Raw genomic sequence first — 56,685 nt, 5'->3', positions numbered from 1 at the left:
GTGAGCTCCTGCAGAGCGTCGAGCACTTCACCGTTGCGACCCACCAGCTTGGTCAGATCCTTGCCACCGTCGATGCTCACAACTGCGCGGTCGCCCTCGACGTCGAGGTCGATGTCGCCGTCGAAATCGAGAACGTCGAGCAACTGCTCCAGGTAGTCGCCGGCGATCTCGCCTTCTTCGATGAGGTAGTCGTCGTCATCGAGATCGGTGTCCGCCGCAGCGTCGCTCTCCTCGGGTGCCACCGCGAGGTCCTCTTCCACCTTGTCCAGGTCACTGGCCATGTTCAGCTCTCTTCTACTTCGGTCAGCGCCGCTTGCGCTTGGAGTTCTTGGGACGGCTGCCCGGCTTGGGAGCGGACGCACCGGACTTCGAAGCCGCGGGGGAGCCGTCGCCGGCCGCGGCGTCCTTCTGCAGCGACACCTCGCCGGTCTCGTCGACCGTGGCGTCGACGGCGTCGGACGCTGCCGCTGCGGCCGAGCCCTTCTTCTTGGACTTGTCGGGGCGAGCACCCGGCTTCGGTGCGTTCTCGTTCCGGCGGGCCAGAGCCGCAGCCTTCTTCTCCTCTTCCTCCTTGTCGATACGGCGGAAGACGAGGTGCTGCTGTGCGTAGGTCCAGATGTTGTTGCTGACCCAGTAGATGATGACGGCGATCGGCAGGAACGGACCACCGACGATGACGCCGAGCGGGAAGACGTACAGGGCCAGCTTGTTCATGATCGCGGCCTGCGGGTTGGCAGCGGCCTGCGCGCTCTGGCGGGCGACGGATGCACGTGCGTTGAAGTGCGTCGCAACGCCGGCGATGATCATCAGCGGCACGGCGACGGCCGCGATCTCCCAGCGAGTGGGGAGTTCGGCGCCACCGACTGCGAAAGCCTGGAGCGATTCCATCGGCTGCGTGATCCACGCCGAGATGGGGGCACCGAACAGCCGCGCGTCGAGGAAGGACTGGACGTCCTCCGGGCTGAACGCGTAGTTGCCGATCTCGCGGTTCTCGTAGGGATCGAGACCGAGCTGACCGAAGCCCGAGCCGGTGCGGTTGAACGAGCGCAGCACGTGGAACAGGCCGATGAACACCGGGACCTGCAGGAGGACCGGCAGGCACCCCATCAGGGGGTTGAAGCCGTGCTCCTTCTGGAGCTTCTGCATCTCGAGTGCTTGGCGCTGCCGGTCCTTGGCGTACTTCTTCTGGAGCGCCTTGATCTGCGGCTGCAGTTCCTGCATCTGGCGGGTCGTGCGGACCTGCTTGACGAAGGGCTTGTAGAGAATCGCACGGAGGGTGAACACGAGGAACACCACCGACAGTGCCCAGGTCCAACCGCTGTCGGGTCCCAGGAACGGGATCGCGGCGAAGACTTTGTGCCAGACCCAGAGGATCCAGGACACGGGATAATAGATGAAGTCGAGCACGGCTCTATGTACTCCTCTGGTCGTCCATGATCGCCACGAAGAGGCGTCGGTCTCGGGTCTCGGCTCCGGTCAGGTACCCACTGGGGACGACCGATGTTTCCGTTCGGGTACCGGATCCCACCCACCAGGGTGCCAGGGGCCACACTTGAGCAGTCTCACCGATGCCAGGACCGAACCGACGACGACACCCCGCGTGCGCAGCGCCTCCACGGCGTACTCGCTACAGGTCGGAGTGAATCGGCAGGTCGGCATCCGTGTGGGCGACACATAGGTGCGATAGAGCTCGATACAGAAGATCAATGCCCGGGCCGGGGCGGACCGCAGGGACCGCCACCACGACCTCCGCTCGGGCTCGTTCATGCGCGAGCACTCCCACGCGAGGCGGGAGCACCGGCGTCGAGCAGTCCGAGACGGGTGAGACCCGACCGCACCTGCTTGTCGAGCTCGCGGGAATCCGCGGTGGCAGCGCCGGGTAGTGCGCGCAGCACGATGTCGGTCTCGGAGGGCAGAGCCTCGACGAGACCTGCACAGATATGACGAAGCCGGCGTGCGACTCGATGTCGAATCACCGCCGGCCCGACAGCCTTGCTCACGACCAGTCCGAAACGCGGACCGCCGACACTCACCAAGGACTCGGTGCGATCGCGTTCGAGAACGTGAACGACCAGATCCCGCCGCCCCTGACGACGCCCTCGGCGGACGGTGTCCGAGAAATCCGAGTGGCGCCGCAGTCGATACGGCTCAGGTAGCACCCCGAGCTCCCGTTAGGGAATCAGGCGGTGAGAGAAGCGCGGCCCTTACGGCGACGCGCCGAAACGATTGCGCGACCCGCACGGGTGCGCATCCGGAGACGGAAGCCGTGAACGCGCGCGCGGCGTCGGTTGTTCGGCTGGAACGTCCGCTTGCCCTTGGCCACGGTCGACACTCCTCGATAATTCTGCGACGGCGCGGCAAGCACCGTCGTCCAACGTGTACGTGAATTCGCAGGATTCGTATTGCCCGACTCGAGCAGGACGAACCCGTCACCTCGGTATGAGTGACTGTTCGAGGCTACTCGGACGCGGGCGCGAAATCAAACCGCGACGAACAGCGGCGATCAACGCGACACGCCGGACATGTTCGGTGAAAACTATTCGCCCAGAAGATATGTGATCCAGGGCACAGCTCGGGTACGCTTTTGGCCATGTCTTCGACGGCGCATCGCGACTACCTGTGCAGTCCCGCGTCACGCTCCGTCCGTCGACGATGTGCCGGCCGGTGACGGCCTGCTGCCCCGCGCCTCTTCGGGCGTCGTCGCGCAGCTTCTCCGGGCGCGTTCACCGAACACGGAGTCGGATCGCGTCGCACCGTGTGTCACACTGATCCGCGCAGACCGCCCGGGCCACGAGCCCCGCTGAGCGAATACAGACCTCCCATCCACACATCCACCGGGTGATTCCCCCGGTTGTCCACACCTGTGGATAATCGTGTGGAAAACCGGTGATCAAAGGGAGGGAAGCTGCGTGAGCGACGAGCCGAACGCGCTGGCCGATGTGTGGACGGACGTCGTATCCGAGCTGACCATCGACGACGGAATGCTGACGAAGAGCCAGAAAGCATGGCTCGCGCTGGTCAAACCGATCACGCTCGCACAGGGATTCGCCCTGCTCTCGGTGCCGTCCACCCTCGCCCAGCAATCGATCGAACGCGATCTGCGCGAACCCATCCTTCGCACCCTCAACCGGCACCTCGGTCACCGGGTCGAGGGTCTCGGTGTGCGCGTCGAACCGCGGGAACGCGTGGACGACCCCGCCGAGGATCCCTACGCCGAACCCCGCGACACGCTGCCTCTCGAGGGTCTGCCGGAAGATGCACAGCCTGTGAACCCGCGCACGGCAGAGCCTCGCAGCCGTGACCCGCGCACGGTAGAGCCTCGCAGCCGTGACCCGCGCACGGTAGAGCCTCGCAGCCGCGATCTGCGTCGCGACCCTCCGATGCCCCGGGATGCCGCCGGCCCGCGGGACGGGGCTGTGGCCAGGGACGGCGTCGGGCCGATGGACGGGGGATTCACCCGGGACGGCATGCTTCCCGGTGAGGGTGCGGCCTATCGGCGACGCCTGATCTCCTCGCGCGAGCACGACATGCTCGAGGCCGACCACGGCGAACTCGAGGAGGTCGACGACGACCGGGAGGCCATGACCGCCGTCCGCGAGTCGTGGCCGTCCTATTTCACCCAGCCCCCGCCGCCCGAGACGCCGCCCATCGGCAGCAGCAGCCTCAACGCGAAGTACACCTTCGACACCTTCGTGATCGGGGCGTCGAACCGGTTCGCGCACGCCGCGGCGGTGGCGATCGCCGAGGCACCGGCACGGGCCTACAACCCGCTGTTCATCTGGGGTGCCTCGGGCCTGGGGAAGACCCATCTGCTGCACGCCGCCGGCCACTATGCACAGCGACTCTTCCCGGGCATGCGGGTGAAGTACGTCTCCACCGAGGAGTTCACGAACGACTTCATCAACAGCCTCCGCGACGACCGCAAGGTCGCGTTCAAGCGGCGTTACCGCGAGACCGACATCCTCCTCGTCGACGACATCCAGTTCATCGAGGGCAAGGAAGGTATCCAGGAGGAGTTCTTCCACACGTTCAACACTCTCCACAACGCCAACAAGCAGATCGTCGTCTCGTCCGACCGGCCGCCCAAGCAGCTCGCGACGCTCGAGGAACGACTGCGGACCAGGTTCGAGTGGGGACTGATCACCGACGTCCAGCCTCCCGAACTCGAGACGCGCATCGCGATCCTGTCGAAGAAGGCACGCATGGACGGCCTGAACGTGCCGCACGACGTGCTCGAGCTGATCGCGAGCCGGATCGAACGCAACATCCGCGAACTCGAGGGTGCCCTGATCCGTGTGACGGCCTTCGCGTCGCTCAACAGGCAGCCGCTCGATCTCACCCTCGCCGAGGTCGTGCTGCGTGATCTGATGCCGGACTCCTCGGCTCTCGAGATCAATGCCGCCACGATCATGGCCGTGACCGCGGAGTACTTCGGAACGTCGATCGACGACCTGTGCGGGCCCGGAAAGGCACGGCCGCTGGCCCAGGCCCGCCAGATCGCGATGTATCTGTGCCGCGAGCTCACCGACCTGTCGCTGCCGAAGATCGGGCAGACCTTCGGTCGCGACCACACCACAGTCATGTACGCGGACAAGAAGATTCGCAAGGAGATGACCGAGCGTCGCAAGGTCTACGACCAGGTGCAGGAGCTCACCGCGCGTATCAAGCAGCGGTCCAAGCGCTGATTCCTCGAGCCTCGAGTTTTCATCCACAGGGAGCGTCCACAGGGCGCTCCCTGTCTCGTATCTCGAGAAATTTCCGGTCCCCACACCTGTGGACAAGGGTGTGCAGAACGTGGGATCTTTGTGGACGAACGGTGGACAAAGAATGAACAGTCTCGAGGAATCCACATTCGTCCTCGAGAACTCCTCGAGTTCATCCTCGAGTTTGACCCCCTCGAGAACGTCGCCCCACCAGCCTAGACGGTCGTTCGTCCACAGATTCCACAGGCCCTATTACTACTTCTGTGAGTTCTCTTCAGAAATCTTCTTTCAAAACAGGTGTGTGGAGAGCGTCGGTCCACAGGCCTTCGAGTGAGGCTCACGCCTCGAGCCTCCCGGCTTTCCAAGCAGCGAGGGAAGGCATAACGTGGACCCGCATCCCCCGGCTCCGCCTCATCGGTGTCGGGGTTCTGTGACAGACTTCGTAGACTTGTCGAGACCACGATCGAAGGGATCCACCGGGCGATGGAGCTGGGAAGTATGAAGTTTCGTGTGCCTCGCGAGGACTTCGCTGATTCCGTTGCATGGGTTGCCCGAAGCCTTCCGTCGCGACCCCCCGTTCCCGTCCTGGGCGGTGTCCTGCTCGGAGCCGACGAACGCGGGCTGACGGTCTCGGGCTTCGACTACGAGGTATCTGCGCAGGTCCACGTCTCGGCCGAGGTCATCACCCCCGGTCAGGTGCTGGTGTCCGGCAAGCTGCTCGCCGACATCACTCGCGCGTTGCCTCACAAGCCTGTGGATGTCGTGCTCGACGGCACCCGCGTGCTCATCACGTGCGGTAGCGCCAAGTTCTCGCTCCCCACCATGCCTGTGGAGGACTACCCGCAGCTGCCCGCGCTCCCGCAGCAGACCGGTGCGCTCTCCGGCGATCTGTTCGCCGAGGCCATCAGCCAGGTCGCCGTCGCTGCCGGCAAGGACGACACGCTCCCCATGCTCACGGGTATCCGAGTGGAGATCGAGGGCACCGACATGGTGCTCGCGGCCACCGACCGTTTCCGTCTCGCAGTGCGCAAGCTCGAGTGGATGCCCACCGCGGAGTCCACCAGTTCGGCCGTGCTCGTGCCCGCAAAGACCCTCTCCGAGGCCGCGAAAACTGTTGGCGGGTCGTCCAACTCCCCGGTCCAGCTCGCTCTCGGCAGCGGGTCGTCGGTGGGCGCCGAGGGCCTGCTCGGCATCGTCGCCGAAGGTCGCCGCACCACCACGCGCCTGCTCGACGCCGAATTCCCCAAGTTCCGCCAGTTGCTCCCCAACGAGCACACCGCGATGGCGACCGTCGAGATCGCACCGCTGGTCGACGCGATCAAGCGTGTCGCGCTGGTCGCCGAGCGCGGTGCACAGGTCCGACTCGAGTTCACCGAGGGCAGCGTGATGCTGTCGGCCGGTGGCGACGACGCCGGCCGCGCCGAGGAATCGCATCCTGCGGAGTTCTTCGGTGAACCGCTGATCATCGCGTTCAACCCCGGCTACCTGCTCGACGGCCTGACGTCGCTGCACACCGACAAGGTCTCGTTCGGGTTCACCACCTCGAGTCGTCCGGCCGTGCTGCGGCCGGCGCTCGACGAGGAGCCCGTGCCGGATTCCTCGGGTACGTTCGCCGCTCCGGACAGCGATTACACCTATCTGCTGATGCCGGTGCGCCTGCCGGGCTGACCGGCCCCGAGACTGGAAAGCCGTGTACGTTCGCACCTTCTCGCTGCGCGACTTCCGTTCGTGGAGAACGGTTTCCGCCGACCTCACTCCGGGGGCGACGGTCTTCGTCGGGCGCAACGGACACGGGAAGACCAACCTGCTCGAGGCCCTCGGATATCTGTCGACGCTCTCGTCGCACCGGGTGTCCTCCGACGGCCCGCTGCTGCGGGCCGGCACGTCGCGGGCGTTCGCCGGGGCGCTGGTCGTCAACAACGGTCGTGAGCTCGGTATCGACATCGAGATCAACGAGGGCAAGCAGAACCGGGCGCGGATCAACCAGTCGCCGGCCCGGCGTCCTCGAGAGATCCTCGGCATCCTCCGCACGGTGCTCTTCGCCCCGGAGGATCTGTCGCTCGTGCGCGGCGACCCGGGCGATCGCCGGCGGTTCCTCGACGAACTGCTCAGCACGCGTTTCCCGCGGATGAGCGGGGTTCGGGCCGACTACGACAAGGTGCTGCGCCAGCGATCCGCCCTGCTCAAGACCGCGGGGGGAGCGCTGCGGCGCGGGAGTCGCTCGAGCGACGGGGCGAGTGCTCTGGCGACCCTCGACGTGTGGGACGGCCATCTCGCGGCCCACGGAGCCGAGCTGCTCGCCGCGCGCATCGCGTTGCTGCACGAACTGGCCCCGCACGTGTCCGAGGCGTACCGGTCGATCGCGCCCGAGTCCCGTCCGGCGAGCCTGCGCTATCGCAGCAGCCTGGCCGACGCACTGCCGCCCGAGTTCTCCGACCCGGCCCGGACGCCGGCGCCGGACGATCGGGAGTTTCTCGAGACCGTCTTCCTCCACCGCCTCGCGGACGTGCGGTCGAAGGAGATCGAACGCGGCGTCTGCCTCGTCGGACCCCACCGTGACGATCTCGACCTGATGCTCGGTGCCGAACCCGCGAAAGGCTATGCGAGCCACGGCGAGTCGTGGTCGTTCGCGCTCGCGCTGCGGCTCGGCGCGTTCGCCCTGTTGCGCACCGACGGCACCGATCCCGTTCTCATGCTCGACGACGTCTTCGCCGAACTCGACCGACGGCGCCGCTCCGCCCTCGCCGAGGTCGCCACGACGGCCGAACAGGTGCTGATCACGGCGGCCGTGCCGGAGGACGTGCCGGCCGAACTGAACGGCGCCCGATTCCCCGTGCATGCCGAGGACACCGAAGAAGGTCGTATCTCTGTGCTGGGATCGGTGCAACGGGAGACGGACCCGATCACCGGGGAGGTCGGATGAACGACGAACACGCAGGTCCCGAACGCGGTGCCGGGCCGGAGCGCAGCGCGGACGAGCCGGAGCTGAAGGGCATCGATCTGGCCCGCCGCGCGCTCGAGGAGGCTCGAGCTGCCGCCAAGGCGAGTGGTAAGGCCGTCGGCCAGGGACGCGCGTCGCGCGGCCCGCTGCGTCCGAAACGACGACGTCGCGGCTGGTCGGGGCCCGGTCCGGACGACCGCGATCCCCAGACACTCGGTTCGCTCGCGCAGTCGCTGTCCAAGCAGCGGGGCTGGTTGGCGCACGTGTCCGAGGGCACCGTCATGGGGAGTTGGGCGCGGGTCGTCGGCGACGACATCGCGAGTCATGCCCAGCCGACCACGCTGCGCGACGGGATCCTGCACGTCTCGGCCGAGTCGACGGCCTGGGCGACGCAGCTGCGGATGATGCAGTCGCAGATCCTCGCCAAGATCGCCGCGGCCGTGGGGCACGGGGTGGTCAAGGAACTGCGGATCACCGGCCCGACGGCTCCGAGCTGGCGGAAGGGCGAACGCCACATCCGCGGCCGCGGACCGCGCGACACCTACGGGTGATCCCGAGCTCGCTCCCGGGCCGTACGAGGCGCGAAAATCGGAGCGCGTAGGAAATCACGCTGTCCGGGTCGCAAAGGGGCCGCTACGGGGACGTCAGCGGTGCGGAACGCCCGCTTTCGTGTCCACCCCGGCACAAGGCTCGCGGGCACGTAGGATGGACAGGAATGCGTCGCGCGCGTGCGCGGGGCCGATCGGAGAAGGAGAGCTACCCACCCGTGGCTGCCCAGAAGTCGAACAACAACAAGAACGAGTACGGTGCGTCGTCCATCACCGTCCTCGAGGGTCTCGAGGCGGTGCGCAAGCGCCCCGGTATGTACATCGGTTCCACCGGAGAACGTGGCCTGCACCACCTGATCTGGGAGGTCGTCGACAACTCCGTCGACGAGGCCATGGCCGGTTACGCGTCGAAGGTCGAGGTCACCCTCCTCGCCGACGGCGGTGTCCAGGTCGTCGACGACGGTCGCGGTATCCCCGTCGCCATGCACGCCTCGGGTGTGCCCACCGTCGAGGTCGTCCTCACCCAGCTCCACGCCGGTGGCAAGTTCGACTCCGATGCGTACGCCGTCTCGGGCGGTCTGCACGGTGTCGGTATCTCCGTGGTGAACGCGCTGTCCACAACTCTCGAGGTCGCGATCGACCGCGACGGATACCACTGGGAACAGACGTACACGAACTCCAAGCCCGGTGAACTGGTCAAGGGTGAGCCGACCAAGCGCACCGGAACCACCGTTCGGTTCTGGCCGGACCCGGAGATCTTCGAGACCACGACGTTCAACTTCGAGACCGTTGCGCGTCGATTGCAGGAGATGGCGTTCCTCAACAAGGGACTGACCATCACCCTCACCGACGAGCGGGTCGCGCCCGAGGAGGTCACCGACGAGGACGTCCCGGAGACCGCCGAGGCTCCCAAGACCGCCGAGGACGAGGCCGTCGAGGCCGCCGAGCCCGAGGTCCACAAGGTCAAGGTCCGCACCTACCACTACCCCGGTGGTCTCGAGGACTACGTGCGTCACATCAACCGCACGAAGTCGCCCATCCACAACTCTGTCGTGGGGTTCACCGCCAAGGGCACGGGCCACGAACTCGAGGTCGCGATGCAGTGGAACTCGGGTTACTCCGAATCCGTCCACACCTTCGCCAACACCATCAACACCCACGAGGGTGGTACGCACGAGGAAGGCTTCCGTGCGGCGCTGACCACGGTCGTCAACCGGTACGCGAAGGACAAGAAGCTCCTCAAGGACAAGGACCCGAACCTCACGGGCGACGACATCCGCGAGGGTCTCGCGGCCATCATCTCCGTCAAGGTCGCCGAGCCGCAGTTCGAGGGCCAGACGAAGACCAAGCTCGGCAACACCGAGGTGAAATCCTTCGTGCAGAAGGCGTGCAACGAGCACATCTCGCACTGGTTCGAGGCGAACCCGGCCGATGCGAAGACGATCGTCACCAAGGCCGTGTCGTCGGCGCACGCGCGTGTCGCTGCCCGTAAGGCGCGCGAGCTCGTCCGCCGCAAGAGCGCGACCGACATCGGTGGTCTGCCCGGCAAGCTCGCCGACTGCCGGTCGAAGGATCCGAGCAAGTGCGAGATCTACATCGTGGAGGGCGACTCCGCAGGTGGCTCCGCCAAGTCGGGTCGCGACTCGATGTACCAGGCGATCCTTCCGTTGCGCGGCAAGATCATCAACGTCGAGAAGGCCCGCATCGACAAGGTCCTCAAGAACGCCGAGGTCCAGTCGATCATCACGGCGTTCGGTACCGGCATCCACGAGGAATTCGACATCTCGAAGCTGCGGTACCACAAGATCGTCCTGATGGCCGACGCCGACGTCGACGGTCAGCACATCGCGACGCTGCTGCTCACGCTGCTCTTCCGCTTCATGCGGCCGCTGGTCGAGGAAGGCCACGTCTTCCTGGCGCAGCCGCCGCTGTACAAGCTCAAGTGGCAGCGCAGCGAGCCGGAGTTCGCGTACTCCGACCGCGAACGCGACGCCCTGCTCGAGGCAGGTCTGAAGTCCGGCAAGAAGATCAACAAGGACGACGGCATCCAGCGTTACAAGGGCCTCGGTGAGATGAACGCCAAGGAGCTGTGGGAGACCACCATGGATCCGAGCGTCCGCATCCTGCGTCAGGTGACCCTCGACGACGCCGCTGCCGCCGACGAGCTGTTCAGCGTCCTGATGGGTGAGGACGTCGCGGCACGACGCAGCTTCATCACACGCAACGCGAAGGACGTCCGCTTCCTCGACGTCTGATCGTCATCGGTTCCGCTCGACTCGGAGACCGAATTTTCATCCGAACCCCCGCTGTGCCGTAAATCACAGCGGGGGTTTGCATGTCGTGCACCGGAAACATGGAAGGGCCGTTAGCCTTCTTCGTTACTCGTGAGTACACTCCAGTCGGCCATTTGTACGTGTGGCTGCCGAAGAGGGGGCCGGGGGCCGCGCAGGGTGCGGGAAGGACTCACACTTCCGTATCCGCTGTATGTCCCGATATGGTGCCCTCACCCGAAACGTCTCGTTCGACTGCACTCGATCGAAAACGCGCTCATCGGAGTGCAGTGCCGACTGGTGCTCGTCGCCCGGCGCGGACGGGGTGGAAGGAGAGCTGTAATCCATGAGTGACAAGTCGCCGCCCCAGCAGCGGTGGTGGAACATCGAGGGGTGGGGTCTTCGCAGGAAGGTCACCGCCGTTCTCGCTGTCCCCGTGACCGTGGCAATGGTCCTCGGTGGTCTTCGTGTCGAGAACGAGCTCAGCAACGCCGTCCACTTCTCGTCCGCGGCCGATCAGGTCGCGGCCGTGCCGGACATCGTCGAGTTCTCGACGGCGTTCGCGACCGCCACCGCGAGTGCCGCCGCCGGGACGGTGACGCCCGAGGAGATGGCCGCGCTCGGCGACGCCTTCGGCACCATCGCCTCCGTCACGGAGAACCCCGAGCTTGATCCGGCGGTCACCGCCGACCTGAGCCGTACTGCTGCCTCCGCGCAGTCGCTCTACACGAAACTGCAGGCCGGGCCGGTTCCGGTCGAAGAGATCAGTGCTGTCACCAACGAGGTCCGTGACAGCCTGAACCGCGTCGTCGAAGCGATTCTCGACGAGGTCGACGACCGCGAGATCCTCATCTACGGCGACCAGCTGATCAACGCCTGGTACTCGCAGCGCTATCTGTTCGGTCAGGTGCTCGGTGTGCTCCAGCTCCTCGCCGACCCGACCCAGCCGGGCACCGCGCTGGTGTCCGCCTCCGGCGCCGAGCTCGCGATGCTCGACCTGCTCGCCCGCTCCTACCCGATGGCCGATCAGCAGATCGCCGAACTGCGAGCCGGCGTCCAGGAGCGTGCCGACATGGTCGACGCGGCCGGTTCCGGTCCGCTCCCGATCCTCAACATCCGCGCGTCGCTGCTCAACAGTGTCGACATCTACGGCACGATCATCGACGAGGCGTCGACGCAGGTCAGCACCACGATTCAGGACCGCGCCGCGGAAACCCGCTCGGCCGCTCTTCGCGACACCGCGATCGTGCTCGCGGCCCTGCTCGCGGCCCTCGTGCTCGCACTCCTCGTGTCCCGCTCGCTGGTCGGCCCGATCCGCCGCCTGCGCTACGGCACGCTGAAGGTTGCGCGGCAGGAGCTGCCCGAGGCCATCGACCGCATCAAGGTCGGCGACAACATCGAGGACATCGAGTTCACCCGGGTCCCGGTGCACACCACCGAGGAGATCGGTCAGCTCGCCCGCGCCGTCGACGACATGCACGGGCAGGCACTGCGCCTCGCCGGCGAGCAGGCGCACCTGCGCCTGCAGATCAGCGATATGTTCGAGACCCTCGCACGTCGCTCCAAGTCGCTCGTCGAGCAGCAGCTCGGCCTCATCGAACGACTCGAGTACGAGGAGAAGGATCCGGCCCGACTCGAGAGCCTGTTCCGCCTCGACCACCTCGCCGCGCGCATGCGCCGAAACGGCGACAACCTACTGATTCTCTCCGGTACCCGCATGCGCCGCGGTCACTCCGCGCCCGTGCAGCTCGGCGACATCCTGCGCGCCGCGATGTCGGAGGTCGAGGACTACCAGCGCGTGCAGATCGGTTCGACTCCCGACGGTGCCCTCAGCGGCGCGGTCGCGACCGACATCGTGCATCTCCTCGCCGAGCTGGTCGACAATTCGCTGCGCGCGTCGCCGCCCGACAGCAACGTCACCTTCAGCTTCGCGCGTGCCGTCGACGGCGGCCTGCTCGTCGAGATCGCCGACCGCGGTATCGGTATCCCGGCCGACGAACTCGAGTCCATCAACCAGCGTCTCGCCAAGGGCGGCGAGGTCGGTCCCGATACCGCACGTCACATGGGCCTGTTCGTGGTCTCGCGACTGGCCGAGCGGCACGGTCTCACCGTGCGCCTGCGCCCGACCTTCGACACCGCGCGCAACCCGGGTATCACCGCGAGCGTCCACATCCCGGACGTCCTACTGGTCTCGCCGCTGGCGTTGTCGCACACCGGTCCTCAGTCCCGCATCGAGATCGAGGCGGAGGAATACTCGGCACCGCAGGCGCTCTCGGCGCCCGTCGCCCAGCAGGGTCTGCCCGCGGCCGACGACCGGCACGAGTACGCGTCGTCGCAGCCGGTCGACTCCGCCGACGATGTCCGTGCGGACGACTCCGACGATGCCTACGCGAACAACGGCTACGCCACCTATGTCGACGAGACCGCTTCCGCTGCACGGGATGCGGAGCCGTCCTACGAGGACGAACGACGCGGCGAGCCGCAGCGCGAAGCGGGACGGAACGAGTTCACCCCGTCCGCGGCGTCGTTCCAGGCACCGCCGCCCCGTGAGCCGCAGGGACAGCCGCGCGACAATCAGGCACCACAGGCATCCCGCGAGTTCGGCCCGTCTGGTCTTCCGCAGCGTCGCCCCGGTGGAACTCCGGGTCTGCCCACGCGTCAGCCGGGCGAGACGCCGGGTCTCCCGACGCCGCCCCGGTCGCCGCAGCCGCGCCGGATCGAGCCGGATGCCGCAGCAGCCTTCGCGTCGTCGCTGCCTCCGCGCGGTCCTCGGCGCGGGCCGGACGAGACCAACGGTCACTCGTTCGACGGACGCAACGGCGACGCGCGCAACGGCGACGGCCGCAACGGTGCCGGGCCGCGACCCGACGCCGATCAACCTCGCCGGGAAGGGCTTTCGGGTCTTCCTCAGCGTCGTCCCGGTACCACACCGGGTCTGTCGCCGACGGACTCCCAGCAGTCGCAGTCCTTGCCGGTCCGTGAGCCCCAGCAGGGTTCGGCACATCGTGCACCCGCCCCGCCGCAGCGACCCGCGTCCCCCGGTCTTCCGCAGCGTCGGCCGGGCGCGACTCCCGGCCTGCCGGGACGGGCTTCCGGATCGTCCCCGTCCGTTCCGCAGAACCGGCCGGACGCACCGAACCGTCCCGACCTGCCGCAGCGCGCACCCGCGCAGGATGCACAGCGCGCACCCGCGCAGGATGCGGACCGCCGGCAGCAGGAACCCTCGTCGGGTCTTCCGCAGCGCCGTCCGGGCAGCACACCCGGTCTGCCGCGTCGTCAGCCGGGCAGCACGCCGGGGCTTCCTCAGCGGCCCGCTGCGTCGACCAACGGTTCCGAGCCCGATTCGGCTGCAGCGGTCTCCGGTCCGAGCATCGCCGACGGTGGCTCCGTCTCGCCGCACAGCGACGCGCAGCAGGCGGCCCGCCATCGCTACCGGACCAACTCGGCGAAGACGGCATCGTTCTTCCAGCCGCGGCCCGACCTCGCGTCGGCCCGTCCGCAGCCGGCGAACACCCCGATCTTCACCACGATGATGTCGGACTGGCTCGTCGACCCGACGAGCCTTCCGGAGGACCGCAGGAAGCGGGAGTGGCGCTCCGCGGCGGACGCGGGTTGGGAAGCCGCACAGCGTGCTACCGAGGCCCCCGTGGAGGAGCACACCACCGCGGGTCTTCCGCGGCGCGCTCCCGGCGAGCGTCTGGTGCCGGGTGCCGTTCGGGCACCGGCAACGGGTGAGCTGCCGAGGACCATTCGACGTCGAGACCCGGAAGCCATCCGGGCCAACTTGAGCCGCCATCAGCAGGGTGTCCGCAACGGACGCGCCTCGGCGAATTCCAGCAATCGCGAGAACGACGAACAGGGAGTTCGATGAATATTGATCATGGATCCGACGCAGCTCGTCCATTGGACTGGTTGGTTTCCAACTTCGCGCGCGAAGTCCCGGGTGTCTCGCATGCCGTGCTCGTGTCCGCCGACGGTCTGCTCATGGCCGCCAGCGCCCACCTCCCGGTGGATCGTGCCGAGCAGCTCGCTGCGGTGACCTCGGGCCTGGCCAGCCTGTCCAACGGTGTGTCGCAGTTGTTCGACGGTGGTGGTGTGCTGCAGTCCGTCGTGGAGATGCAGCACGGCTACCTGCTGCTGATGAGCGTCGGCGACGGCTCGCACCTGGCGGCTCTGACCGCCTCCGAGTGCGATATCGGACAGGTCGGTTACGAGATGGCGCTCCTGGTCGATCGAGTGGGTGCTTCGGTCGAAGCCACCCCGCGGGTCGGTCTAGGGTCCTGACGTCGAGGTGGCCATGGAATCGCGGAAGCCGGAGTCGGTGCCGGACCAGCCCAGTCTGGTCCGGCCCTACTCCCTGACTTCGGGACGTACGAGTCCTGCGGTCGAACTGGCGTTGGAGGCGCTCATCCAGGCCATTCCGGGAACCGACGATCGGTCCCGGGATCTGGACAACATCAACGCCACGATCCTGGAGCTGTGCAAGGAATCACCCTCCGTCGCGGAGATCGCTGCGCGCGTGGGGGTGCCGATCGGCGTGGCACGCGTGCTCGTCGCCGATCTCGTCGAAGCCGGACACGTACAGATCCTGGCCACGCTGAAAGACGATTCGAGCGACGCGGAGCGTCGTGAGCTGATTGAAAGGGTCCTCAGTGGACTTCGCGAACTCTAACGCCACGAAGCGCGTGACCTCGACCAAGATCGTGATCGCCGGAGGCTTCGGCGTCGGTAAGACGACTCTGGTCGGGGCGGTGTCGGAAATCGTGCCGCTTCGTACCGAGGCGCTCGTGACGAACGCCAGCGACGGCGTCGACAACCTCTCTGCGACACCGCAGAAGGCGACTACCACGGTCGCCATGGACTTCGGTCGTATCAGTCTGGCCGACGACCTCGTCCTCTACCTGTTCGGCACGCCCGGACAGCACCGCTTCTGGTTCATGTGGGACGACCTGATCCGCGGCGCCATCGGTGCGATCGTGCTGATCGATACGCGTCGCCTGGACGAGAGCTTCGCCGCCGTCGACTTCTTCGAAGCGCGCAATCTCCCGTTCATCGTCGCCATCAACGAATTCGACGATGCGCCCCGGTACCCGCTCGAGGACATCCGTCAGGCGATGGCGATCTCGGCGGACGTGCCGATCGTGTCCATCGATGCGCGCGCCCGTGAGTCGGCGAAGCAGGCGCTGGTCACCGTCACCGAATACGCCTTGCGGAAGCTGCACCAGCCGGTGACCCAGTAATGGGGGAGGGCCTCGAACTCTTCACGATGGGCTCGTGGGTCACGGTCCTCGCCTATCTGACCTCGGCGATCGGGGTGTTCGTCGGGGTCACCGGTGCTCGGCGGGTCCGCACCACCTCCAGTGACCGATTGCGTTCGTACTGGATGATTCTCGCGGCGCTGGTGAGCGGCGGCGTGGGTGTCTGGCTCGCCATGTTCCTGCCGATGGCGGGCTTCAACGTCGAGGACAGCGTGGTGCGGTACGACACCGTCACCATCGTGTTCTCGATGCTCGTCGCCCTGGTGTCGGTGTACGTGGCGTTGCTCGTCGCGATTCCGAACAACGCTCCCGCCACCCTCGTCCGGACGGTCACGGGTGCTCTCGTGCTGGGCGCCGGCCTGGCGGGCGTGCCGTTCTCGGTCCTCGCCTCGGTGCGGATCCAGGGCTCGCTGACCTTCGATCCCCTCTGGGTCGCCGCGGCGACGGGCTTGGCGATCGCGACCGCCGTGGGCTTCCTGGCCCAGGTGAAGACCGCGGACACGTGGCCCAAGCGCCTGTTGAGCAGCGCCTTGGCCGGTGCCGCAGTGATCGCGGTGCACTTCCTCGCCGCCGCGTCGGTCCGTGTGGAGATCGACCCCGCGGTAGTGGTCTCCGGTGGGATCGAGGTCTTCTCGATTCTCTTCCCGCTCTTCGTCGTCGGCCTGCTGTTGCTGGCCGTCCCGATCGTCCTGGTGCTCCAGGCCCCGGATCGTCTTGCGGCGGAACTGGAAGCGGAATCCGAGCGGTGGGCGGCGGACGGCCAGGCAGAGCCCGTCGACGGTCGGATCTTCTGAAGATCGTCCTAATTTGTTGTCACCCAAAACATCTGGTTGAAATCCCGGAAGTGGAGTAGCCTTCTGCGCAGCGTCGGGGGTCGCTGTCGGTCTACTCGGCACGACACGGACCGATGCGCCGTGCGTGCCGCTTCCTTGGGGGCAACATGTCGCACGAGGTTCACCATTTCTCCATGGGCGGTTGGCTTTTCGCTCTCTCCTACATCACGTCCGCGGTCGGGTGCTATGCCGGTCTGTCCTGCGCGCGCAAGGCTGCGAACGCGTGGACGTCGGTCGCCCGGACCCGATGGACACTCATGGCAGCCCTGTCCATCGGGGGCGTCGGAATCTGGTTGATGCACTTCATCGGGATGATGGGCTTCGACGTACCCGGTTCCGCGATCCGTTACGACCTCGGGCTGACGCTGCTGTCGGTCGCGCTCGCCGTGACGGCCACACTGTTCGGATTGCGGATCGTCGACACCGACGTGCAGTGGATCCGCGCCTTGCCGTCGGACGTCCGGCTCCTCGTCGGCGGCGTCATCATGGGCTTCGCCGTCGCCGGAATGCATTACAGCGGCATGGCCGCGGTGCGGATCCAGGGCGAACTCGAGCAGGGGCGGTCGTACGTCGCGGCGTCCGTGGGGATCGGTGTCGTCGCGTCGATCGTCGCGTTGTGGCTGTCGCGGGTCGCGGAACGGCCGGCCGTGCGGATCCCGGCCGCCGCCGTCATGGGATGTGCAGTCGTGGCACTGCACTACACGGGCATGGCCGGGATCGCGGTGACCGTCGATCCTTCCGCTCCGAATCCGGAGGGAATGACCATCATGACCTTGCTGTTCCCCGGATTCATCATCGGTGTCGCGCTGCTCGCGGTGCCGGTCGTGGCTCTGATGGCATCGGCGAGCATCCAGGACCTCGAGCAGGATCGGGAGGTGGCGACCTGGCTCGTCCCGATCCGGTCTCCCGTCCCCACGGACGACATGTGAAACGGTGATGTGATGTGAACCCCCACAGTGCGATAAGGTCGCTTACGCTGCTGGAAAGTCGGGGTGCAGCTCGCATCGGGTAGGTCGTGGCGCGCGCCCTCCGAGCGCGGTGGTGACAGCGCGCCGCTGTGAGGACCTCACGTGTCGCACGACGTACACCATTTCTCCATGGGGATGTGGGTTTTCTTCCTCTCCTACGCCACCGCCGTGATGGGCTCCTTCGTCGGATTGTCCTGCGTCCGGCGGTCGCTCGACGAGCCGCGGCGCAGCGGCAACTGGTGGCTCCTCATGGCGTCGTTGTCCATCGGCGGCGTGGGTATCTGGCTCATGCACTTCATCGGCATGATGGGCTTCTCCGTGCCGGGTACGACCATTCGATACGAACTGGCCCCGACGGTCTTCTCCGTCGTGCTCGCCGTCGTCGCGACCCTCGTGGGTCTGCGGATCGCCGACGTACACGACGTCAGCAAGCACCGCATTCCCGAATCGGTGCGGTTGCTCATCGGCGGTCTGTTGATGGGCGCGGCCGTGAGCATGATGCACTACAGCGGAATGTTCGCCATCCACATCCGCGGCACGATCGAACACGAGACGGGGTACGTCATCGCGTCGGTGATCATCGGCGTCGTCGCCTCCACCGCCGCGCTCGCGCTGGCCCGCCGCGCGCGGCGTCTCGAGGTCCGCGTCGTCGCGGCCTTCGTCATGGGATGCGCGGTCGTGGCGCTGCACTACACCGGCATGGCCGGCGTGCGGGTCACCCTCGATCCGAGCATGCCCGCGCCCGAAGGCATGACCGTGATGTCGCTGCTGTTCCCGGCGTTCGTCCTCGGCATCATCGTCCTGGCCGTGCCGATCACCGCACTGCTGCTCGCCTCCGACCCGGAGGACGCCGTGCGCGACGCCCGGCTCGAACAGTGGGCGTCGGAGGTCGAACGGCAGGTGGACCGCGACCCGGTCACCGGATCCCACATGTGAGAGCTCGGTTCCGGACGGATCTCGGCATGTGAAGTGCCTGTCCTTCTCGGCATTGTCTGACCTGCACCTATAGACTCGTGTGGTTGCGAGACGTCCGTCGGGCCGAAGGCCGGAGCCGGGCGTGCGAGCCGAGTAGAAGAAGGAGCTCATGACCGACACCACGTTGCCTCCGGAGGGGCCGGGGCACGACCGCATCGAGCCCGTCGACATCCAGCAGGAGATGCAGAGCAGCTACATCGATTACGCGATGAGCGTGATCGTGGGCCGTGCTCTGCCCGACGTGCGTGACGGTCTCAAACCGGTGCACCGTCGCGTGCTCTACGCGATGTTCGACAACGGCTTCCGTCCCGATCGCGGGTACGTGAAGTCGGCGCGCGCGGTCGCCGAGACCATGGGCAACTACCACCCGCACGGCGACGCGTCGATCTACGACACGCTCGTGCGTCTGGCGCAGCCGTGGTCGATGCGTTATCCGCTCGTCGACGGCCAGGGCAACTTCGGTTCCCGCGGCAACGACGGCGCTGCCGCCATGCGGTACACCGAGTGCCGGCTCACGCCGCTGGCGATGGAGATGCTGCGGGAGATCGACCACGAGACGGTCGATTTCCAGCCGAACTACGACGGCCGCACGCAGGAACCGACGGTTCTCCCCAGCCGTATCCCCAACCTGTTGATCAACGGTTCGGGCGGTATCGCGGTCGGTATGGCCACCAACATCCCGCCGCACAATCTCGGCGAGGTGGCGGAAGCCATCTACTGGGCGCTCGAGAACTTCGAGGCCGACGAGGAGACCACCCTCGCCGCGGTCATGGAACGGATCAAGGGACCGGACTTCCCGACCGCCGGCCTGATCACCGGCTCGCAGGGCATCCACGATGCCTACACGACCGGTCGCGGATCGGTGAAGATGCGCGGCGTCGTGGAGATCGAAGAGGACTCCAAGGGCCGCACCAGCATCGTCATCACCGAGCTGCCCTACATGGTCAACCCGGACAACCTCATCACGTCGATCGCCGAGCAGGTCCGCGACGGCAAGATCGCGGGCATCTCCGACATCCACGACGAGTCGTCCGACCGCGTGGGCATGCGCATCGTCGTCACCGTCCGCCGCGACGCGGTGGCCAAGGTGGTTCTCAACAACCTCTACAAGCACACGCAGCTGCAGACGAGCTTCGGCTGCAACATGCTGTCGATCGTCGACGGAGTGCCGCGCACGCTGCGCCTCGACCAGATGATCCGGTTGTACGTCAACCACCAGATCGAGGTCATCGTCCGGCGTACGCGGTACCTGCTGCGCAAGGCCGAGGAACGCGCCCACATCCTGCGCGGCCTGGTCAAGGCCCTCGACGCGCTCGACGAGGTCATCGCGCTCATCCGCGCGTCGCAGACCGTCGACATCGCGCGCGCCGGCCTGATCGAGCTGCTCACGGTCGACGAGATCCAGGCCGACGCCATCCTGGCGATGCAGCTGCGTCGCCTCGCTGCCCTCGAGCGTCAGAAGATCGTCGACGACCTCGCCGAGATCGAGCGCGAGATCGAGGACTACAAGGACATCCTGGCCCGTCCGGAGCGGCAGCGCGCCATCGTCCGCGACGAGCTGAAGGAGATCGTCGACAAGTACGGCGACGAGCGTCGCACGCGGCTCGTCGCGGCCGACGGCGATGTCAACGACGAGGACCTCATCGCACGCGAGGACGTCGTCGTCACCATCACCGAGACCGGTTACGCCAAGCGCACGCGCACCGACCTGTACCGCTCGCAGAAGCGCGGCGGCAAGGGCGTCAAGGGTGCCGAGCTCAAGCAGGACGACATCGTCAAGCACTTCTTCGTGACGTCCACGCACGACTGGCTGCTGTTCTTCACGACGAAGGGTCGCGTCTACCGCGCGAAGGCGTACGAGCTGCCCGAGGCGAACCGCACGGCGCGTGGTCAGCACGTCGCGAACCTGCTGGCCTTCCAGCCCGATGAGCGTATCCAGGGCGTCATCCGCCTCAAGACCTACGAGGATGCTCCCTACCTGGTGCTCGCGACCCGCAACGGCCTGGTCAAGAAGTCGCGCCTGTCCGACTTCGACTCCAACCGTTCGGGTGGCATCGTCGCGATCAACCTGCGCGGCGACGACGAGCTCGTCGGCGCGGTGCTGTGCTCCGCCGAGGACGATCTGCTGCTCGTCTCGCAGCAGGGCCAGTCGATCCGTTTCTCCGCCACCGATGAGGCGCTGCGTCCGATGGGCCGCGCGACCTCCGGTGTGCAGGGCATGCGGTTCAACGGCGAGGACAAGCTGCTCTCGCTCAACGTCGTCAAGGAGGGCACCTACCTGCTGGTCGCGACCTCGGGTGGTTACGCCAAGCGCACCCCGATGGAGGACTACCCGGTCCAGGGTCGCGGCGGTAAGGGTGTTCTGACCATCCAGTACGACCGCAAGCGTGGCAACCTGGTCGGGGCGCGCATCGTCGAGGACGACGACGAGTTGTACGCCATCACCTCGAGCGGCGGTGTCATCCGCACTGCGGCGAAGCAGGTGCGCAAGGCAGGCCGTCAGACCAAGGGCGTGCGGCTCATGAACCTGGCCGAGGGCGATACATTGCTCGCGATCGCGCGCAACGCCGACGAGCCGGACGAAGCCGACGCAGCCGGAGCTAAGGAGTCGTAAGTGAGCACTCCCCAGGGACCGAACGGGGCCGATCGCGGGCAACCCGGTCGGAAGCCGGAGGACCGTACAGAGAACGAGGTGAAGCCCGAGAACACGGGCACGCAGCAGGGCCCGGCCTCGGAGCAGAAACCGGCACCGGAGAACCGGTCGTCGCAGTCGTCCCCGGCACAGCCTTCGCAGGCTCCTGGGGCACCGGCGCAGGGTTCGTCCGCTCCCGCAGCGGGAGCAGTGGACCCGGCACCCGTGCAGGGTTCGGCCGACCAGCAGCCGGCAGCAGGCCGGAAGGCCGCCGAGCAGACGGCGAAGGCGGCGCAGGACACGCCTGCTCAGGGCGGCTCCCAGAAGTCCGGTGGTGCCTCCTCGGACGGTAAGAACGGGTCGGCTGCGGCCGATCAGCCGGCCACAGGTCAGCAGCGCACCGCACAGATGCCCCGCTCCGGCGGCCCGACCCCTCCCTGGCAGCGGGGAGCGGCGTCGGCGCAGTCGGGCTCTCCGCAGAACGCTCCGCAGACGAACGTTCCGGGTGTGGGTCCGGGTCTGTCCAAGCAGGGTGGAGCGCCTCAGCGCCCTGCTGCGGCCTCGGCCAAGGGCTCTGCGGCCGGAGGTCCGGCGCCGTCGACGCGTCCCGTCGTGACCGGCACAGCGGCTCCCAAGGCTGCCGGAGGAGCTCGCCCGGCCGGTGGCGGAGACGCCGCGCGCGGGGCGGGCGACCGGGCTGCTGCGGCGAAGGCGAAGTCCGCGGTCATCGACGGCCCGACGCGGCACATCGAACGCAAGGATCTCGCCAAGGACCTGCCGGATCTGTCCGCGGTGAAGCATCCGTCGACCGGTTCGCCGAGCACGGGGGAGACCCCGCAGGTGAACGCTCCCACCGCCACCGCGGTTCCCACGGCGATCCCCGCCGCCGGACCGCTGCGGGCCACCGTGCAGATCCGCCGTATCGACCCCTGGTCGATGTTGAAGATCTCGTCGGTGATCTCGGTGTCGTTGTTCTTCGTGTGGATGATCGCGGTCGGCCTGCTCTACGGCGTGCTGGCCGGCATGGGGGTGTGGGAACGCCTCAACAGTGCATTCACCGACATCGTCTCCGACGCCGGTAGCGGTGCGCTCGTCTCGGCCGGCCAGGTGTTCGGCTACGCGACGATCATCGGCATCGCCAACACGGTGTTGCTGACAGCTCTCGCGACCCTCGGTGCGTTCATCTACAACCTCTGCACCGATCTCGTGGGCGGCGTCCAGGCCACCCTCGCAGACCCGGATTGACCTGCAGGAACGCTGCCCCGCCGAGGCGATTTGTTTCCGGCGGCCCCGGTGGGGTAGTGTTCCATCTCGGTTCGAGGGCCTATAGCTCAGGCGGTTAGAGCGCTTCGCTGATAACGAAGAGGTCGGAGGTTCAAGTCCTCCTAGGCCCACTCCCGTGCCGGAAGGATGATCGGAATGAGGGTTCTCGCACTCGTGGGAACCGGGATTCTGATCGTTCTCGGAATCGCTCGCATGCTTCGGAGCGAAGACGAATGGCACGCGGTTCCCAGTCGCTGACGCGGCGGACGGGGCCTTAGCTCAGTTGGTAGAGCGCTGCCTTTGCAAGGCAGATGTCAGGAGTTCGAATCTCCTAGGCTCCACAATCACATGAATACAGGTAGAGGGCGTTTCCGATCTTTCGGAAGCGCCCTTTCTCTGTTGCTTCCCCGGCCCGTGTGCCCACATTCCACACTCGAAGGGTGACACCCCGCCTCTCTCCGCGACTCGCCGAGATCGTCGCCGCGCTGCCGCTGGAGCCGCACCTGCGGGTGCTGGAGATCGGGTGCGGTCCCGGTGCCGCAGCACGGGCCGTCGCCGAACGGTTGACCACCGGACACATTCTCGCCATCGACCGTTCCCGCACGGCGATCGACCAACTGATCTCCTCGTCCGGCGACCTCGTAGCGTCGGGGCGGTTGAGTGCGCGCTGCGTCACCATCGAGGACTTCGTCGTAGGGGAGGGGGAGGAGCCGTTCGACCTCGTCTTCGCGATCAGGGTCGGTGCACTCGACGGCCGGCATCCCGAAGCCGGCAGGATCGCTCTGGAGCGGATTGCAGCGGCGACACGGCCGGATGCGCGCCTGTTCGTCGACGGTGGTGCCCCCCTCCGGGAGCTTGGCATCCCGAGGTGATCGTGAACGGTCCCGAATCGACGGTCCGTTTCACGTGAAACATCAGGAGAGCGCGGTGGTGAGAACCCTACGGATCGAGGAGCGCACCTCGCCGAGTTCGCGGCCGGATTCGATCAGTTCCGTGCCCTTGTGCACGAGGGCGGTGACGAGTTCGGCGTCGAGTTCGGGATCCGCGACTCCTCGGGCGCGCAGCGCCTCGACGAGGGGGAGGACCAGGTCCTGGTGCATCGCGTGCATGCTCTCGTCGCTGAACGCCTGAGGTGTGAAGGTGGCGAGAGCACCGACGATCGCGTGTTCTCCTTCGGCGACCAGTTGCAGGTTGACGTCGATGTACGTCAGCACCCGCTCGGTCGGATCGGAGACCTTGTCCATCGCCTCGACCACGCGCTCGTTCCAGCGGGGGAACAGGTCGACGACGACTGCGTGCAGCAGGTCGTCGCGAGAATCGAAGTAGTTGTAGACGCTCGACCGTGCCAGACCGGCACGGCGGGCGACGTCGCCGAGGGAAGGTGCCTGTTCCGGCTTCTCGGCGAGGAGTTCGAGCGCTGCGTCGAGGAGGGCACGGCGCTGCGCGGCGCGATGCTCCGCGACCGTCGCTGCGGAAATCTTCGGCACCGCCGGCCCTCCTCGTTCAGCTGTCGATCACTCAGTCGTGTGGTCGAAGTCTTCCGTCGACCATCTCCAGCACGCGGTCGCAGTGCCGCAGGACTTCGTGGTCGTGGGTGACCATGATCGTAGCCACTCCGCTGGTGTGGGTTTCCCGTGCCAGCAGTTCGACGACCTCGTGGCTGCGTGTGCGATCGAGGGCCGCGGTGGGTTCGTCGACGAGCAACAGCGACGGTTCGGCCATCAGAGCACGTGCGATGCCGACCCGCTGACGCTCACCGCCCGAGAGCTGTCCCGGACGACGATCGGCGCGGTGCTCCATGCCCACCGAGGCGAGCAGTTCGGTGGGATTCCGCCCGTGCCGTCCGGTGATCTTCTCGACGAGGAGCAGTTGATCGCGCGCCGTGAGGGCGGGGAGGAGGTTGCCGGACTGGAACACGAAACCGATGCGTTCACGCCGCAGCTTCGTGGTGGCCTTCCGGTCGAGCTCGGTCAGGTCGATCCCGTCGACCTTCACGGTGCCGGAGGTGGGTCGGCTCAGGCCGCCCGCGACCGCCAGCAGGCTCGACTTGCCGGCGCCGGACGGGCCGACGATCGCGACGAGTTCGCCCGGCGCGACATCCAGGTCGACGTGGTCGAGGGCGTGGACCGTGCTGTCACCGTCGCCGAAGGACAGACAGACGTCGGCCAGGTCCAGACCCGTGGTGGTGACGGTCATCGGTTCTCTCCCAGTGCTGCGAGCGGGTCGACGCGGACGATGCGGGTCACGGCGAGGGCGGCGCCGACGAGGCCGAGAACGACGAGCAGGACGGCGCCCTGCACGATCGGCCCGGTCTCGAGGACGAACGGCATGCCGCTGCCTTCGAGGCCCGATCCGAGACCGAGGCCGATGAGCACGCCGACGGCCACGGAGCCGACGAGCACGATCACGGCCTGCAGGAGCGAGTCGCGCAGGAGGAAGCCGGTGGAGGCACCCATCGCGCGGAGCACGGCGATCTCCCGGCTGCGCTGCACCGTCCAGATCGTGAAGAACGCTCCGACGACGAGGGCGGAGATCGCGTAGAGGAACGCGATGATCATCGACATCGTCATCATCTCGGCGCTGTAGCCGGGGGAGGCGTCGAACGATTCCTCGAGGGTCTTCGCGGCCGTACCGGCCTCGGCGTCGCCGGCGGCGAGGTCGGGCAGTGTTCCGCCGACGCCCTCGATCGCGACCACGCTGGCTTCGGTGTACGCGCTCGGGGGGACCTGTTCACCGAGACGGACGCCGGCATGGATCTCCTGCCAGGTGTTCAGGGGCAGGTAGGCGACGTCGACGTGTCCGAAGGTGCGCTTGTCGGAGGTGAAGCCGACGACGGTCAGCCGGGTGCCGAGACGATCGACGACGATGGTGTCGCCGAGTTCGACGCCGGTGTCGCGGGCGCTGTCGCTGAGGACGACGTCGGTGTCACCGCCGATCGGTGTCCCCTCGGCGACCGAGGGTTCGAGGAACGATCCCGGCCGGATACCGAAGAGGGTGAGGTCGACGGGGACCCCACTGTCGGTCTTCGCGTTGACGATGGCGTTGCCGAACAGTTCGGCCCGGGCGACGTCCGGGCGGGCACGCCAGGCGTCGGCCTGGTCCTCCGTGACCACGGATCGGGAGAACGCGGAGTCGGTCTTGGTCCCCTCGGCGAAGGCGAACGCCTGGACCGGTGTGCGCTGCAGGGCGGAGACACCGTCGACGACGAGACCGGACGACAGTCCGGACAGGATGACCATGAGGATCGAGATGAGCGCGACGACCGCGCCCATCAACAGGAAGCGGGTACGCGCGAACCACAGTTCGCGCAGGGCAAGAAACATGCGGAGTCCTTCGTGGGCTGGACCGGACAGGTACCCCCGATCTTCTCGACGGCACGTCGATATCTTAACGACATGCTGTCGTCATCTTTACGTGACGGTTACTACATCGGGTAGTAATCGCAGGTGGTAGAAGTATTCTGATCCCATGGCCGTCGACGTGGAGACCGTGAGGCGCATGCGCGCGGTCTTCGTGTGCGGAATCTCGGCCACTCTGAGCGTCGCGGCGCACGCTGTCGCGGGTGGTGCCGTGCCGCACCAGGACGTGCTGGTGTTCCTCGCCGGTCTCGCCGTCGCCTCCGGGATGCTCGCCGCGGAGACCCGTCTGCCGGTGCCGCTGCTCCTCGTCCTCGGCCAGGTGACAGGGCACCTCGTGCTCGGACTGCACGACGGTCACCTGCACACCCCGACACCGGAGATGCTCGTCGCGCACGCCGCTGCGGTCGCCGTGGCTGCCCTGCTCGTGCACGGCGCCGAGAAGGGTTGCGAGGTCGCGCTCGCGGCCCTGTGCCGGATACTCCCCGAACTGTTCCGCGCGCTGCCCGTGGCCGCTGCGGAATCCACCCGCATCACCCACCGGCCCCGCGTGGGTCCGGGGATCCGGCACGTCGGCGGGGTGGGAAGTCGCGGGCCACCCGCAGTTCTCCGCTAGGTCCCTCACTCGGTCGTCTCCCGACGACCGTTCGTTCGGCGTGCCTGTATGCCGCCACCGATCCACGGAGAATCATGAAGAAGACCCTGCTCTGCACCGTGAGCGTCGCGGTCACCGCACTGTTCGCGACCGCCTGCGGTTCCGATGCCGCCACGACCTCGGCGGACGCCGTCGTCGTCGTCGACGCCTGGGTGAAGGCCTCCGACACCGGGATGACCGGAGCTTTCGCCGAGATCGAGAACACCGGCAGCGACGACGTGCACATCGTGGGCGCGTCCAGCCCCTCGTCCGCCTCCACCGAACTGCACGAGATGGTGTCCGCGGAGGGCACCTCGATGGTCATGCAGGAGATGGGCGACGGGCTCGTCGTCCCTGCCGGGGCCACCCACACCCTCGCTCCCGGCGGTGATCACCTCATGCTCATGGACCTCGCCGAACCCCTGAGGCCCGGCAGCACGGTGAGCTTCACGCTCGAGTTCGCGGACGGTTCCACCGAGGAGTTCACCGCCCAGGTCCGCGACTTCGCCGGAGCACAGGAGGAATACGTGCCGGCCGACGGAGCAGCGCACGATGGCTAGGTTCACTCGTCGCGCGCTGATCGGGGGCGGTGTCGCCGCGCTGGGTGCAGCAGGACTCGGCGCGGTCGGAGGTGGGACGGCGGTCGCGTCCCGCATCTCCGAACCGATCGGCGCGCGGACCGTGGAGATCCACGGCACCTATCAGGCCGGTATCGACACCCCCGCGCAGTCGTTCGCGTCGTTCGTGGCACTGGACCTCGCCGAGGGTGTCGATCGTGACGGGCTCGTCGGGATCATGCGGGTGTGGGCCGAGGACGCCCGGCGGCTCACCACCGGGACACCGGCGTTGGGCGACACCGAACCCGAACTCGCCGTCGACCCGGCCCGGCTGACGGTCACCGTCGGCTACGGTCCCGCGGTCTTCGACGCCGCGGGCCTGACCGACCGGCGACCCGCGTGGCTGAAGCCGCTGCCGGCCTTCCCGATCGACCGGCTCGAGGAACGATGGTCCGGCGGCGACCTGCTGTTGCAGGTCTGCGCCGACGACCCGGTGACCGTCTCGCACGCGGTCCGCACACTCACCAAGAGTGTGCGATCGGTGGCGACGGTCCGCTGGATCCAGCGAGGGTTCCGGCGCGCGGCCGGCACGCGACCCGACGGGACGACGATGCGCAACCTCATGGGGCAGGTCGACGGCACCGTCAATCCCGCGCCGCACAGCCCGGACTTCGACCGGCAGGTGTGGAATCCGGGCGACCCGCCGTGGATGGCCGGTGGCACCTCGCTCGTGTTACGCCGGATCCGCATGGAACTCGACACCTGGGATGAGCTGGACCGTCCCGCTCGGGAACTCGCCGTCGGCCGGCGACTGTCGAACGGTGCTCCGCTGACGGGCTCGGAGGAGCACGACGATGCCGACTTCGAGGCCACCGACCGGTTCGGCATCCCGGTGATCCCGCCGGAATCGCACGTCGCGCGGGCGCGTCCCCGCACGGGCGACGAGCAGTTCCTGCGACGGGGTTACAACTACGACGACCAGGACGGCGCCGGACTGTTGTTCGCCGCCTACCAGGTGGACGTGGAGCGTCAGTTCGTCCCGGTGCAGCAGCGCCTCGCCGAACACGACGCGCTGAATCCGTGGATCACCCCGATCGGGTCGGCCGTCTTCCTCCTCCCGCCGGGTTTCGGGCCCGACGGCTATCCCGGCGACGTCCTGCTGGGCGTCTGAGACAAGTCCGCGACGGATGTGGAATCGAGGTCTAGCCTCGATTGTGTGACCGAGATTACACAGATACGTCAAGGCTTCGCGTCGCTGCGGGAAGGCGGTCTGAACTGGGACGCCTTCCCGCTGCGTCTGTTCGCGAAGGGCAACGCAGCACATTGGGACCCGATGGACATCGACTTCTCCCACGACGCCGACGACTGGTCCTCGCTCAACTCCGAGCAGCGCCGCAGTTCGACCTATCTGGTCGCGTTGTTCGTCGCCGGCGAGGAGGCCGTCACGCAGGACATCCTTCCATTCCTCCGCGCGATGGAGGCGGAAGGGCGGCTGGGCGACGAGATGTACCTGACGCAGTTCTGTTACGAGGAGGCCAAGCACGTCCAGGTGTTCCGTCGCTGGATGGACACTGTGGGACTGACGTCCGATCTGCATCCCTTCGTCGCCGAGAATCCCTACTACCGGAAGCTGTTCTACGAGGAACTCCCGCACAGCCTGCGCATCCTCGACCGCGATCCGTCGCCGGCCAACCAGGTCCGCGCGAGCGTCACCTACAACCACGTCATCGAGGGCAGCCTCGCGCTGACGGGGTACTACGCGTGGCAGAAGGTGTGCACGAAGTTCGGGATCCTGCCGGGCATGCAGGAGATCATCCGGCGCATCGGATCCGACGAGCGCCGGCACATGGCCTGGGGCACGTTCACCTGCAGACGGCATGTGGCAGCGGACGATTCGAACTGGAACGTCGTGCTGCAGCGGATGGAGGAACTGCTTCCCCTCGCGACCGGCATGATCCAGTGGCAGAACGAGCAGTTCGACGAACAGCCCTACGGTCTCGACAACGACGAGTTCATCTCCTACGCGGCGGACCGGGCCCAGAGGCGGCTCGGCGCAATCGAATCCGCGCGCGGACGTCCGCTCGAGGAGATCGATCTCGATTTCGCTCCCGCGGTGCTCGAGGAACGTTTCGGCGACGAGGACGCGGCCGCGCTCGCCGCGGTACCCACTCCCGATCGTGCCCCGGCGGAGCGAGCGGGGGAGTAGTCAGAGCAGCACGCCGACGACGAGCGCGATCAACACGAGAACGGCGACGACCCCGACGACCACCGTTCTCGTGTTGCCGCCGCTGCTGCTCTCTTCCTCGGTGTCGGCGGTGAGAACGGGAACGGGCGCGGACTCCTCCGCGGCGCCGCGCACGTCCGCGACGCCCTCGGCCTCGACACGCCGCTCCTCGAGTTCCCGCAGTCGCGCGAGACCACCGGTGAGAACGTCGGTTTCGTCGTAGGAGGGTGGTAGTCCGATCCGGGTCTTGTTGGTCTCCCGTGCCGGGGTGAACCCGGCCGCGAGGATTGCCGCGCCGAGTGCCGCGGTCTGTTCCGGGCCCGGCCCGACGAGGCTGCGCACCGTGAGCTTCGTGGCGAGGCTGTTCGCGATCTCCTGGATGTGGGTGCGGTCGCGGGCGACGAGACCGTCGCCCATGACGACGACGGCCTCGAGATTGTCCGGCATCCAGCCGAACGATCCGAGGGCCGTGGCGAGTTGGGCCGCCGGGGACGGAGCGCCCTGAGCGGGGGTGCGGTAGGCCTTGCCGGCGGGCACGCCCGAACGTACGAGGGTGACGGTCGAGCCGCCGTCGTCGAGATGGAAGACCCCCACGAGCTGTCCTGGGGTCTCGGATATCTCGGAGGCGTACCAGGCGGCGGCCGCCTGCGCGTCGGACACGAGGTCGACGTGGCGCAGATCCGCGTAGTCCAGGGCCGCGCGCAATGTCGCGATGGTGTGCGGATCCCAGTGCGACGGGTAGGTCGCGGCGTAGCCGGGATCGCTGTCCCGATCCATGCCGCCGAAGGTCGGCAGCGGATGGCACTCCCGCAGCAGGCAGTGGATGGCGGTGGCCATCGCGTCCTCGGCGCGGTACATGCGACCGTCGCTCGCGGTGATGCCCGAAGCGTCGCCGACCCGCGTGAGGAAGCCCGCGATCGTGCGCGCTTCGTCCCCGTGCGCCACGCTGCCGAGCGACGTGTTGCCGTCGTGGTCGACATGCAGGACGGAGTCGCGGGCGAGGACGACAGGGTCGGGAGTGCCGGGTTCGTTGGATGCGATGACCGCCGTGGACACGACTCGCCCGATCCGGAGGCCGACACCGATTGCCATGTCTTCCCTTCCTCGAGAGGCTGCTCGTCCGGTCTTGCTACCGAGGACCCGACTCGCTCCGGGTGCGCCGGACAAATGCACCGCTTCGGGCGCGAAGAACGATTGTGGCAGACAGGAAGGGAAGTGCCGATCTTACTTTCCGGTAAGTACGTGTTACAGTCCGTACCGCCGTGACGAGGAACACACGGCTCCGGTGGATCCAGGTGGAGGAACAACATGGTGGGGCGTGCTCGGAAGTGGATGGCCGCGGCGGTGACGTCGACGGTCCTCGTGGGCGGGCTTCTCGGAACCGCGACGACAGCGGGAGCCGAAACGGACTTCTATCTCCCGCCCGAACCGCTGCCGACGGGTGCCCCCGGCGACGTCCTGCGCACGGCACCGTCCGATCTGGCGCTGCGCGCTCCGGTCGCCGACGGCGTCTTCCCCGGTCAGGGCACCACACTGCTGTACCGCAGCAACGACGCCAAGGGTGCGCCCAATGCGGTGAGCGGCACCTACATCGAGCCGTCGACGCCGTGGAGCGGTCCCGGCGACCGGCCGCTCGTCGCGCTGGCCATCGGCACCCACGGTCAGGGCGACCAGTGCGCGCCGTCGCGCAATCTCGGGGCGCTCGTCAACTACAACCCACCCCTCGACTTCTTCACCGAGTACGAGGTGCTGTCGATCAACGCGCTGCTGCTGCGCGGCATCGCCGTGGTCGTCACCGACTACGACGGTCTCGGTACACCGGGGCACCACACCTACGTGAACCGCGCCGCCGAAGCCCATGCGGTGCTCGACTCGGTGCGTGCGGCGCTGAAGCTCGAGAACGCGTCGGTGACCGAGAACAGCCCGGTCGGCCTGTTCGGTTACTCGCAGGGCGGCGGCGCGTCGGGCGCTGCGGCCGAGCTCGCTCCCGAGTACGCCCCCGAACTGAACCTCGTCGGCGCCTACGTGGGCGCTCCGCCCGCCGACCTGGTGGCCACGCTGAAGCAGATCGACGGCACGCTGCTCACCGGTGCCATCGGGTACACGATCAACGGCCTGGGCGACGCCTACCCGGAGATCCGCGACGAGATCGACGCCGAGGTCAGCGATCGAGGTCGCGAGATGCTCGCCGCGGTGGCGGACCAGTGCGTCCCGGAGACGATCGCGAACTTCGCGTTCCAGCGCACCGGCGACTACACCCGCACGGGTGAGCCCCTCGACGTCGTGCTCGACCGCCTTCCCCAGGTCCAGAAGATCCTCGCGGAGCAGCGCATCGGCAACCGCACCCCGGCCGTGCCCGTCCTGCTCCAGCACGGCACGCAGGACGACACCGTCCCCTACGGTCAGGGCCGTCAACTGGCGTTGGACTGGTGCGACAAGGGAGCGACGGTGCAGTTCCTGCCCAACACGACGCCGCCGATCCTGCCCGGCTTCATCGTCAACCACGCGGTGCCGATGATCGGCGGACTGCCCGAATCCGTCGCGTACATCGAGGCGCGACTGCGCGGTGAGCCCGCACCGTCGAACTGCGGAGCCTTCTGACGCTCCTTCGAATCCGCAATCGATCCGGCCCGCACTCCCTTCCGGGGGTGCGGGCCGGATCCGTGTGCGGGGACTACACCGAGTGGCGGGTGTCGATGATCCGGCGCGCGACGTTCGTCTCGGTCGAGGGGCCCGATTCCCAGTGGGAGATCCACGGACCGGTGCCCTCGCTCGGATCGAGCACGCCGCGCTCGAGCCACTCGTATCTGCCCTCGAGAACGCCGGCCGCAGTGTGCCGGTCCTCGGCGTCGGTGTTCGTCCACAACGCATCGAACAGTCTCTCCACACGCAATCGCGACTGCTTGCAGAAGGTATCGGCCAGTTCGAAGGCCGCGTCGGCTCCCGGATGCCCGTCCACGCGTTGCCGTTCGGCGCGCACGCACACGGCGGTCGCGGCGAACAGTTCGCCTCCGATGTCGACGATCCGGCCGAGGAAGTTCTCCCGCTTCTCGAGTCCGGCCTGCCAGCGGGCCATCCCGTAGAAGGTCGAGCGGGCGAGCTTGCGCGAGCTGCGTTCGATGTACCTCAGATGCGGTGCCAGGGAACCGAATTCGTTGTAAGTCCGCGGTAGTTGCCCCTTGCCGGCGACGAGCTTCGGGAGCCACCGGGCGTAGAACCCGCTCGCCCGCACCGCGGCCTGCGCCTTCTCCTTACCGGTCGAATCGGGGTCGGCGAGTTCGCCGGCTGCGCGCAGGTGGGCGTCGACCGCCTCGCGGGCGACGAGCAGACGCATGATCTCGCTCGACCCCTCGAAGATCCGGTTGATCCGCAGGTCGCGGACGAGTTGCTCTGCGGGAACAGCCCGTTCGCCGCGCGCCGCGAGCGACTCGGCGGTCTCGTAGCCGCGCCCGCCGCGGATCTGCACCAGCTCGTCGGCGATGAGGCATCCCATCTCGCTCGCCCACAACTTCGCCAGTGCCGCCTCGATGCGGATGTCGTTGCGCTGCTCGTCGTTCATCTGGCCCGACAGCTCCACGACGGACTCGAGTGCGTAGGTGGTCGCGGCGATGAACGAGATCTTCGCGGCGACGGCCTCGTGCTCACCGACCGGCTTGCCCCACTGCACCCGCTCCGACGACCATTCGCGAGCGATCTTCAACGCCCACTTCCCGGCACCCGAACACATCGCGGGGATGGCGAGGCGACCGGCGTTGAGCGTCGTCAACGCGATCTTCAGCCCGTCGCCCTCACGCCCGATCAGGTTCTCCTTCGGAACCCGCACCTTGTGCAGCCGGGTCACGCCGTTCTCGATGCCGCGCAGACCCATGAAGGAGTTCCGGCGTTCGACGGTGATGCCGGGCGAATCCGCTTCCACGACGAAGGCGGAGATCCCGCCGCGATGGCCCTCGCTCTTCGGTACGCGGGCCATGACGACGAGCAGTTCGGCCACCACCCCGTTGGTCGTCCACAGCTTGACGCCCTCGAGTTCGTAGGCACTGCTGTCCTCGACGGGGGTGGCGGTGGACGCGAGTCGCGCGGGGTCGGACCCGACGTCGGGTTCGGTGAGCAGGAAGGCCGAGATGGCGCCGCGCGCGCATCGCGGCAGGAAACGCTGCTTCTGCTCGGGGGTGCCGGCGAGCTTCAACGGTTCCGGCACACCGATCGACTGATGGGCCGACAACAGCGCCCCGATGCTGGGGTGCACGCAGGCGACGACCGTCAGGGCCCGGTTGTAGGCGACCTGCGACAGCCCGAGACCGCCGTACTCCTGCGGGATCTTCATGCCGAAACAGCCGAGCTCGGCCAGTTCACGGACGTATTCGTCGGGTATCCGCGCGTCGCGTTCGATGCGGCCGCCGTCCATCGAACTGCATGCCGCGCGCAAGCGCGCGAGGAACTCCTCGGTGCGGGAATCCTCGTCGGGAGTCGGTCGCGGGAAGGGGTGAACGAGGTCGAGGGTGAGCCGTCCGAGGAACAGTTCCTTCGCGAAGGACGGCTTGTTCCACTCGGATTCGCGGGCCTGCTCCGCTACTTCGCGAGCCTGCCGCTCGGTTACTTCGTGAGCCTGCCGCTCGGTGACCTGTGGGGTTCGATCATCGGCGCTGTCTGCCATGACTGCCTCCGGGTCGCGTGCCTACTGGTGAGTATGCACCCGGATGTGTCGCTTATCACAGCTTCGGACATGTCGATCATGAAGCGGTCGAGATGTGAAGGAGATCACTGACGCGGAGGTTGTCGGGGACGTGCCGGTACTCCCGGATACGCCTACGCTCGAATCGTCACCGACGACGCGCCCCGCCCGTCACTCGCCGATCCCCACCGCGGATCGGAACGGAGGTGGCCATGGAATTCCTGGCCTTCGTCCCCGTCCTGCTCACCTTCCTCGGCGCGCTCTACTTCGCGGCGTGCCTCATCGTCGACCATGAGATCCGATCCGCGGAACGAGAATTCGGCACCGCGACCGGCGATCAGGCCTCCGAGGTGTCGGTGGACTCGGGGGAGACCGGCGTCGACGCGGCCTCTCCGGTCGTCGTCGCGGCGGATTCCGCCGGCCGCACGCGCGGCGGTTCCGGAGCGATCGGCGGGTGAGCCGGACGGCGTCGCCGGTAGAACACGACCCCGCCTGCGGCCACGACGGCAACCGCGCCGGCGACGACGAGACCGACCCGCCTGCCCGTGCGCTCCGGACGCGAGGACGACTTCGCGGCACACCGCTCGGCCGCGGCACGCCGGGCCACCGAGAACAGTCCGCCCGCGACGTCCAGACCCTTGCGTGCTGCGAACAGTCCGGCCGCACTCGAGCCCTGCGCGAGCGCTACCGCGCCCTCGCCGGCCACGCGGAGAGCACCCGCGAGATTGCCGGATTCGTCGTGGCGTCGCACGAATGCCGGAAGCCACACGGCGTCGGTCTCGGCATGAATCAGCTTGCTCATGCGTCCACTCTTCCATACCGCCCGGACCTGCAGTCGTGACCGGAGAGCGTGTCCCGCGCCGCCTGTCCTGCCCGGGCAGCGGGCAATGGCACCATGGTGGGGTGACTTCACCGCATCAGACAGCAACGGCCACGCTCCACACGAACCGCGGCGACATCGCGATTGCTCTTTTCGGCAACCACGCGCCGAAGACGGTCGAGAACTTCGTCGGCCTGGCTCAGGGCACCAAGGAGTACAAGACCCAGAACGCCAAGGGCGAGACCAGCGGTCCGTTCTACGACGGCGCGGTCTTCCACCGCGTCATCGACGGCTTCATGATCCAGGGTGGCGACCCCACCGGCACCGGCCGTGGCGGTCCGGGCTACCAGTTCGGCGACGAGTTCCACCCCGAGCTGCAGTTCGACCGCGGCTACCTGCTCGCGATGGCGAACGCCGGCCCGGGCACCAACGGCTCGCAGTTCTTCATCACCGTCGGCCCGACCCCGCACCTCAACCGTCGCCACACCATCTTCGGTGAGGTCGTCGACGCCGAGTCGAAGAAGGTCGTCGACGCGATCGCGACCACCGCCACCGACCGCGCCGATCGTCCGGTCGACGACGTCGTGATCAACAGCATCACCATCTCCTGAGAGAGTTCCCATGACGAACCCCGGCTGGGGCTCCGCGGCCGAGGGTGGTGGCCCGCAGCCCCAGCCGCGGTGCGTTCGCCATCCCGACCGTCCGACCCTTCTTGCCTGCTCCCGCTGCGGCCGGCCCGCGTGCCCCGAGTGTCTGCGTCCCGCCTCGGTCGGTCAGCACTGCGTCGACTGCGTCGCCGCGGCCGAACGGTCGACACCGCAGGCCCGCACCATCGCCGGCGCACCCGTCCGCTCCGATCGGCCCTCGCCGATCGTGACGTACGTGCTCATCGCGCTGAACGTGCTCGTCTTCGGCATCACCGCCGCGCAGTCGGGCAGCGTGATGACCAACGAGCAGGGCTCGGCACTGTTCCTCGACTGGGCGCTGTGGCCGCCCATCATCGCCGCGCACGGCGAGTACATCCGGATCCTCGGCAGCGGCTTCCTGCACTTCGGCCTGCTCCACCTGGCCGTCAACATGTTCGCGCTGTGGGTGATCGGCCGCGACACCGAACTCGTGCTCGGACGCGCCCGGTACCTCTCGGTCTACCTCGTGTCGATCCTCGGTGGATCCGCCGCGGTGATGTTCATGGAGACCGGTGCGGTCACCGCCGGAGCGTCGGGAGCGGTCTTCGGTCTGCTCGGCGCGCAGGCCGTCATCCTGCTGCGCCTGCGTCGCAGCCCGGCACCCGTGCTGACCATCGTCGGCCTCAATGTGATCATCAGCATCACCATCCCGGGCATCTCCCTGTGGGGTCACCTGGGCGGTCTCGTCGCCGGTGCCGCCGCGACCGCGGCCCTGCTCTACGCCCCGCAGTATCTCGGTGCCGGCACCGACCGGGACCGCATCGTGCGCACCGGGTGGATCGCGCTGGTCGCGGTCGTCGTGGTGACGCTGGTCGCGATCGTGCTCGCCGTCGTGCGGCTACGCGATCAACTGGGCGTCTGATCGGGCGCGAGATCGCGCACCGCCAGCGCGGCGTGCACGTTCCGCGGGTCGGTGCCCAGATCCCACCGGCCGAAGATCATCAGGTTCTCCGTGCCGGTCGCGGGGTCGATCGTGTCGATCTCGAGCATCGGCACGCGCCGCCCGAAGCGCGGGTACTCGACGATCCGCACGCGGTGCAGAGCCGCGCGCGGGAACTCGCGACGACCCGTCAACCGCATCGTCGCGATCCCCGTTCCCCCCGGGAGCACTTCGAGACGCGGACGCTGTCGCAGCGCGAGCGCGACCATCACGAGGACGAGCACCGCCGCGAAACCCACCAGTACGCGACCGGCCGCGTCGGGAACCGCGACGGCGGCCGTCACGGCAAGGGCGATACCGGCGGCCGCCAACGCCGCTATCGCGGCGGGCGGCGTCGCCCACCGCGGCGGTGTCTCGTCGGGCATCTGCGTCCTCTTCCGATCCGTTCCCCGGAGACCTCTCACCGGGTTGTGCACAGTGTTATCCCCAGGTGGGGATGAATAACATCGGTGTAACCCGAGCGAGGCGGGGGTCAGCGCCAGTTCATCGTCATGATCAGACCGACCACCATGAACCCGAAACCGATCAGGAAGTTCCAGGCACCGAGATCGTTCATCCACGTGATCTGCTCGGCCGCGAGGTAGTAGACGATCAGCCACAGCAGCCCGATGACCATCAGGGCGAGCATCACCGTCACGTACAACGTGCTCGACGGCGTGCCCTTGACCTTCACCGGTGTGCGGCTCACCGTCCGGGTCGCGGAGACGTCCTTCTTGCGAACCTTCGACTTGGGCATGGTGTCCTCGTTCTCACGACTCCACCCGTCGTACACGGATGGAGTGGTCGGTCAACTACCTGTTGAGATCACGCTAACGTAAGGCCAGGATCGGAGGTACGACGTGTCGGAACGACGGCTGCGCGCGCCCGTGTGGGGTGTCGCGACCCTCGTCGTGTGCCTCGTGGCCGGTCTGCTCGTGGGCACCACCCGCGGAGTGTCCGAGGGCGACGAACTGCGCGCCGGCGACTCCCCGCGACTGTCCGATCTGGTACGTGCCGCGCAGGAGAAGGCCGACGAACTGGCGGCCACCCGAGACGATCTCACCGCGCGCATCGACGAACTACAGGACCGTGCCGCGGTGAACGACGAGGACGTCGCCGCAGTGCTCGACGACCTGTCCGCGATCGAGGACCCGGCCGGCCTCGTGGCCCGCCGCGGTCCGGGCGTGACCGTCACCCTCACCGACGCACCCCGCGACGCCAACGGGCGCTATCCGTCCGGTGCCTCACCCGACGATCTCGTCGTGCACCAGCAGGACGTGCAGAGCGTGCTCAACGCGGTGTGGGCCGGTGGTGCCGAGGCCGTGGCCATGCAGGACCAGCGGATCGTCGCGACATCGGCGCCACGCTGCATCGGTAACACGCTGCTGCTGCACGGGCGCACCTACTCGCCGCCCTACGTCGTCACCGCGCTCGGCGACCCGGCACGGCTGCAGGCCGCGCTCGACGCCGAGCCCGGTATCCGCATCTACAAGCAGTACGCGGCCCGCTATCAACTCGGATACACGCAGCAGGCGTCGGAGGATCTGTCGGTCCCCGCCTACACCGGGAGTTCGTCCGCGCGCTGAGACGTGCCCGATTCGGACACCGGGCGGGTCGCCCTCTACCGAGCACCGGGCGGGTCGCCCTCTACCGAGCACCGGGCGGGTCGCCCTGTAGCGACCACTGAGTACCCTCGTCTCATGCGCATTCTCGTCGTCGACAACTACGACAGCTTCGTCTTCAACCTGGTCCAGTATCTGGGGCAGCTCGGAACGACGGCCGACGTGTGGCGCAACGACGACGAGCGGCTCACCGCGCCGGGTGCTCTCGCGCGGGTCGCGAAGGACTACGACGGCATCCTCCTCAGCCCCGGCCCGGGTACACCCGAACGCGCCGGGGCGAGCATCGACCTGGTGAAGGCATGTGCCGACAGCAGCACTCCGCTGCTCGGTGTGTGCCTCGGCCACCAGTCCATCGGTGTCGCGTTCGGCGCGACCGTCGACCGCGCCCCCGAGCTGCTGCACGGCAAGACCAGCCTGGTCCGCCACAACGGTGCCGGTGTGCTCGCGGGCCTGCCCGATCCGTTCACCGCGACCCGCTACCACTCGCTGACCGTGCTGCCCGAGACCATGCCCGCCGAGCTCGAGCCCACCGGCCACACGGAGACCGGCATCGTCATGGCCCTGCGTCACGCCGAGCTGCCGATCCACGGTGTGCAGTTCCATCCCGAGTCGGTGCTCACCCAGGGAGGTCACCGGATGCTCGCGAACTGGCTCGCGGCCTGCGGCGAGGCTCCGGACGAGACGCTCGTCGCGCGCCTCGAGGCGCAGATGGCACGCGCGCTCGACGGCGGAGCGGCCTGACACACCCCATTTCCGACGAGAAAGGCGCCGGTCCTTCGAGGACCGGCGCCTTTCGTCGTTGATCAGCTCGCTCAGCGGATGCCGAGCACACCGACGCCCACGGTGATGGGCTGGTTCTTCGAGATCTCCGAACCCGGCGGCTGGGCCTGCGTGATCACGGTGCCGACGAGATCGACATCGAGTGTCGCCTCACGCGTCTGCTGGAGCTGGGAGGCGTTGCCCGTCCAGCCGGCGCCGCGCAGGGCAGCGAGTGCGTCCGAGACCGACCGGTTGGTGATGACGGGCATCTCGATACGGTCGCCGTTGGACACCCGCACCGTCACCGTCGACCCCTGTTCGGTGGAGGCGCCACCGGCCGGGCTCGTCGACACGACGGTGCCCTCGGTCTCGCTGGAGTCGATGTTCTCGACGACGACCTCGAAACCGGCGCCCTCGATGTTGTCGCTGGCCACCTCGACGGTCTGGCCCACGACGTTGGGGACGCGCACCAGTTCGGGGCCGGATCCCAGCGTGATGGTGATGGGGCTGTCGCGGTCGACGCTGGCTCCCGCACCCGGGTTCTGGTCGACGACGAGGTCCTCGTCGTCGGCATCCGACGGAGCGCGTCCGACGTTCGGGTCGAGCCGGAGACCGACGGCGGACAGCTCCTGGGCTGCGCGTTCCTGGGTCATGCCGTCGAGCCGCGGGATCTGCACCTGTTCCGGTCCTGTCGACACCTCGAGGGTGACCGTCGAACCCTCCTCGGCCTGGCTCCCGGGCACGGGACGGGTGTTGATGACGTTGCCGTTCGCGACGACCGGATCGCTCTTCTGCTGGATCGAGACCCGGAAGCCGGCGTTCTGCAGCTGGCTCTCGGCGAGCTCGGCGGAGATGTTGCGGACGTCGGGCACCGCGACCTGGGCGGCCGTCGAACCGGGGCCGAGCGACCACAGGAAGACGCCGACGATACCGACCACGGCGACCGCGGCGATGCCGAGCAGCACCTTCTTGAGAACCGAGCCGCTGCCGGAATCCTCGGCGGGTGCCCCGGCAGCGCCGGCGGCCGCGACACGGCTGTGCCGGCCCGTGTTGTTGTCGACGGAGTCGATCAGCGTCGTGCGGTCCTCGTCGGTCATCACCATCGGCGCACTCGGACGCTGCCCGCTCAGCACGCGGATCAGGTCGCTGCGCATCTCCGCGGCCGACTGGTAGCGGTTCGCGGGGTTCTTCGCCATCGCCTTGAGGATCACCGAGTCGAGCTCGGGCGGCACGGACGAATTCACCGACGACGGCAGCGGCGGATCCTCCCGCACGTGCTGGTAGGCCACCGCGACGGGCGAGTCGCCCTTGAAGGGGGGCTCGCCGGTGAGGATCTCGAACAGGACGCAGCCCACCGAGTACACGTCGGACCGGGCGTCGACCTGTTCACCGCGCGCCTGCTCCGGGGAGAGGTACTGCGCGGTGCCGATCACCGCGGCGGTCTGCGTCATCGGGCTCGCGGCGTCGGAGATGGCCCGGGCGATGCCGAAGTCCATGACCTTCACCGCGCCGGCCTTGTTGATCATGACGTTGGCCGGCTTCACGTCGCGGTGCACGATCATGTTGCGGTGGCTGAAGTCCAGGGCCGCGCACACATCGGCGATGATCTCCATCGCCCGCTTGGGGGTCATCGGCCCGTCGGCGCGCACGATGTCGCGCAGCGTGTCGCCCTCGACGTACTCCATGACGATGTACGGGAGCGGCCCGGCCTCGGTCTCGGCCTCACCGGTGTCGTAGACGGCGACGATCGCCGGATGATTCAGCGCAGCGGCGTTCTGCGCCTCGCGCCGGAAGCGCAGGTAGAACGTGGGGTCGCGTGCGAGATCGGCACGCAACACCTTGATGGCCACATCCCGGCCGAGCCGCAGATCCCGCGCGAGGTGCACCTCGGACATACCGCCGAAGCCGAGGATCTCACCCAGCTCGTAGCGGGAGGAGAGCTTGCGGGGTGTGGTCATGACGTTCCTTGATTGTTCGTACCGTTGCTGGTTTCGGATGAATTGTCGTCCCCTCCACCGGCGGCCTCGGGGTCGGTCTCGTCGTCGCCGTCACCCTCCGCGCCGCCCGTGCCGCCGTCGCCGCCACCCGTGTCCTCCGCTGTGGTGGTCGTCGCCGTCGTCGTGGTCGGGACCGTCGTGGTGGTGGGCGGTTGCGTCGTGGTCGGCTCGGTCGTCGGCTCCACCGTGGTCGTCGGCGGCTGCGTCGTCGTCGTGGTCGGAGGGGGTGTGAAGGTCTCCGTCTCGACGGGCGGCGGCAGCGGCACGAACGTCGTCGTGGTGGTCAGCGGCGGACGGGTCGTCGTGGTGGTCGCGCGGGTCGTGGTGAGCTGCGTCGTCGGCGACGGAGCGCGCGGGGTCTCCTCGTCGTCGCCGCCCAACAGCACGATTCCCAGAGTGACCAGGGCGAGCACGACTGCCGCACCTGCGGCCCAGGCCAGCGCTGTGGGACTCGGCGACCGTCGTCCGTCGTCGTCGGCGGGCACTCCCGCAGTCGGTGGACCTGCCACCGGCGGACGGCCGGCGGTCGGCGGCTGGGCCGAGCGGGGAACCGACGAATAGGCCGTCTGGTCGTACTGCGTCGGGTGCAGGGCACGGGTCGAGGACGTGTGGGCCGTCGTCCCGGGCACGCCGGGCGGAAGCACCCGGTTGGCGCTGGTCACCGGCGGCACGTTGCCGGGCGGGGGCACGGGCCGTCCGGACCGCACCGCAGCGACGGCGTTGGCGAACTCGCCGCCGTTCGAATAGCGGTAGGCGGGGTCCTTCGACATCGCGATCTCGATGAGTTCGCGCACCTCGGGCGGAAGATCCGTCGGCAGCGGCGCCGGGGTCTCCTGGACGTGCTTCATCGCGACCGTCACGACGCTGTCGCCGAGGAACGGACGTCGGCCCGACAGCACCTCGTAGCCGACGACGGCCAGCGAGTACACATCGCTCGCGGACGTCGCCTCCTGGCCCAGTGCCTGCTCGGGAGCGATGTACTGCGCGGTGCCCATCACCATGCCGGTGCGGGTGACCGGGGAGGCGTCGACCGCCTTCGCGATACCGAAGTCGGTGATCTTCACCTGGCCCGTCGGGGTGATGAGGATGTTGCCCGGCTTGACGTCGCGGTGCACCACGCCGGCGTTGTGGGCGGCCTGCAAGGCGCGTCCGGTCTGCTCGAGCATGTCGAGCGCATGCGGCAGCGACAGGCGTCCGAGCCGCGACAGGACGGCGTTGAGCGGTTCGCCGTGGACGAGTTCCATCACGAGATAGGCGATGGACTGGCCTTCGGCGTCGGTGGTCTCGCCGTAGTCGAACACCCCGGCGATGCCGGGATGGTTGAGCTGGGCGGTGGTGCGGGCCTCGAAGCGAAACCGGGCGAGGAAGTCCTCGTCGCCGGACAACTCGGCCTTGAGGACCTTCACCGCGACCCGCCGGTCGAGCCGGGTGTCGAGTCCTTCCCACACCTGACCCATTCCGCCGGTCGCGATGAGTCGCTGGAGACGGTAACGGTCGGCGATCATGGCGCCGCTGCTCAGAGCCATGTCAGCCTCCCTGTAATCCGGCCGAGATGACGGCCCGTCCGATCGGGGCGGCCACCGAGCCGCCGGTCGCGGCGAGAGCTCGGTCGCCGCCGTCCTCCACGATCACCGCGACGGCGATGCGGGGTTGTTGTGCAGGTGCGAATGCGATGTACCAGGTGTGCGGCGGGGTGTTCCGCGGATCGTTGCCGTGTTCCGCGGTGCCCGTCTTCGACGCGATCTGCACGCCCTGGATGGCACCGCCACCGCCGGCATTGTTCTCGGCACCGATCATCAGGTCGGTGAGGGTCGCCGAGACCTCCGGCGAGATCGCCTGGCCCAGCGATTCGGGCTTGGTCTCCTCGAGCACCGTCAGGTCGGGTCCCTGCCGACGGTCGACGAGATACGGCTTCATGCGCACCCCGCCGTTTGCGATGGTCGCGGCGATCGACGCGTTCTGCAACGGAGTGAGGGCCACATCACGCTGGCCGATGCTCGACTGGCCGAGTGCCGCGCCGTCCGGGATGGGCCCGACGGTGCTCGCCGCGACGGGCAGCGGCACGTCGAGGGTCTCGCCGATGCCGAGCTTCTCGGCCTGCGAGACCAGGGCCTCGCGTCCGTCGTCGATGCCCATCTCGACGAAGGCCGTGTTGCACGACCGCGCGAAGGCCTCCCGCAGCGTCACCGTCGGTGCGTCGCCGCACGCCGCTCCGCCGTAGTTCTCGAGGGTCGTCGCGGTGTCGGGCAGGGTGATCTGCGGTGCCGCGGTGAACTGCGTGTCGGGGGTGACGCCGTTCTCGAGCGCCGCCGCCGTCACGACGACCTTGAAGGTCGAGCCCGGAGGGTAGGTCTGGGAGATCGCACGGTTGAGCATCGGCTTCTCGGGATCGGCGTTGAGCTCGTCCCAGGCCTGTGAGGTCGCGGCACCGTCGTGTCCCGACAACCGGTTGGGGTCGTAGCTCGGAGTGCTCACCATCCCGAGGATCCTGCCGGTGCTCGGTTCGATCGCGACCACCGAGCCCGTGTAACCCTTCGAGGTCAGCTCGTCGTAGGCCACCTGCTGAACGACCGGATCGATCGTGGACACGACGTTTCCGCCGCGCGGGTTGCGGCCCGACACCAGGTCGAACAGGCGACGTCCGAACAGCAGGTTGTCGGAACCGTTGAGCAGCGAATCCTCGGACCGCTCGAGTCCGGTGCTGCCGTACTGCATCGAGTAGAAACCGGTCACCGGCGCGTAGGCCAGCGGGCTCATCGGCTGGGTCGGCGGCGCCGGGTATTCGCGCAGGTACTTGTAGCGGCTGTCGGTGGGCACCGACACCGCGAGAGCCTGACCGGCCGCGACGATCTGTCCGCGCTGACGGGAGTACTCGTCGATCAGCACACGCGAGTTGCGCGGATCGGTGCGGAGATCGTCGGCCTTGATGACCTGCACGTAGGTGGCGTTTGCGAGCAGCGCGACGACCATGAACATCACGGCCATCGCGACCTTGCGGAGCGGACCGTTCATTCGCGCCCCATCATTTCCGTCTTGGCCTCGGCGATCGGCGTGGGCGCCTTCTTACGGGGGATCGCGGGTTGGCGGGCAGCGTGCGAGATCTTCATCAACAGAGCCAGGAGCAGATAGTTTGCGAGCAGCGACGAACCACCGTAGGACACGAACGGTGTGGTCAGGCCGGTCAGGGGGATCAACTTCGTGACACCGCCGACCACCACGAACAGCTGGACGGCGAGGGTGAACGACAGGCCGGCGGCGAGCAGCTTGCCGAAGCTGTCGCGCACCGCCAGCGCCGTGCGCATGCCGCGGACGACGAGGATCAGGAACAACAGCAGGATGGCGGCCAGACCGATCAGGCCGAGTTCCTCACCGATCGCGGCGACGATGAAGTCGGTCTTCGCGAACGGCACCTGCCCCGGCCGTCCGCTGCCCAGGCCGGTGCCGGCGACTCCGCCGGTCGCGAGACCGAACAGCGACTGGGAGATCTGGTAGCCGGTGTTGTTGTAGTCGGCGAGTGGATCGAGCCAGGTCTCCACACGCACCCGCACGTGACCGAACATCTGGTACGCCGCGTAGAAACCGACGGCGAGCAGCGAGAATCCGATGATCAGCCAGCCGACGCGTTCGGTCGCGATGTAGAGCATCACCAGCACGGTGGTGAACAGCAGCAGCGACGTGCCGAGGTCCTTCTCGAAGACCATCACACCGATCGAGATGATCCAGGCCGCCAGGATCGGGCCGAGATCGCGGGCACGGGGGAAATCCATCCCCAGGAAGTGCTTGCCCGCGGTGGTGAACAGATCGCGTTTCGCCACGAGGACCGATGCGAAGAAGATGATCAGCAGGATCTTCGCGAACTCACCGGGCTGGATGCTGAAACCGGGCAGCCGGATCCAGATCTTGGCGCCGTTGACCTCGGAGAACCTGCTCGGCAGCAGGGCCGGGATCGCGAGTGCGATGAGGCCGATGAGACCGAGCGTGTAGCTGAACCGCGCGAGCAGGCGGTAGTCGTGCAGGAACACGAGCACGACGATGAACAGCGCAATGCCGAGCGCCGTCCACAGCACCTGCTGCGTCGCATCGGGCGACGGCGGCGGCAGGCCCATGTAGCGGGCGTTCTCCTGATCGGACAGGTCGAGCCGGTGGATGAGCACGAGTCCGAGACCGTTGAGCAGCGCGACGATCGGCAACAGCAGGGGATCGGCGTACTTCGCGAAGCGCCGGACCGCGAGATGCGCGGCGAGGAACAGCGCCGCGAAGGTCGCCCCGTACTTGAGCAGGTCGAGGGTCAGCGCCTGCTCCATCGAGACCTCGACGAGCATGAGCGACACGGTCGTGACACCGATGGCCGCGATGATCAGAGCCAATTCGGTGTTGCGCCGGGTCGACTGGACGGGAGCCGGGGCGAAACCTCCCGGAGGGCTCGGGAAGGCCCCCACACCATGGGACACCGACATCAGGCGCCCACCCTGCAGTTCTGACCGGGGATCTGGGGCGCGGGCTCGGGAGCCGGCTCCATGTTCGGAGCGGGTTCGCCGGGAGTCGGCTCGCCGGGAGTCGGCTCGCCGGGCTGTGGCTCACCGGGCTGGGGTTCACCGGGGAGCGGTTCGCCGGGCTGGGAGGCCGGTGCCGGTTCGCCCGGCTGCGGCTCACCGGGCGCCGGGGGCTGCACCGCGGGTGTCTCGGTGGGCTGGGTGCCGTTCGGTCCGGGAGCCGGCGTCGGCTCTCCCGGACCGGGGGCCGGTGTGCCGGGCGTGGGCTCGGGTTCCTCCGGGGTGCACACCGGCAGCAGGTCCAGTTCGGCGAGCCGCTGCATCTGTTCGCGGGTGTCGTCGAGCGACCCCGACGGAAGACCGGCACGAACCTGTTCGCGGGCGGCGGGCCACAGATCGTCGACGAGCATCACCCGGCACGACGCGCTGGCGGGGTCGACGAGCGTGAGGTCGCCCTCGTCGGTGATGCACCCGACGCGCGCGGGCTCCTGCAGGGAATAGCCGAAGACGTCGCCGGGGATGCCGCGCAGCACGGTCACACGACCGTCGTCGGCGCCGACGTAGTAGTTGTTGCGGATCAACTGACGGCCGACGAACAGACCGCCGACCAGCACTGCGATCACCACTATGGCGGCGACGGGCCACCACAGGCGGCTGCGCTTCTTCTTCGGCTCGGGCTCCGGAGCCTTGTTGATGACCCGCTTGGGGGTGGCGCGCGGCGGTCGCATCGCAGCGGCGCGACCCGCTGCGGTATTCGGCGGGGGAGTGTCCTCGTCGTCGTCCGCCGATGCCGCACCGGCAACGATGGGATGCGACTGGCCGTAGTCGAGATCGATCACGTCGGCGACGACGACAGTGACGTTGTCGGGACCGCCGCTGCGCAGTGCCAGCTCGATGAGCCGGTCGGCGCACTCGTCGTGCGTGCCCTGCCGCATGGTGTCGGCGATCGTCTCGTCGCTGACGACGTCGGACAGGCCGTCGGAGCACACGAGATAACGGTCGCCGGCGCGGGCCTCGCGCACGGTGAGCGTCGGTTCGACCTCGCTGCCCGTCAGCGCGCGCATGATCAACGACCGCTGCGGGTGCGTGTGCGCCTGCTCGGGGGTGATGCGGCCCTCGTCGACGAGCGACTGCACAAAGGTGTCGTCGCGGGTGATCTGGGTGAGCTGACCGTCGCGCAGAAGGTAGGCGCGGGAGTCGCCGATGTGCGCGAGGCCGAGCTTGCTACCGGCGAACAGGATGGCCGTGAGCGTCGTGCCCATACCGTCGAGTTCGGGCTCCTCCTCCACCTGGTCGGCGATCGAGGCGTTGCCTTCGCGGACGGCCGCGGCGAGCTTGCCGAGAAGGTCGCCGCCCGGCTCGTCGTCGTCGAGGTGGGCGAGCGCCGCGATCATCAGTTGCGAGGCGACCTCGCCGGCTGCGTGGCCGCCCATGCCGTCGGCGAGGGCGAGCAGGCGGGCACCGGCGTAGACGGAGTCCTCGTTGTTGGAGCGCACGAGGCCGCGGTCGCTGCGGGCGGCATATCGGAGTACGAGGGTCACGGGCGGAGCTCGATCACGGTCTTGCCCACCCGGACCGGGGTTCCGAGCGGGACACGGACAGCGGTGGTGACCTTCGCGCGGTCGAGATACGTGCCGTTCGTCGACCCCAGGTCTTCGACGTACCAGTCGGAACCTCGCGGCGACAGGCGTGCGTGGCGCGTGGACGCGTAGTCGTCGGTCAGCACGAGTGTGGAGTCGTCGGCACGGCCGATGAGAACCGGTTGGGTGCCGAGCGTGATCCTCGTGCCGGCCAGCGCGCCCTGCGTGACCACCAGATACTTGGCGGTCTTGTTACGGCTCAGCGTCGGCAGCACCGACTGCTTGGGGGAGTAACGCGGGAGCGGTCGCGCGGCACCGGCGTAGATGTCGGACCGGAGCGTGCGCAACACCGCCCATACGAACAACCACAGCAGGAGGAGGAATCCCGCTCGGGTCAGCTGCAGAATCAGCCCCTGCACGGTGCATCCTCCTTCGGGGTAGTCGACCGGTCGTGTTCCTGGTCGTGCGGTCACTCACAATACGGACACCGGACGACTCCATGCAGCGTCCGACGCGCTGTCACACGCGTCGGACGGTATGAACGGGTCCGGTCGGTCCTTCGATACCGGCTGATCAGAGGATGCGCACGAGGATTTCGGAATGCCCGGCGCGAATCACGTCACCATCGGCGAGCTGCCAGTCCTGCACCGAGGCGCCGTTGACCGTCGTGCCGTTCGTCGACCCGAGATCGGAGAGCATCGCGACCTGGCCGTCCCAGCGGATGTCGATGTGGCGACGCGAGACGCCGGTGTCGGGCAGGCGGAACTGTGCGTCCTGGCCGCGGCCGATGATGTTGCTGCCCTCTCGGAGCTGGTAGTAGCGACCGCTGCCGTCCTCGAGCTGGAGCGTCGCGGTCAGCACCCGACCGGCAGTCGGAGACTGGTAGCCGCCCTGCTGGTAGCCCTGATCGTAACCGGGAGCCGCGGCGGCGTAACCCTGGTCGTAGCCGCCCTGCTGCGCGCCGTACTGCTGGTCGTAACCCGGCTGTGCGTAGCTCTGCTGACCGTAGGCCTGCTGATCGTAGCCGCCCTGCTGGTAACCCTGGTCCTGGTAACCCTGGTCGTAACCGGGCTGCGCGTAACCCTGCTGGCCGTACGCCTGCTGGTCGTAGCCACCCTGCTGCGGATAGTCGTGGCCGTAGTCCTGGCTGTACGCCTGCGGCTGGGCGCCCTGGGCACCGTAGGCCTGCTGGTCGTAACCGCTCTGGTCGTAGCCGCCCTGTTGGTAGTCCTGCTCGCTGTAGGCCTGGCCGTACGCCTGCTGGTCGTAACCACCCTGCTGGTCGTAGCCGCCCTGAGCCTGGTCGTAGCCGGCGTTGCCGTAGCCCTGGTTGTAGCGCTGCTCCTGGCCGACGTGCGCGTGACCGTTGCGTGCGTACTGCGGTTCCGCCTCGGCGGGGTCACGGCTGGGGTCGTAGCCGGGGTTCTGCGTCATTGGGCCAGCTCCTGGTTCAGAGGTCACGGGTGGGCGGTTCTGTGGGTTCCGCGGTGACGGAGCACGCGTCGCTGAGCGCCCCGCATCGGGATCTACCGAGCCGCGAGTCCGGAACTGCCCGGTGTGCAGTGCCGACGACGACTCGAAGACGACTTGGATCTCACCGTATGTCTGCCATCCCTGTTCTCGGATGAAGTCCTCAAGGTGACGGGAGAATGCCTTCACAGTCAAGTCCCGATCCGCTGCGAGGGCGTCGTGATCGGTTTCGCTGATCGTGATGACGTAGTGATTGGGGGCGAGCATGTGGCCCCGATCGAGCTGTTGGACGCCGTCCGTTGCCTCCTGCTGCAGCGCCGCCTCGACTTCCTGGGGCACGACGCCGCCCCCGAACACGCGGGCGAAAGCGTCGCCGATCGCGGCCTGGAGTTTGCGCTCGAAGCGCTGGGCAATACCCATGGCGACCCCCTTTCCGTACTCAGCGTGTCGCAATGCAGATCTCGTCACTGCATGGTATCCACTTTTCCCCGGATTCGACCCTGCGGTATTCGGCACGTCTCCGACGGATGTGCTCGGCACTCGAACCGGCGGCGCTGGCAGCCCGCTGACCAGGCGAATAGTTGTTTGACTCCGGTGTGTGTTACTGTTTTCGGCGTTGCTCGGGCGAGTGGCGGAATGGCAGACGCGCTGGCTTCAGGTGCCAGTGTCCTTCGGGACGTGGGGGTTCAAGTCCCCCTTCGCCCACAGTGTGCAGTTCCACGAACTGTGACGGACGAGGTCACGAACTCTTCGGAGATCGTGACCTCGTCCTTTTCGTCGTGGTCTTCCGGGCTGTCGGCCCTCCGGCCGGTCAGTCGCTCGGGTGCCGATCCGCGGTGAGGTCGACACGGATCTGTGGTACGGGCACGCTCGTGGGTACTCGGGTCCGTCGATTGCCGTGCGCGGCGGCGAGTTGTGGCCCGGTGAGATACAGGGCGAGGGACAGATCGGCGTCCTCCACCCACGCACCGCGCAGGTCCGCGCCGAGCAGATCGACGCCGGCGAGGTCGCATCCCCTGAGGTCGGCGCCGATCAGTACCGCGCCCCGCAGGTCGGCGCCGCACAATCGGTGGGCACGTAGATCGGTTCCGGCGAGATCGGCGCCCGGGACCAGGTCCGGATGTATCCGCTCGTCGTCGGCGAAGTACGAAGCCCGTACCTCCGCGCTGACCTCCATGAGGACCGGTCGAACGCGGGCGCGTATCTCGGCAATGTCGAGGGATTCGAGTTCGCCCACGCTCCGGCGGGTCAGGGATACAAGGGATGCGACGAGTTCCCGCGCGGTGTCCGCGGTTTCCGGATCGTAGGTGCGTTCCTGGGCCTCGAGCAGATGCCACATCATCTCGTGCAGCTCTTTCACGACGGCGAATGCCGAGAACATCCGGTCGCAGGTCTCGGATCGATCCTGCCGGCTCACACCGGCGAACAACCGCTGGGAGACGGCCTGGCCGGCACCGAAACAGTCGAAGACCGTGCAGCCGCGGAAGCCGCGGGACGGCAGCGTCTCATGGATGGTGCACGAGAAGCGCGCGTCGAGATGTCGGCACGGTGACCCGGCGAGCTTGTCCTCGGCGAAGTCCGAAGACCTCGTGAATCCGAAAGCCGTGCAACACAGTGCGAAGCAACGGCTGCAATCGCCCCGAAGGTCGGATCGGTGAACGATCGGTGATGGGGACGAGTGACGTGATGGGGTGAGCATGTGAACTCCGAGAGTCGATTCCGATGCATGAAGGACTGCACGACGGGATCGGGGAACCCTGGCCCGGGTTCCCTCTCGGGGCACACGGAATCACCGCCGCCTGCAGACGCGGTTCGCGGACGGCGCGGAACATCTGTCTCACGGATACACGGTGCTGATCACTGGACACGAAAATACCAGCAGGCACGCGCGGTGTCAGCAGGCCGGACGGCTGTCCCGAGGCTCTCCGTGAGCCGAGCACGGTGCGATGAGTTCGCACGGCTCGCGAGGTCTTCCTCTTCGTACCGGTCGATCGGATGTGAGGAGAAGAGAGTGGGTCAGTTGCTGCGCGTACAGAACTTTTCGGTGTCGAGCGACGGCATCGGTGCGAGGGAGGACCAGAGCTTCGAGAGTCCCTTCGGCCTGGATCCGGGTCCGATGTTCGAGTGGGCCGGTGCCACGGCGAGTTGGCACCTGCGCACCGAACCCGGCGGGAGCCGCGGGCTCGACGACTACTTCATCCGGGACTTCTCCTGCACTATCGGTGCGGAGATCATGGGACGCAACAAGTTCGGTCCTCAGCGGGGTCCGTGGCAGGACCACGAATGGCAGGGCTGGTGGGGTGACGAACCGCCGTTCCATACCCCCGTGTTCGTTCTGACCCACCACGAACGTCCGTCCTTCGCACTCTCCGACACCACCTTCCATTTCGTGAACGGTGAACCGGCCGCGGTGCTCGAACAGGCTCGCGCCGCCGCGGAGGGCAAGGACGTCCGACTCGGAGGTGGCGTCTCCACCATCCGCGAGTTCCTCGACGCCGATCTGGTCGACACCATGCACGTCGTGGTGGCGCCGGTGCGGTACGGCACCGGTCTGAAGCTCTGGGACTCCCCGGACGAGCTACGGGACCGTTTCCACCTCGAGGTCGTGCCCAGCGCGAGCGGGGTGGTCCATCACCTGTTCTGGAGGAAGTGAACACCGGCGACCGGCGCATAATGGGGGATGGGGGTAGGAGGTCGTCATGCGTGCTCTGAGTGGCCTACTGGATGTCGTGCTCGGACTTCTCACCGCCCTGCTCGGCACCGTCCTGGGGATCGTCGCCGCGGTGGTGATGCTCCTGGGCGCGGTGTTGTGCGTGACGATCCTGCTGATTCCGCTGGGCATCCCCGTCATCCGGCTCTCCCGCCGTCTGTTCACCCTCGCAGGGAAGATGATGCACGTGCCCTGAGCTTCGCAGGGAGCTCGTGGTGCGGCGTGCGACCCGGGCGCCGTGGATGTCGCTCCCGCCCCGAAACGACGACTCATCCGCACGGAATGTCGTTACGACACCGTGGGCTCGTGACCATCGTCTGCGTCTGCGCGTCCGGACGCGGCGCCGGTTCTGCGGGCATAGCGTTCGCGCATCTCGGGTCCCGCCGCCGGGCCGGCGGTATAGATGTATCGCGGATCGTCGACGCGCTCGCCGGTGGCGGCATCGACGACCACCGGCTCGACTTCGCGGCCGGTGTGTGAGTCGACCAGGATCATGGACCGCTCCTGCGCGGCCAGTTGCGCATTCCGCCAGGCCGCCAGCGCGATCAGCACGGGCCGTAGCGATCGGCCGAGCGCGGTGAGTACGTATTCGTAACGAACGGGTCGTTCCTGGTACGGCTTCCGCTCCAGGATTCCCGCCTCGACAAGCGCTTTCAGTCTGCTCGTGAGCATGCTCGACGAGATCCCGGTGTTGTCCTGGAACTCGTCGAAACGCGAATAACCGTCGAAGCAGTCGTGGAGTATCAGCACCGTCCACCACTCACCGACCAGGCCCAATGTCGTCGACAGCGGACACTCGCGGTCCTCGAGACGAATTCTGCCGGCCATGCCACCTCCTCGACGTCGCTGCTATTCTAGCAGTCACTGTTACTTCTAAAATAGAAGTGACTCCGAGGACTATCGAGAGGAACTGCAATGACGAATTCCGTGGTCGACCGGTGTCCGGATGCCGTGCGCGCCTACCTGGCTCTTGCTTCAGGCGAGGATCGCACCGCGGCGACTCCGCTCTTTGCGGAGGATGCGCACGTGACGGACGACGGGACCGACCATCGTGGCAGGGCCGAGATCAGGGAGTGGCTCGACCGGGTCGCGGGTGAGTTCTCGTACACCACAACCCCGATCTCCGCCGACGGCGACGCCGCCTCGGATCGGGTGTCGGTGCGGTGCCGAATCGAAGGGAACTTCCCCGGGGGTGTCGTCGACCTGGATTACCGCTTCCGCCTCGATGCGGCCGGTCGCCTCGCGAGTCTGGTGATCGCCCCGGCCGTCGACCAGGGGTGATGTCTCTCGGTGGTCGCTCCTTGTCGTAGATACCCTAGGGGGGTATGGTATCCGTCAGGACGACCGCCGAGCGCACCGACAAGGACGACTCCGATGCCGAATACCCCGAGCGAGACCGTGCACACCGATGCCGTCGCACACGACGACGCGCATCAGCACAGCTACATCGCCAACAACACCAAGGCCGACTACCTCAAGCGACTGCGTCGCATCGAGGGGCAGGCTCGCGGCCTGCAGCGGATGGTCGAGGAAGAGAAGTACTGCATCGACATCCTCACGCAGATCGCGGCGATGAAGAAGGCTCTCGAGGCCGTCGCGCTCGGTCTGCTCGACGAGCACATGGCGCACTGCGTGGCCGGTGCCGTGCGCGCCGGCGGCGACGAGGCCGACCTCAAGTTGAAGGAAGCCAGCGACGCCATTGCGCGACTCGTCCGCTCCTGATCGTCCCGACCCGTTCACGACCCGTATCCGAGGAGTTCCCATGAGCCACACCAGCACCTACACCGTCACCGGCATGACCTGCCGGCACTGCGTCGCGTCGGTCACCGAAGAGGTCCAGGAGATCCCGGGCGTCGAGAACGTCGAGGTCGATCTGGACACCGGTGCCGTCACCGTCACGAGCGCCGAGTCCCTCGACGATGCCGCCGTCGCGGCCGCCGTCGAGGAGGCCGGTTACAACCTCGCATGAACACCCCGGCCAAGCTCACCGGCTTCGTCGCCGCCGTAGCCGCGGTCTTCGGTATCGCGCTGCTCGTCGGCGCCACCGTCGGCCCGGTGGAGGAGCAGACCGGGGATCCGACCGCGAGCGCCCACGACGCCGGTCACGGTGAGGACACCGCCACCGGCAGCGCCGCGGAAACACCTGCTGTGGAAGACATCCCGGGAGGTCTGATGATGTCTCAGAACGGTTATACTCTCGCGCTCGCCGAGAGGAATCTCGAGTCGGGTGAGGGCAGGAACCTGACATTCGCGATCAACGGTCCCGACGGCGTGCCGGTGACCGACTTCGACGTCACCCACGACAAAGAGCTGCACCTGATCGTCGTGCGCCGCGACTTCACCGATTTCCAGCACGTCCATCCCGTACTCGACGAGAACACCGGTATCTGGTCCGTCGACGTCGACCTCACGCCCGGCACGTGGCGGGTCTTCACCGACTTCACGCCCACCGGGGGAGAGGCGCTCACGCTGGGCACCGACCTCACGGTGGAAGGCGAATTCGTCCCTGCCCCACTGGAAGCCGACAACCGCACCGCTACCGTCGACGGCTACGAGGTCACCCTCGACGGCGACCTGTCGTCGGGTACCGACGCGATGCTCACCCTCACCGTGAGCAAGGACGGACAGCCGGTCACCGACCTGCAGCCCTATCTCGGTGCCTACGGACACCTGGTGGCACTGCGCGGCGGCGACCTCGCCTATCTCCACGTCCACCCGGACGGGACACCCGGCGACGGCACCACACGACCCGGCCCCGAGGTCGTCTTCCACACCTCCGTCCCGAGTACCGGCACCTATCACCTCTATCTCGACTTCCAGCACGACGGAGTGGTTCGCACCGCGGCCTTCGCTCTCACCGCCGGAGACACCGGCGAGGTGCAGACGGGGTCCGGCGCGCACGGTGACCACAACCATTCCGGCCGCTGACGGCACCTTTTCCGAGGAGACACACATGACCACGCAGAGTCAGCCGGTCGCCGCCGAATCGATCGAACTCGCCATCACCGGCATGACCTGCGCATCCTGCGCCAATCGCATCGAGCGCAAGCTCAACAAGCTCGACGGCGTCACCGCGACCGTCAACTACGCCACCGAGAAGGCGAAGGTCACCTACCCCGACGACGTGACACCCGAGGATCTCGTCACGGTCGTCGAACAGGCCGGCTATGGCGCCGCACTGCCGCCGCCGCCCGCGCAGACGGCCGACCGGTCCGATGACGTGCCCGAAACCGATTCGGTTGCGGCGCTTCGTCACAGGCTCGTCGTCTCGGCGATCCTGACGGTGCCGGTGATCGCGATGGCGATGATCCCGGCCCTGCAGTTCACCAACTGGCAGTGGCTCTCGCTCACCCTCGCCGCGCCGGTCGTGGTGTGGGGTGCGTGGCCGTTCCACCGGGCGGCGTGGATCAACCTGCGCCACGGCACGTCCACCATGGACACCCTTGTGTCGCTGGGAACCCTTGCTGCCCTGGGATGGTCGGTCTACGCCCTGTTCTGGGGAACGGCGGGTGAACCGGGGATGGTCCACCCGTTCGAGTTCACCATCGCGCGGGGCGACGGCAGCGGCAACATCTATCTCGAGGCCGCGGCCGGTGTCACGACGTTCATCCTCGCCGGACGCTACTTCGAGCAACGATCGAAGCGACGCGCAGGCGCCGCCCTGCGTGCCCTGCTCGAACTCGGTGCCAAGGACGTCGCGGTCCTCGGACCGGACGGGACCACCGAGACCCGGGTTCCGGTGGAGCAGTTGGCAGTCGGGGATCTGTTCGTCGTACGGCCGGGTGAGAAGATCGCCACCGACGGTGTGATCGAACGGGGCACGTCGGCGGTCGACGCGTCGATGCTGACCGGTGAATCCGTTCCCGTCGAGGTCGGTGTGGGCGACAGTGTCGTCGGCGGCACGGTCGACGTGGGTGGACGACTCGTGGTGCGCGCGACCCGCGTCGGCTCCGACACCCAGCTCGCGCAGATGGCGAAGCTGGTGGAGGACGCCCAGAACGGTAAGGCCCAGGTGCAGCGCCTGGCCGACCGGATCTCCGGCATCTTCGTGCCGATCGTCCTGCTGATCGCTGCCGGCACACTCGGTTTCTGGCTCGGCACCGGCAACGGACCTGCGGCGGCCTTCACCGCGGCGGTCGCGGTGCTGATCATCGCCTGTCCGTGTGCCCTCGGCCTGGCCACCCCGACCGCGCTGATGGTCGGTACCGGTCGCGGCGCCCAGCTCGGCATCCTCATCAAGGGACCCGAGGTCCTCGAGTCGACCCGTTCGGTCGACACCGTGGTCCTCGACAAGACCGGTACGGTCACCACCGGCCGGATGACGCTGCGCGAAGTCGTCGCCGACGACGGGGAGAACGCCGACGACGTGCTGCGGTACGCCGGGGCACTCGAGTCGGCGTCGGAACACCCGATCGCACGTGCCATCAGCGACGCGGCTGCGGACAGGTTCGGCGGCCTGCCCCAGGTGGAGGACTTCACGAACGTCGAGGGCCTCGGTGTCCAGGGAGTGCTCGTCGACGGCGACACGAGCCGCGCCGTGCTGGTGGGACGCCCGAAGCTGCTGGCCGACTGGTCGCAACATCTCTCCGAGACCCTGCAGCAGGCGTTCGAGCAGGCCCGGAAGTCCGGTGGCACGGCCATCGCCGTCGGCTGGGACGGAAAGGCCCGCGGCATCGTCGTCGTGGCGGACGCGGTCAAGCCGACCTCCGCGAAGGCCGTCGCCGAACTGCGGGAGCTCGGCCTGCGTCCGATCCTGCTCACCGGCGACAACGCCGCCGTCGCGCACACCGTGGCGGCCGAGGTCGGCATCGACGAGGCCGACGTGATCGCCGACGTGCTGCCCACCGACAAGGTCGACGTGGTCGAGCGACTCCAGCGCGAGGGCGCGGTGGTCGCGATGGTCGGCGACGGTGTCAACGACGCCGCGGCGCTCGCCCGGGCCGACCTGGGTCTGGCGATGGGCACCGGCACCGACGTCGCGATCGAGGCGAGCGACCTGACGTTGGTCCGCGGCGACCTGATGGTCGCGGTCGATGCCATCCGGTTGTCGCGCCGCACGCTGACGACGATCAAGGGCAACCTGTTCTGGGCGTTCGCATACAACGTCGCGGCACTGCCGCTGGCGGCCGCGGGCCTGCTGAACCCGATGCTCGCCGGTGCCGCGATGGCCTTCTCGTCGGTGTTCGTGGTCTCCAACAGCCTGCGACTGCGACGGTTCCGCGCGCACGCGGCCTGACCGCTTTCGGCTGCAGCGAGGAGGACGGCCTGTCAGGATCGGATCCATGACACAGCCGTCCTCCTTCCGTGCCCTGGTCGTCGACGACACCGACGACGGCCAGGTGGCACAGTTCCGCGAACTGACCGACACCGACCTTCCCGAACACGACGTCCTCGTCGAGGTCGAGTACTCCTCGCTGAACTACAAGGACGGTCTCGTGATCGCGGGACCGCAGAAGATGGCGCGACGCACCCCGCTGGTTGCCGGAGCCGATCTCGCCGGCACCGTCCTCGAGAGCAGCAACCCCGACTGGAAGCCGGGCGACCGCGTCGTCGTCAACGGCTGGGGTCTGTCCGAGACCCAGTCGGGCGGGTACACCCGGCGCCAGCGCGTGAAGCCCGAGTGGCTCGTGCGCATCCCCGATGCCTTCTCCACCCGCGACGCCATGGCCATCGGCACCGCCGGCTACACGTCCGCCCTGTGCCTCGACGCGCTCGAACGGTACGGGATCGCATCCGACGCGGAACTGCTCGTCACCGGCGCGGCCGGTGGCGTCGGGTCGATCGCCGTCGCGCTC

The 56,685-nt window shown here is 67.8% G+C and carries 54 protein-coding genes and 3 tRNA genes (2 of these 57 only partly in view); 35 read left to right on the top strand and 22 right to left on the bottom strand.

The window, feature by feature from the left end; all coding sequences use genetic code 11:
* The 5 genes from ACNJ7K_RS06715 to rpmH all read right to left on the bottom strand — a co-directional run.
* Positions 1-281, bottom strand: partial view of a Jag family protein gene (locus ACNJ7K_RS06715; RefSeq protein ID WP_120280938.1) — the 5' portion only. 268 nt of this gene lie to the left of the window's left edge; only the first 281 of its 549 coding nucleotides appear in the window; it begins with the start codon at positions 279-281; the stop codon falls past the left edge of the window.
* Between the two features lie 22 nt (positions 282-303).
* The gene (gene yidC / locus ACNJ7K_RS06710) at positions 304-1,407 is read right to left on the bottom strand and encodes a membrane protein insertase YidC (RefSeq protein WP_159417113.1); all 1,104 of its coding nucleotides are present in this window, start codon (positions 1,405-1,407) and stop codon (positions 304-306) included.
* Between the two features lie 69 nt (positions 1,408-1,476).
* Positions 1,477-1,767 (bottom strand): membrane protein insertion efficiency factor YidD, encoded by a 291-nt coding sequence (gene yidD, locus ACNJ7K_RS06705; RefSeq protein WP_120280940.1) that lies wholly within the window; start codon positions 1,765-1,767, stop codon positions 1,477-1,479.
* On the bottom strand, positions 1,764-2,159 hold the full coding sequence (gene rnpA, locus ACNJ7K_RS06700) for a ribonuclease P protein component (protein ID WP_159417112.1): 396 nt from the start codon (positions 2,157-2,159) through the stop codon (positions 1,764-1,766). Before rnpA ends, yidD begins: the two co-directional genes overlap by 4 nt.
* A 20-nt stretch (positions 2,160-2,179) precedes the next feature.
* Entirely contained in the window at positions 2,180-2,323 is a 144-nt protein-coding gene (gene rpmH / locus ACNJ7K_RS06695) for a 50S ribosomal protein L34 (protein WP_006550910.1), read from the bottom strand.
* A gap of 586 nt (positions 2,324-2,909) precedes the next feature.
* Between rpmH and dnaA the strand changes: the two genes are divergently transcribed.
* The 17 genes from dnaA to ACNJ7K_RS06610 all read left to right on the top strand — a co-directional run bounded on the left by dnaA (position 2,910) and on the right by ACNJ7K_RS06610 (position 23,263).
* Positions 2,910-4,685: a chromosomal replication initiator protein DnaA gene (gene dnaA / locus ACNJ7K_RS06690; RefSeq protein ID WP_230789329.1), complete on the top strand. Its 1,776-nt coding sequence runs from the start codon at positions 2,910-2,912 to the stop codon at positions 4,683-4,685.
* A gap of 501 nt (positions 4,686-5,186) precedes the next feature.
* Positions 5,187-6,371 carry a DNA polymerase III subunit beta gene (dnaN, locus tag ACNJ7K_RS06685; protein ID WP_024102543.1) on the top strand — a complete coding sequence of 395 codons (1,185 nt, stop codon included), beginning with the start codon at positions 5,187-5,189 and terminating at the stop codon, positions 6,369-6,371.
* Positions 6,372-6,393: 22 nt separating this feature from the next.
* Positions 6,394-7,626, top strand: a complete 1,233-nt coding sequence (gene recF, locus ACNJ7K_RS06680; RefSeq protein ID WP_159417109.1) for a DNA replication/repair protein RecF — start codon at positions 6,394-6,396, stop codon at positions 7,624-7,626.
* Positions 7,623-8,195, top strand: coding sequence for a DUF721 family protein (locus ACNJ7K_RS06675; RefSeq protein WP_487041385.1), 573 nt, complete (start codon positions 7,623-7,625; stop codon positions 8,193-8,195). The genes recF and ACNJ7K_RS06675 overlap by 4 nt, the downstream gene beginning before the upstream one ends.
* 215 nt (positions 8,196-8,410) lie before the next feature.
* On the top strand, positions 8,411-10,447 hold the full coding sequence (gene gyrB / locus ACNJ7K_RS06670; RefSeq protein WP_159417108.1) for a DNA topoisomerase (ATP-hydrolyzing) subunit B: 2,037 nt from the start codon (positions 8,411-8,413) through the stop codon (positions 10,445-10,447).
* A 361-nt stretch (positions 10,448-10,808) separates the two neighbouring features.
* The gene (locus tag ACNJ7K_RS06665) at positions 10,809-14,333 is read left to right on the top strand and encodes a sensor histidine kinase (RefSeq protein WP_159417107.1); all 3,525 of its coding nucleotides are present in this window, start codon (positions 10,809-10,811) and stop codon (positions 14,331-14,333) included.
* Positions 14,330-14,746, top strand: a complete 417-nt coding sequence (locus ACNJ7K_RS06660) for a roadblock/LC7 domain-containing protein (protein WP_006550917.1) — start codon at positions 14,330-14,332, stop codon at positions 14,744-14,746. The genes ACNJ7K_RS06665 and ACNJ7K_RS06660 overlap by 4 nt, the downstream gene beginning before the upstream one ends.
* A 13-nt stretch (positions 14,747-14,759) precedes the next feature.
* Positions 14,760-15,134, top strand: coding sequence for a DUF742 domain-containing protein (locus ACNJ7K_RS06655; RefSeq protein WP_006550918.1), 375 nt, complete (start codon positions 14,760-14,762; stop codon positions 15,132-15,134).
* 13 nt (positions 15,135-15,147) lie between these two features.
* A complete protein-coding gene (locus ACNJ7K_RS06650) occupies positions 15,148-15,702 on the top strand; it encodes a GTP-binding protein (RefSeq protein ID WP_016691076.1) in 555 nt (184 codons plus the stop codon).
* Positions 15,702-16,514, top strand: a complete 813-nt coding sequence (locus ACNJ7K_RS06645; protein ID WP_230789337.1) for an MHYT domain-containing protein — start codon at positions 15,702-15,704, stop codon at positions 16,512-16,514. Before ACNJ7K_RS06650 ends, ACNJ7K_RS06645 begins: the two co-directional genes overlap by 1 nt.
* 173 nt (positions 16,515-16,687) lie before the next feature.
* The gene (locus ACNJ7K_RS06640; RefSeq protein WP_225623679.1) at positions 16,688-17,482 is read left to right on the top strand and encodes an MHYT domain-containing protein; all 795 of its coding nucleotides are present in this window, start codon (positions 16,688-16,690) and stop codon (positions 17,480-17,482) included.
* 168 nt (positions 17,483-17,650) lie between these two features.
* Positions 17,651-18,457, top strand: a complete 807-nt coding sequence (locus ACNJ7K_RS06635; protein WP_225623680.1) for an MHYT domain-containing protein — start codon at positions 17,651-17,653, stop codon at positions 18,455-18,457.
* A 148-nt stretch (positions 18,458-18,605) separates the two neighbouring features.
* On the top strand, positions 18,606-21,110 hold the full coding sequence (gene gyrA / locus ACNJ7K_RS06630; protein WP_120280950.1) for a DNA gyrase subunit A: 2,505 nt from the start codon (positions 18,606-18,608) through the stop codon (positions 21,108-21,110).
* Positions 21,111-22,373, top strand: a complete 1,263-nt coding sequence (locus tag ACNJ7K_RS06625) for a DUF3566 domain-containing protein (RefSeq protein ID WP_159417105.1) — start codon at positions 21,111-21,113, stop codon at positions 22,371-22,373.
* A 75-nt stretch (positions 22,374-22,448) separates the two neighbouring features.
* A tRNA-Ile gene (locus ACNJ7K_RS06620) sits at positions 22,449-22,522 on the top strand.
* A gap of 137 nt (positions 22,523-22,659) precedes the next feature.
* Positions 22,660-22,732: transfer RNA gene (locus tag ACNJ7K_RS06615), tRNA-Ala, on the top strand.
* Positions 22,733-22,831: 99 nt separating this feature from the next.
* Complete coding sequence (locus ACNJ7K_RS06610; protein WP_159417104.1) at positions 22,832-23,263, top strand: SAM-dependent methyltransferase; 432 nt, start codon at positions 22,832-22,834, stop codon at positions 23,261-23,263.
* Positions 23,264-23,305: 42 nt separating this feature from the next.
* Here ACNJ7K_RS06610 and ACNJ7K_RS06605 read toward each other — a convergent pair whose 3' ends face one another.
* The 3 genes from ACNJ7K_RS06605 to ACNJ7K_RS06595 are packed head-to-tail and all read right to left on the bottom strand — an operon-like array spanning position 23,306 to position 25,714.
* The gene (locus ACNJ7K_RS06605) at positions 23,306-23,878 is read right to left on the bottom strand and encodes a TetR/AcrR family transcriptional regulator (RefSeq protein ID WP_159417103.1); all 573 of its coding nucleotides are present in this window, start codon (positions 23,876-23,878) and stop codon (positions 23,306-23,308) included.
* 31 nt (positions 23,879-23,909) lie between these two features.
* Positions 23,910-24,587 (bottom strand): ABC transporter ATP-binding protein, encoded by a 678-nt coding sequence (locus ACNJ7K_RS06600; protein WP_120280954.1) that lies wholly within the window; start codon positions 24,585-24,587, stop codon positions 23,910-23,912.
* Positions 24,584-25,714, bottom strand: coding sequence for an ABC transporter permease (locus ACNJ7K_RS06595; RefSeq protein WP_487041384.1), 1,131 nt, complete (start codon positions 25,712-25,714; stop codon positions 24,584-24,586). The genes ACNJ7K_RS06600 and ACNJ7K_RS06595 overlap by 4 nt, the downstream gene beginning before the upstream one ends.
* A gap of 145 nt (positions 25,715-25,859) precedes the next feature.
* Between ACNJ7K_RS06595 and ACNJ7K_RS06590 the strand changes: the two genes are divergently transcribed.
* The 4 genes from ACNJ7K_RS06590 (at position 25,860) to ACNJ7K_RS06575 (ending at position 29,144) form a co-directional block, all read left to right on the top strand.
* Positions 25,860-26,363 (top strand): hypothetical protein, encoded by a 504-nt coding sequence (locus ACNJ7K_RS06590; protein WP_487041383.1) that lies wholly within the window; start codon positions 25,860-25,862, stop codon positions 26,361-26,363.
* Between the two features lie 74 nt (positions 26,364-26,437).
* Positions 26,438-26,941: a copper chaperone PCu(A)C gene (locus tag ACNJ7K_RS06585; protein ID WP_487041382.1), complete on the top strand. Its 504-nt coding sequence runs from the start codon at positions 26,438-26,440 to the stop codon at positions 26,939-26,941.
* Positions 26,934-28,109 (top strand): Dyp-type peroxidase, encoded by a 1,176-nt coding sequence (locus ACNJ7K_RS06580; protein ID WP_487041381.1) that lies wholly within the window; start codon positions 26,934-26,936, stop codon positions 28,107-28,109. The genes ACNJ7K_RS06585 and ACNJ7K_RS06580 overlap by 8 nt, the downstream gene beginning before the upstream one ends.
* A 45-nt stretch (positions 28,110-28,154) precedes the next feature.
* Complete coding sequence (locus ACNJ7K_RS06575; RefSeq protein ID WP_487041380.1) at positions 28,155-29,144, top strand: R2-like ligand-binding oxidase; 990 nt, start codon at positions 28,155-28,157, stop codon at positions 29,142-29,144.
* On the opposite strand, the gene ACNJ7K_RS06570 is transcribed toward ACNJ7K_RS06575, so the two are convergent.
* A complete protein-coding gene (locus tag ACNJ7K_RS06570) occupies positions 29,145-30,254 on the bottom strand; it encodes a DUF7159 family protein (RefSeq protein WP_120280959.1) in 1,110 nt (369 codons plus the stop codon).
* Positions 30,255-30,470: 216 nt separating this feature from the next.
* Here ACNJ7K_RS06570 and ACNJ7K_RS06565 point away from each other — a divergent pair, with 216 nt between their 5' ends.
* A complete protein-coding gene (locus ACNJ7K_RS06565) occupies positions 30,471-31,763 on the top strand; it encodes a lipase family protein (RefSeq protein ID WP_120280960.1) in 1,293 nt (430 codons plus the stop codon).
* Between the two features lie 73 nt (positions 31,764-31,836).
* Here the strand turns inward: ACNJ7K_RS06565 and ACNJ7K_RS06560 are convergent, their stop codons facing one another.
* Complete coding sequence (locus tag ACNJ7K_RS06560) at positions 31,837-33,816, bottom strand: acyl-CoA dehydrogenase family protein (protein ID WP_487041379.1); 1,980 nt, start codon at positions 33,814-33,816, stop codon at positions 31,837-31,839.
* Between the two features lie 355 nt (positions 33,817-34,171).
* Complete coding sequence (locus tag ACNJ7K_RS06555; protein WP_487041378.1) at positions 34,172-34,636, bottom strand: hypothetical protein; 465 nt, start codon at positions 34,634-34,636, stop codon at positions 34,172-34,174.
* A gap of 101 nt (positions 34,637-34,737) precedes the next feature.
* On the opposite strand from ACNJ7K_RS06555, the gene ACNJ7K_RS06550 reads away from it, so the two are divergent.
* Positions 34,738-35,265, top strand: coding sequence for a peptidylprolyl isomerase (locus ACNJ7K_RS06550; RefSeq protein ID WP_016691095.1), 528 nt, complete (start codon positions 34,738-34,740; stop codon positions 35,263-35,265).
* 10 nt (positions 35,266-35,275) lie between these two features.
* Positions 35,276-36,202, top strand: coding sequence for a rhomboid family intramembrane serine protease (locus ACNJ7K_RS06545; RefSeq protein ID WP_059381972.1), 927 nt, complete (start codon positions 35,276-35,278; stop codon positions 36,200-36,202).
* Here ACNJ7K_RS06545 and ACNJ7K_RS06540 read toward each other — a convergent pair.
* Both ACNJ7K_RS06540 and crgA read right to left on the bottom strand, forming a co-directional pair.
* Positions 36,187-36,645 (bottom strand): PH domain-containing protein, encoded by a 459-nt coding sequence (locus ACNJ7K_RS06540; protein ID WP_268654936.1) that lies wholly within the window; start codon positions 36,643-36,645, stop codon positions 36,187-36,189. The genes ACNJ7K_RS06545 and ACNJ7K_RS06540 overlap by 16 nt on opposite strands.
* A 107-nt stretch (positions 36,646-36,752) precedes the next feature.
* Positions 36,753-37,016 carry a cell division protein CrgA gene (gene crgA, locus ACNJ7K_RS06535; RefSeq protein ID WP_006550938.1) on the bottom strand — a complete coding sequence of 88 codons (264 nt, stop codon included), beginning with the start codon at positions 37,014-37,016 and terminating at the stop codon, positions 36,753-36,755.
* A gap of 103 nt (positions 37,017-37,119) precedes the next feature.
* Between crgA and ACNJ7K_RS06530 the strand changes: the two genes are divergently transcribed.
* Both ACNJ7K_RS06530 and ACNJ7K_RS06525 read left to right on the top strand, forming a co-directional pair.
* Complete coding sequence (locus ACNJ7K_RS06530; protein WP_159417098.1) at positions 37,120-37,845, top strand: DUF881 domain-containing protein; 726 nt, start codon at positions 37,120-37,122, stop codon at positions 37,843-37,845.
* Positions 37,846-37,959: 114 nt separating this feature from the next.
* Positions 37,960-38,622: an aminodeoxychorismate/anthranilate synthase component II gene (locus ACNJ7K_RS06525; protein WP_088896890.1), complete on the top strand. Its 663-nt coding sequence runs from the start codon at positions 37,960-37,962 to the stop codon at positions 38,620-38,622.
* Between the two features lie 71 nt (positions 38,623-38,693).
* Here the strand turns inward: ACNJ7K_RS06525 and pknB are convergent, their stop codons facing one another.
* From pknB to ACNJ7K_RS06490, 7 genes are all read right to left on the bottom strand, one after another.
* Positions 38,694-40,598, bottom strand: a complete 1,905-nt coding sequence (pknB, locus tag ACNJ7K_RS06520; RefSeq protein ID WP_230789416.1) for a Stk1 family PASTA domain-containing Ser/Thr kinase — start codon at positions 40,596-40,598, stop codon at positions 38,694-38,696.
* Positions 40,595-42,163 (bottom strand): serine/threonine-protein kinase, encoded by a 1,569-nt coding sequence (locus tag ACNJ7K_RS06515; protein ID WP_487041377.1) that lies wholly within the window; start codon positions 42,161-42,163, stop codon positions 40,595-40,597. Before ACNJ7K_RS06515 ends, pknB begins: the two co-directional genes overlap by 4 nt.
* Before the next feature lies 1 nt (position 42,164).
* On the bottom strand, positions 42,165-43,649 hold the full coding sequence (locus ACNJ7K_RS06510; RefSeq protein ID WP_106200896.1) for a peptidoglycan D,D-transpeptidase FtsI family protein: 1,485 nt from the start codon (positions 43,647-43,649) through the stop codon (positions 42,165-42,167).
* Positions 43,646-45,094 (bottom strand): FtsW/RodA/SpoVE family cell cycle protein, encoded by a 1,449-nt coding sequence (locus ACNJ7K_RS06505; protein ID WP_159417094.1) that lies wholly within the window; start codon positions 45,092-45,094, stop codon positions 43,646-43,648. The genes ACNJ7K_RS06510 and ACNJ7K_RS06505 overlap by 4 nt, the downstream gene beginning before the upstream one ends.
* A complete protein-coding gene (locus tag ACNJ7K_RS06500; protein ID WP_487041376.1) occupies positions 45,094-46,671 on the bottom strand; it encodes a PP2C family protein-serine/threonine phosphatase in 1,578 nt (525 codons plus the stop codon). The genes ACNJ7K_RS06505 and ACNJ7K_RS06500 overlap by 1 nt, the downstream gene beginning before the upstream one ends.
* Positions 46,668-47,129, bottom strand: coding sequence for an FHA domain-containing protein FhaB/FipA (locus tag ACNJ7K_RS06495; protein WP_006550946.1), 462 nt, complete (start codon positions 47,127-47,129; stop codon positions 46,668-46,670). The genes ACNJ7K_RS06500 and ACNJ7K_RS06495 overlap by 4 nt, the downstream gene beginning before the upstream one ends.
* 154 nt (positions 47,130-47,283) lie before the next feature.
* Entirely contained in the window at positions 47,284-48,600 is a 1,317-nt protein-coding gene (locus ACNJ7K_RS06490) for an FHA domain-containing protein (RefSeq protein ID WP_120280969.1), read from the bottom strand.
* A gap of 202 nt (positions 48,601-48,802) precedes the next feature.
* Here ACNJ7K_RS06490 and ACNJ7K_RS06485 point away from each other — a divergent pair.
* A tRNA-Leu gene (locus tag ACNJ7K_RS06485) sits at positions 48,803-48,885 on the top strand.
* A 106-nt stretch (positions 48,886-48,991) separates the two neighbouring features.
* Here the strand turns inward: ACNJ7K_RS06485 and ACNJ7K_RS06480 are convergent.
* Entirely contained in the window at positions 48,992-49,879 is an 888-nt protein-coding gene (locus ACNJ7K_RS06480) for a pentapeptide repeat-containing protein (protein ID WP_174246958.1), read from the bottom strand.
* Positions 49,880-50,191: 312 nt separating this feature from the next.
* Between ACNJ7K_RS06480 and ACNJ7K_RS06475 the strand changes: the two genes are divergently transcribed.
* Positions 50,192-50,833, top strand: a complete 642-nt coding sequence (locus tag ACNJ7K_RS06475; protein ID WP_487041375.1) for a dihydrofolate reductase family protein — start codon at positions 50,192-50,194, stop codon at positions 50,831-50,833.
* 46 nt (positions 50,834-50,879) lie between these two features.
* Positions 50,880-51,086, top strand: a complete 207-nt coding sequence (locus tag ACNJ7K_RS06470) for a hypothetical protein (protein WP_006553307.1) — start codon at positions 50,880-50,882, stop codon at positions 51,084-51,086.
* A 92-nt stretch (positions 51,087-51,178) separates the two neighbouring features.
* On the opposite strand, the gene ACNJ7K_RS06465 is transcribed toward ACNJ7K_RS06470, so the two are convergent.
* Entirely contained in the window at positions 51,179-51,718 is a 540-nt protein-coding gene (locus ACNJ7K_RS06465) for a winged helix-turn-helix transcriptional regulator (RefSeq protein ID WP_120280971.1), read from the bottom strand.
* Positions 51,719-51,805: 87 nt separating this feature from the next.
* On the opposite strand from ACNJ7K_RS06465, the gene ACNJ7K_RS06460 reads away from it, so the two are divergent.
* The 6 genes from ACNJ7K_RS06460 to ACNJ7K_RS06435 form a co-directional block, all read left to right on the top strand.
* Positions 51,806-52,171 carry a nuclear transport factor 2 family protein gene (locus ACNJ7K_RS06460; protein ID WP_120280972.1) on the top strand — a complete coding sequence of 122 codons (366 nt, stop codon included), beginning with the start codon at positions 51,806-51,808 and terminating at the stop codon, positions 52,169-52,171.
* 93 nt (positions 52,172-52,264) lie between these two features.
* Positions 52,265-52,612, top strand: a complete 348-nt coding sequence (locus ACNJ7K_RS06455; protein WP_024102573.1) for a metal-sensitive transcriptional regulator — start codon at positions 52,265-52,267, stop codon at positions 52,610-52,612.
* Between the two features lie 40 nt (positions 52,613-52,652).
* Positions 52,653-52,859: a heavy-metal-associated domain-containing protein gene (locus ACNJ7K_RS06450; RefSeq protein WP_120280973.1), complete on the top strand. Its 207-nt coding sequence runs from the start codon at positions 52,653-52,655 to the stop codon at positions 52,857-52,859.
* Complete coding sequence (locus ACNJ7K_RS06445; RefSeq protein WP_120280974.1) at positions 52,856-53,818, top strand: hypothetical protein; 963 nt, start codon at positions 52,856-52,858, stop codon at positions 53,816-53,818. Before ACNJ7K_RS06450 ends, ACNJ7K_RS06445 begins: the two co-directional genes overlap by 4 nt.
* Before the next feature lie 25 nt (positions 53,819-53,843).
* Positions 53,844-56,126 carry a heavy metal translocating P-type ATPase gene (locus ACNJ7K_RS06440; protein WP_120280975.1) on the top strand — a complete coding sequence of 761 codons (2,283 nt, stop codon included), beginning with the start codon at positions 53,844-53,846 and terminating at the stop codon, positions 56,124-56,126.
* A gap of 46 nt (positions 56,127-56,172) precedes the next feature.
* Positions 56,173-56,685, top strand: the 5' portion of a protein-coding gene (locus ACNJ7K_RS06435) for an MDR family oxidoreductase (protein WP_120280976.1). Its footprint extends 486 nt past the window's final position; the window shows 513 of its 999 coding nt (coding positions 1-513); the start codon lies at positions 56,173-56,175; its stop codon lies beyond the right edge, outside the window.

This window comes from Rhodococcus shunpengi, assembly GCF_048381395.1.
In the GTDB taxonomy this organism is placed as follows: Bacteria; Actinomycetota; Actinomycetes; order Mycobacteriales; family Mycobacteriaceae; genus Rhodococcus.
Note: the sequence above shows the minus strand (reverse complement) of the source record. Positions and strands in the feature narration are given on the sequence as shown.

What these genes read in the sequence shown, in the direction of transcription:
- ACNJ7K_RS06470 (WP_006553307.1), top strand. Translation starts at nt 50,880, where the DNA reads ATGCGTGCTCTGAGTGGCCTACTGGATGTCGTGCTCGGACTTCTCACC.
- ACNJ7K_RS06645 (WP_230789337.1), top strand. Translation starts at nt 15,702, where the DNA reads ATGGGGGAGGGCCTCGAACTCTTCACGATGGGCTCGTGGGTCACGGTC.
- ACNJ7K_RS06540 (WP_268654936.1), bottom strand. Translation starts at nt 36,645, where the DNA reads ATGCCCGACGAGACACCGCCGCGGTGGGCGACGCCGCCCGCCGCGATA.
- gyrA (WP_120280950.1), top strand. Translation starts at nt 18,606, where the DNA reads ATGACCGACACCACGTTGCCTCCGGAGGGGCCGGGGCACGACCGCATC.
- dnaN (WP_024102543.1), top strand. Translation starts at nt 5,187, where the DNA reads ATGGAGCTGGGAAGTATGAAGTTTCGTGTGCCTCGCGAGGACTTCGCT.
- ACNJ7K_RS06455 (WP_024102573.1), top strand. Translation starts at nt 52,265, where the DNA reads ATGCCGAATACCCCGAGCGAGACCGTGCACACCGATGCCGTCGCACAC.
- ACNJ7K_RS06565 (WP_120280960.1), top strand. Translation starts at nt 30,471, where the DNA reads ATGGTGGGGCGTGCTCGGAAGTGGATGGCCGCGGCGGTGACGTCGACG.
- ACNJ7K_RS06675 (WP_487041385.1), top strand. Translation starts at nt 7,623, where the DNA reads ATGAACGACGAACACGCAGGTCCCGAACGCGGTGCCGGGCCGGAGCGC.
- ACNJ7K_RS06450 (WP_120280973.1), top strand. Translation starts at nt 52,653, where the DNA reads ATGAGCCACACCAGCACCTACACCGTCACCGGCATGACCTGCCGGCAC.
- ACNJ7K_RS06555 (WP_487041378.1), bottom strand. Translation starts at nt 34,636, where the DNA reads ATGAGCAAGCTGATTCATGCCGAGACCGACGCCGTGTGGCTTCCGGCA.
- ACNJ7K_RS06445 (WP_120280974.1), top strand. Translation starts at nt 52,856, where the DNA reads ATGAACACCCCGGCCAAGCTCACCGGCTTCGTCGCCGCCGTAGCCGCG.
- ACNJ7K_RS06480 (WP_174246958.1), bottom strand. Translation starts at nt 49,879, where the DNA reads ATGCTCACCCCATCACGTCACTCGTCCCCATCACCGATCGTTCACCGA.
- ACNJ7K_RS06560 (WP_487041379.1), bottom strand. Translation starts at nt 33,816, where the DNA reads ATGGCAGACAGCGCCGATGATCGAACCCCACAGGTCACCGAGCGGCAG.
- crgA (WP_006550938.1), bottom strand. Translation starts at nt 37,016, where the DNA reads ATGCCCAAGTCGAAGGTTCGCAAGAAGGACGTCTCCGCGACCCGGACG.
- ACNJ7K_RS06640 (WP_225623679.1), top strand. Translation starts at nt 16,688, where the DNA reads ATGGGCGGTTGGCTTTTCGCTCTCTCCTACATCACGTCCGCGGTCGGG.
- yidD (WP_120280940.1), bottom strand. Translation starts at nt 1,767, where the DNA reads ATGAACGAGCCCGAGCGGAGGTCGTGGTGGCGGTCCCTGCGGTCCGCC.
- ACNJ7K_RS06465 (WP_120280971.1), bottom strand. Translation starts at nt 51,718, where the DNA reads ATGGCCGGCAGAATTCGTCTCGAGGACCGCGAGTGTCCGCTGTCGACG.
- ACNJ7K_RS06525 (WP_088896890.1), top strand. Translation starts at nt 37,960, where the DNA reads ATGCGCATTCTCGTCGTCGACAACTACGACAGCTTCGTCTTCAACCTG.
- ACNJ7K_RS06460 (WP_120280972.1), top strand. Translation starts at nt 51,806, where the DNA reads ATGACGAATTCCGTGGTCGACCGGTGTCCGGATGCCGTGCGCGCCTAC.
- ACNJ7K_RS06570 (WP_120280959.1), bottom strand. Translation starts at nt 30,254, where the DNA reads ATGGCAATCGGTGTCGGCCTCCGGATCGGGCGAGTCGTGTCCACGGCG.
- ACNJ7K_RS06655 (WP_006550918.1), top strand. Translation starts at nt 14,760, where the DNA reads ATGGAATCGCGGAAGCCGGAGTCGGTGCCGGACCAGCCCAGTCTGGTC.
- ACNJ7K_RS06660 (WP_006550917.1), top strand. Translation starts at nt 14,330, where the DNA reads ATGAATATTGATCATGGATCCGACGCAGCTCGTCCATTGGACTGGTTG.
- pknB (WP_230789416.1), bottom strand. Translation starts at nt 40,598, where the DNA reads ATGACCACACCCCGCAAGCTCTCCTCCCGCTACGAGCTGGGTGAGATC.
- ACNJ7K_RS06510 (WP_106200896.1), bottom strand. Translation starts at nt 43,649, where the DNA reads ATGAACGGTCCGCTCCGCAAGGTCGCGATGGCCGTGATGTTCATGGTC.
- ACNJ7K_RS06545 (WP_059381972.1), top strand. Translation starts at nt 35,276, where the DNA reads ATGACGAACCCCGGCTGGGGCTCCGCGGCCGAGGGTGGTGGCCCGCAG.
- ACNJ7K_RS06515 (WP_487041377.1), bottom strand. Translation starts at nt 42,163, where the DNA reads ATGGCTCTGAGCAGCGGCGCCATGATCGCCGACCGTTACCGTCTCCAG.
- ACNJ7K_RS06505 (WP_159417094.1), bottom strand. Translation starts at nt 45,094, where the DNA reads ATGTCGGTGTCCCATGGTGTGGGGGCCTTCCCGAGCCCTCCGGGAGGT.
- ACNJ7K_RS06585 (WP_487041382.1), top strand. Translation starts at nt 26,438, where the DNA reads ATGAAGAAGACCCTGCTCTGCACCGTGAGCGTCGCGGTCACCGCACTG.
- ACNJ7K_RS06590 (WP_487041383.1), top strand. Translation starts at nt 25,860, where the DNA reads ATGGCCGTCGACGTGGAGACCGTGAGGCGCATGCGCGCGGTCTTCGTG.
- ACNJ7K_RS06580 (WP_487041381.1), top strand. Translation starts at nt 26,934, where the DNA reads ATGGCTAGGTTCACTCGTCGCGCGCTGATCGGGGGCGGTGTCGCCGCG.
- ACNJ7K_RS06490 (WP_120280969.1), bottom strand. Translation starts at nt 48,600, where the DNA reads ATGGGTATTGCCCAGCGCTTCGAGCGCAAACTCCAGGCCGCGATCGGC.
- ACNJ7K_RS06665 (WP_159417107.1), top strand. Translation starts at nt 10,809, where the DNA reads ATGAGTGACAAGTCGCCGCCCCAGCAGCGGTGGTGGAACATCGAGGGG.
- ACNJ7K_RS06600 (WP_120280954.1), bottom strand. Translation starts at nt 24,587, where the DNA reads ATGACCGTCACCACCACGGGTCTGGACCTGGCCGACGTCTGTCTGTCC.
- ACNJ7K_RS06595 (WP_487041384.1), bottom strand. Translation starts at nt 25,714, where the DNA reads ATGTTTCTTGCCCTGCGCGAACTGTGGTTCGCGCGTACCCGCTTCCTG.
- ACNJ7K_RS06440 (WP_120280975.1), top strand. Translation starts at nt 53,844, where the DNA reads ATGACCACGCAGAGTCAGCCGGTCGCCGCCGAATCGATCGAACTCGCC.
- ACNJ7K_RS06635 (WP_225623680.1), top strand. Translation starts at nt 17,651, where the DNA reads ATGGGGATGTGGGTTTTCTTCCTCTCCTACGCCACCGCCGTGATGGGC.